Annotated in this window: 59 protein-coding genes and 2 pseudogenes (1 of these 61 running past the window's edge); 33 read left to right on the top strand and 28 right to left on the bottom strand. The window is 69.6% G+C overall.

Annotation, left to right across the window (positions count from 1 at the left end):
* From nicT to HMPREF0591_RS31980, 23 genes and pseudogenes are all read left to right on the top strand, one after another.
* Positions 1-47: the final stretch of a Nickel transporter NicT gene (nicT, locus tag HMPREF0591_RS24815; protein WP_040623863.1), read on the top strand. The gene continues 1075 nt to the left of window position 1, outside the view; 47 of the gene's 1122 nt are visible here — the last part of the coding sequence; its start codon lies beyond the left edge, outside the window; it ends in the stop codon at positions 45-47.
* 78 nt (positions 48-125) lie between these two features.
* Positions 126-461, top strand: a complete 336-nt coding sequence (locus tag HMPREF0591_RS24810; protein WP_007171459.1) for a hydrogenase maturation nickel metallochaperone HypA — start codon at positions 126-128, stop codon at positions 459-461.
* 28 nt (positions 462-489) lie between these two features.
* Positions 490-1260, top strand: a complete 771-nt coding sequence (hypB, locus tag HMPREF0591_RS24805; protein WP_007171458.1) for a hydrogenase nickel incorporation protein HypB — start codon at positions 490-492, stop codon at positions 1258-1260.
* 231 nt (positions 1261-1491) lie between these two features.
* On the top strand, positions 1492-2547 hold the full coding sequence (locus HMPREF0591_RS24800; protein ID WP_007171457.1) for an NADH-quinone oxidoreductase subunit B family protein: 1056 nt from the start codon (positions 1492-1494) through the stop codon (positions 2545-2547).
* An 83-nt stretch (positions 2548-2630) separates the two neighbouring features.
* Positions 2631-4430 (top strand): nickel-dependent hydrogenase large subunit, encoded by a 1800-nt coding sequence (locus tag HMPREF0591_RS24795; protein WP_007171456.1) that lies wholly within the window; start codon positions 2631-2633, stop codon positions 4428-4430.
* A gap of 44 nt (positions 4431-4474) precedes the next feature.
* Positions 4475-5392, top strand: a complete 918-nt coding sequence (locus tag HMPREF0591_RS24790) for a NifU family protein (protein WP_007171455.1) — start codon at positions 4475-4477, stop codon at positions 5390-5392.
* The gene (locus tag HMPREF0591_RS24785; protein WP_007171454.1) at positions 5389-6024 is read left to right on the top strand and encodes a DUF5947 family protein; all 636 of its coding nucleotides are present in this window, start codon (positions 5389-5391) and stop codon (positions 6022-6024) included. The genes HMPREF0591_RS24790 and HMPREF0591_RS24785 overlap by 4 nt, the downstream gene beginning before the upstream one ends.
* On the top strand, positions 6021-6671 hold the full coding sequence (locus tag HMPREF0591_RS24780; protein ID WP_007171453.1) for a DUF6084 family protein: 651 nt from the start codon (positions 6021-6023) through the stop codon (positions 6669-6671). The genes HMPREF0591_RS24785 and HMPREF0591_RS24780 overlap by 4 nt, the downstream gene beginning before the upstream one ends.
* Positions 6668-7993, top strand: coding sequence for a hypothetical protein (locus HMPREF0591_RS24775; RefSeq protein WP_007171452.1), 1326 nt, complete (start codon positions 6668-6670; stop codon positions 7991-7993). The genes HMPREF0591_RS24780 and HMPREF0591_RS24775 overlap by 4 nt, the downstream gene beginning before the upstream one ends.
* A gap of 12 nt (positions 7994-8005) precedes the next feature.
* The gene (locus tag HMPREF0591_RS34725) at positions 8006-8125 is read left to right on the top strand and encodes a DUF6893 family small protein (protein ID WP_007171451.1); all 120 of its coding nucleotides are present in this window, start codon (positions 8006-8008) and stop codon (positions 8123-8125) included.
* Positions 8126-8137: 12 nt separating this feature from the next.
* Positions 8138-8647, top strand: a complete 510-nt coding sequence (locus tag HMPREF0591_RS24770; protein ID WP_007171450.1) for a hydrogenase maturation protease — start codon at positions 8138-8140, stop codon at positions 8645-8647.
* On the top strand, positions 8638-8904 hold the full coding sequence (locus HMPREF0591_RS24765) for a HypC/HybG/HupF family hydrogenase formation chaperone (RefSeq protein WP_007171449.1): 267 nt from the start codon (positions 8638-8640) through the stop codon (positions 8902-8904). The genes HMPREF0591_RS24770 and HMPREF0591_RS24765 overlap by 10 nt, the downstream gene beginning before the upstream one ends.
* Before the next feature lies 1 nt (position 8905).
* Positions 8906-11269 (top strand): carbamoyltransferase HypF, encoded by a 2364-nt coding sequence (gene hypF, locus HMPREF0591_RS24760; protein WP_007171448.1) that lies wholly within the window; start codon positions 8906-8908, stop codon positions 11267-11269.
* Positions 11266-11985 (top strand): HypC/HybG/HupF family hydrogenase formation chaperone, encoded by a 720-nt coding sequence (locus HMPREF0591_RS24755; protein ID WP_007171447.1) that lies wholly within the window; start codon positions 11266-11268, stop codon positions 11983-11985. Before hypF ends, HMPREF0591_RS24755 begins: the two co-directional genes overlap by 4 nt.
* A complete protein-coding gene (locus HMPREF0591_RS24750; RefSeq protein ID WP_007171446.1) occupies positions 11982-12659 on the top strand; it encodes a D-sedoheptulose-7-phosphate isomerase in 678 nt (225 codons plus the stop codon). Before HMPREF0591_RS24755 ends, HMPREF0591_RS24750 begins: the two co-directional genes overlap by 4 nt.
* Positions 12656-13768 carry a hydrogenase expression/formation protein HypE gene (gene hypE, locus HMPREF0591_RS24745; protein ID WP_007171445.1) on the top strand — a complete coding sequence of 371 codons (1113 nt, stop codon included), beginning with the start codon at positions 12656-12658 and terminating at the stop codon, positions 13766-13768. The genes HMPREF0591_RS24750 and hypE overlap by 4 nt, the downstream gene beginning before the upstream one ends.
* Before the next feature lie 55 nt (positions 13769-13823).
* Positions 13824-14096, top strand: coding sequence for a HypC/HybG/HupF family hydrogenase formation chaperone (locus tag HMPREF0591_RS24740; protein ID WP_007171444.1), 273 nt, complete (start codon positions 13824-13826; stop codon positions 14094-14096).
* A gap of 10 nt (positions 14097-14106) precedes the next feature.
* Positions 14107-15237, top strand: a complete 1131-nt coding sequence (gene hypD, locus HMPREF0591_RS24735; protein WP_007171443.1) for a hydrogenase formation protein HypD — start codon at positions 14107-14109, stop codon at positions 15235-15237.
* Positions 15234-15983 carry a DUF6390 family protein gene (locus HMPREF0591_RS24730; protein ID WP_007171442.1) on the top strand — a complete coding sequence of 250 codons (750 nt, stop codon included), beginning with the start codon at positions 15234-15236 and terminating at the stop codon, positions 15981-15983. Before hypD ends, HMPREF0591_RS24730 begins: the two co-directional genes overlap by 4 nt.
* Before the next feature lie 21 nt (positions 15984-16004).
* The gene (locus HMPREF0591_RS24725) at positions 16005-17147 is read left to right on the top strand and encodes an alkaline phosphatase family protein (protein ID WP_007171441.1); all 1143 of its coding nucleotides are present in this window, start codon (positions 16005-16007) and stop codon (positions 17145-17147) included.
* Positions 17148-17260: 113 nt separating this feature from the next.
* Complete coding sequence (locus tag HMPREF0591_RS24720; RefSeq protein ID WP_040623861.1) at positions 17261-17668, top strand: hypothetical protein; 408 nt, start codon at positions 17261-17263, stop codon at positions 17666-17668.
* Between the two features lie 135 nt (positions 17669-17803).
* A pseudogene (locus tag HMPREF0591_RS34720) lies at positions 17804-18220 on the top strand (PPE family protein); the annotation flags it as partial.
* 259 nt (positions 18221-18479) lie between these two features.
* The gene (locus tag HMPREF0591_RS31980) at positions 18480-18710 is read left to right on the top strand and encodes a PPE family protein, SVP subgroup (protein ID WP_007171437.1); all 231 of its coding nucleotides are present in this window, start codon (positions 18480-18482) and stop codon (positions 18708-18710) included.
* 5 nt (positions 18711-18715) lie between these two features.
* Here the strand turns inward: HMPREF0591_RS31980 and HMPREF0591_RS24710 are convergent, their stop codons facing one another.
* The 10 genes from HMPREF0591_RS24710 to dxr all read right to left on the bottom strand — a co-directional run bounded on the left by HMPREF0591_RS24710 (position 18716) and on the right by dxr (position 30062).
* Complete coding sequence (locus HMPREF0591_RS24710) at positions 18716-19450, bottom strand: gamma-glutamyl-gamma-aminobutyrate hydrolase family protein (protein WP_244269095.1); 735 nt, start codon at positions 19448-19450, stop codon at positions 18716-18718.
* 171 nt (positions 19451-19621) lie between these two features.
* Entirely contained in the window at positions 19622-20182 is a 561-nt protein-coding gene (locus HMPREF0591_RS24705) for an alpha/beta hydrolase (RefSeq protein WP_170826046.1), read from the bottom strand.
* Positions 20183-20302: 120 nt separating this feature from the next.
* The gene (locus HMPREF0591_RS24700; RefSeq protein ID WP_007171434.1) at positions 20303-21817 is read right to left on the bottom strand and encodes a cobyric acid synthase; all 1515 of its coding nucleotides are present in this window, start codon (positions 21815-21817) and stop codon (positions 20303-20305) included.
* A 100-nt stretch (positions 21818-21917) separates the two neighbouring features.
* A complete protein-coding gene (map, locus tag HMPREF0591_RS24695) occupies positions 21918-22775 on the bottom strand; it encodes a type I methionyl aminopeptidase (RefSeq protein ID WP_007171433.1) in 858 nt (285 codons plus the stop codon).
* A 75-nt stretch (positions 22776-22850) separates the two neighbouring features.
* A complete protein-coding gene (locus tag HMPREF0591_RS24690; protein WP_007171432.1) occupies positions 22851-23450 on the bottom strand; it encodes a DUF1707 SHOCT-like domain-containing protein in 600 nt (199 codons plus the stop codon).
* A gap of 131 nt (positions 23451-23581) precedes the next feature.
* The gene (locus tag HMPREF0591_RS24685) at positions 23582-25399 is read right to left on the bottom strand and encodes a penicillin-binding transpeptidase domain-containing protein (protein ID WP_040623860.1); all 1818 of its coding nucleotides are present in this window, start codon (positions 25397-25399) and stop codon (positions 23582-23584) included.
* A gap of 150 nt (positions 25400-25549) precedes the next feature.
* The gene (locus HMPREF0591_RS24680; RefSeq protein WP_007171430.1) at positions 25550-26404 is read right to left on the bottom strand and encodes a GNAT family N-acetyltransferase; all 855 of its coding nucleotides are present in this window, start codon (positions 26402-26404) and stop codon (positions 25550-25552) included.
* Between the two features lie 56 nt (positions 26405-26460).
* Positions 26461-27627, bottom strand: coding sequence for a flavodoxin-dependent (E)-4-hydroxy-3-methylbut-2-enyl-diphosphate synthase (gene ispG / locus HMPREF0591_RS24675; RefSeq protein ID WP_007171429.1), 1167 nt, complete (start codon positions 27625-27627; stop codon positions 26461-26463).
* A gap of 16 nt (positions 27628-27643) precedes the next feature.
* Positions 27644-28858, bottom strand: coding sequence for a M50 family metallopeptidase (locus HMPREF0591_RS24670; RefSeq protein WP_007171428.1), 1215 nt, complete (start codon positions 28856-28858; stop codon positions 27644-27646).
* A 19-nt stretch (positions 28859-28877) separates the two neighbouring features.
* On the bottom strand, positions 28878-30062 hold the full coding sequence (gene dxr, locus HMPREF0591_RS24665) for a 1-deoxy-D-xylulose-5-phosphate reductoisomerase (protein ID WP_040623859.1): 1185 nt from the start codon (positions 30060-30062) through the stop codon (positions 28878-28880).
* Between the two features lie 95 nt (positions 30063-30157).
* On the opposite strand from dxr, the gene HMPREF0591_RS24660 reads away from it, so the two are divergent.
* Complete coding sequence (locus HMPREF0591_RS24660) at positions 30158-30412, top strand: DUF2631 domain-containing protein (RefSeq protein ID WP_007171426.1); 255 nt, start codon at positions 30158-30160, stop codon at positions 30410-30412.
* A gap of 130 nt (positions 30413-30542) precedes the next feature.
* On the opposite strand, the gene rlmN is transcribed toward HMPREF0591_RS24660, so the two are convergent.
* The 4 genes from rlmN to pyrH form a co-directional block, all read right to left on the bottom strand.
* Positions 30543-31646, bottom strand: coding sequence for a dual-specificity RNA methyltransferase RlmN (rlmN, locus tag HMPREF0591_RS24655; RefSeq protein ID WP_007171425.1), 1104 nt, complete (start codon positions 31644-31646; stop codon positions 30543-30545).
* Between the two features lie 23 nt (positions 31647-31669).
* A complete protein-coding gene (locus HMPREF0591_RS24650) occupies positions 31670-32533 on the bottom strand; it encodes a phosphatidate cytidylyltransferase (protein WP_425270251.1) in 864 nt (287 codons plus the stop codon).
* 92 nt (positions 32534-32625) lie between these two features.
* Positions 32626-33183 (bottom strand): ribosome recycling factor, encoded by a 558-nt coding sequence (gene frr, locus HMPREF0591_RS24645; protein WP_007171423.1) that lies wholly within the window; start codon positions 33181-33183, stop codon positions 32626-32628.
* A gap of 16 nt (positions 33184-33199) precedes the next feature.
* A complete protein-coding gene (pyrH, locus tag HMPREF0591_RS24640) occupies positions 33200-34006 on the bottom strand; it encodes a UMP kinase (protein WP_007171422.1) in 807 nt (268 codons plus the stop codon).
* A gap of 352 nt (positions 34007-34358) precedes the next feature.
* Between pyrH and mbp1 the strand changes: the two genes are divergently transcribed.
* Both mbp1 and HMPREF0591_RS24630 read left to right on the top strand, forming a co-directional pair.
* A complete protein-coding gene (mbp1, locus tag HMPREF0591_RS24635; RefSeq protein ID WP_007171420.1) occupies positions 34359-34595 on the top strand; it encodes a microaggregate-binding protein 1 in 237 nt (78 codons plus the stop codon).
* Positions 34596-34769: 174 nt separating this feature from the next.
* On the top strand, positions 34770-35516 hold the full coding sequence (locus HMPREF0591_RS24630) for a winged helix-turn-helix domain-containing protein (protein ID WP_050790138.1): 747 nt from the start codon (positions 34770-34772) through the stop codon (positions 35514-35516).
* Between the two features lie 38 nt (positions 35517-35554).
* Here the strand turns inward: HMPREF0591_RS24630 and HMPREF0591_RS24625 are convergent, their stop codons facing one another.
* Positions 35555-36490, bottom strand: a complete 936-nt coding sequence (locus tag HMPREF0591_RS24625) for a lysophospholipid acyltransferase family protein (protein WP_040623858.1) — start codon at positions 36488-36490, stop codon at positions 35555-35557.
* A 104-nt stretch (positions 36491-36594) separates the two neighbouring features.
* On the bottom strand, positions 36595-37152 hold the full coding sequence (locus HMPREF0591_RS24620; protein WP_007171417.1) for an MPT63 family protein: 558 nt from the start codon (positions 37150-37152) through the stop codon (positions 36595-36597).
* Between the two features lie 310 nt (positions 37153-37462).
* On the opposite strand from HMPREF0591_RS24620, the gene HMPREF0591_RS33265 reads away from it, so the two are divergent.
* Together HMPREF0591_RS33265 and HMPREF0591_RS24615 are read left to right on the top strand one after the other, a co-directional pair.
* A complete protein-coding gene (locus HMPREF0591_RS33265; protein ID WP_007171416.1) occupies positions 37463-37639 on the top strand; it encodes a hypothetical protein in 177 nt (58 codons plus the stop codon).
* Between the two features lie 48 nt (positions 37640-37687).
* Entirely contained in the window at positions 37688-38527 is an 840-nt protein-coding gene (locus HMPREF0591_RS24615) for a glucose 1-dehydrogenase (protein WP_007171415.1), read from the top strand.
* On the opposite strand, the gene HMPREF0591_RS24610 is transcribed toward HMPREF0591_RS24615, so the two are convergent.
* On the bottom strand, positions 38524-39480 hold the full coding sequence (locus tag HMPREF0591_RS24610) for an esterase family protein (protein WP_007171414.1): 957 nt from the start codon (positions 39478-39480) through the stop codon (positions 38524-38526). The genes HMPREF0591_RS24615 and HMPREF0591_RS24610 overlap by 4 nt on opposite strands.
* A 39-nt stretch (positions 39481-39519) precedes the next feature.
* Complete coding sequence (locus HMPREF0591_RS24605; protein WP_007171413.1) at positions 39520-39942, bottom strand: hypothetical protein; 423 nt, start codon at positions 39940-39942, stop codon at positions 39520-39522.
* Between the two features lie 386 nt (positions 39943-40328).
* Here HMPREF0591_RS24605 and HMPREF0591_RS24600 point away from each other — a divergent pair, with 386 nt between their 5' ends.
* Positions 40329-41033: a GAF and ANTAR domain-containing protein gene (locus HMPREF0591_RS24600; protein WP_007171412.1), complete on the top strand. Its 705-nt coding sequence runs from the start codon at positions 40329-40331 to the stop codon at positions 41031-41033.
* A 26-nt stretch (positions 41034-41059) separates the two neighbouring features.
* On the opposite strand, the gene HMPREF0591_RS24595 is transcribed toward HMPREF0591_RS24600, so the two are convergent.
* Positions 41060-41389 (bottom strand): DUF2795 domain-containing protein, encoded by a 330-nt coding sequence (locus HMPREF0591_RS24595; RefSeq protein ID WP_007171411.1) that lies wholly within the window; start codon positions 41387-41389, stop codon positions 41060-41062.
* Between the two features lie 395 nt (positions 41390-41784).
* Here HMPREF0591_RS24595 and HMPREF0591_RS24590 point away from each other — a divergent pair, with 395 nt between their 5' ends.
* Complete coding sequence (locus HMPREF0591_RS24590; protein ID WP_007171409.1) at positions 41785-42984, top strand: ATP-grasp domain-containing protein; 1200 nt, start codon at positions 41785-41787, stop codon at positions 42982-42984.
* Between the two features lie 37 nt (positions 42985-43021).
* Here HMPREF0591_RS24590 and HMPREF0591_RS24585 read toward each other — a convergent pair whose 3' ends face one another.
* A complete protein-coding gene (locus HMPREF0591_RS24585; protein WP_007171408.1) occupies positions 43022-43879 on the bottom strand; it encodes an alpha/beta fold hydrolase in 858 nt (285 codons plus the stop codon).
* A gap of 157 nt (positions 43880-44036) precedes the next feature.
* Here HMPREF0591_RS24585 and HMPREF0591_RS24580 point away from each other — a divergent pair, with 157 nt between their 5' ends.
* Positions 44037-46319 (top strand): alpha/beta hydrolase-fold protein, encoded by a 2283-nt coding sequence (locus tag HMPREF0591_RS24580; protein WP_007171407.1) that lies wholly within the window; start codon positions 44037-44039, stop codon positions 46317-46319.
* Between the two features lie 22 nt (positions 46320-46341).
* Here the strand turns inward: HMPREF0591_RS24580 and HMPREF0591_RS24575 are convergent, their stop codons facing one another.
* Complete coding sequence (locus HMPREF0591_RS24575; RefSeq protein WP_007171406.1) at positions 46342-46755, bottom strand: ChaB family protein; 414 nt, start codon at positions 46753-46755, stop codon at positions 46342-46344.
* Positions 46756-46876: 121 nt separating this feature from the next.
* On the opposite strand from HMPREF0591_RS24575, the gene HMPREF0591_RS24570 reads away from it, so the two are divergent.
* Entirely contained in the window at positions 46877-47296 is a 420-nt protein-coding gene (locus HMPREF0591_RS24570; protein ID WP_040623857.1) for a MarR family winged helix-turn-helix transcriptional regulator, read from the top strand.
* Between the two features lie 6 nt (positions 47297-47302).
* Here HMPREF0591_RS24570 and HMPREF0591_RS24565 read toward each other — a convergent pair whose 3' ends face one another.
* The 3 genes from HMPREF0591_RS24565 to rpsB are packed head-to-tail and all read right to left on the bottom strand — an operon-like array spanning position 47303 to position 50385.
* Positions 47303-48703 (bottom strand): amidase, encoded by a 1401-nt coding sequence (locus HMPREF0591_RS24565; protein WP_007171404.1) that lies wholly within the window; start codon positions 48701-48703, stop codon positions 47303-47305.
* Between the two features lie 31 nt (positions 48704-48734).
* On the bottom strand, positions 48735-49550 hold the full coding sequence (gene tsf / locus HMPREF0591_RS24560; protein ID WP_007171403.1) for a translation elongation factor Ts: 816 nt from the start codon (positions 49548-49550) through the stop codon (positions 48735-48737).
* 1 nt (position 49551) lies between these two features.
* On the bottom strand, positions 49552-50385 hold the full coding sequence (rpsB, locus tag HMPREF0591_RS24555; protein WP_007171402.1) for a 30S ribosomal protein S2: 834 nt from the start codon (positions 50383-50385) through the stop codon (positions 49552-49554).
* Positions 50386-50648: 263 nt separating this feature from the next.
* On the opposite strand from rpsB, the pseudogene HMPREF0591_RS24550 reads away from it, so the two are divergent.
* A pseudogene (locus tag HMPREF0591_RS24550) lies at positions 50649-51128 on the top strand (M23 family metallopeptidase); the annotation flags it as partial.
* 97 nt (positions 51129-51225) lie between these two features.
* On the opposite strand, the gene HMPREF0591_RS24545 reads toward HMPREF0591_RS24550, so the two are convergent.
* From HMPREF0591_RS24545 to HMPREF0591_RS24530, 4 genes are all read right to left on the bottom strand, one after another.
* Positions 51226-52122, bottom strand: a complete 897-nt coding sequence (locus HMPREF0591_RS24545) for a tyrosine recombinase XerC (protein WP_007171400.1) — start codon at positions 52120-52122, stop codon at positions 51226-51228.
* A gap of 33 nt (positions 52123-52155) precedes the next feature.
* The gene (locus tag HMPREF0591_RS24540) at positions 52156-53319 is read right to left on the bottom strand and encodes a lactate 2-monooxygenase (RefSeq protein ID WP_007171399.1); all 1164 of its coding nucleotides are present in this window, start codon (positions 53317-53319) and stop codon (positions 52156-52158) included.
* 42 nt (positions 53320-53361) lie between these two features.
* Positions 53362-54213: a siderophore-interacting protein gene (locus HMPREF0591_RS24535; protein ID WP_007171398.1), complete on the bottom strand. Its 852-nt coding sequence runs from the start codon at positions 54211-54213 to the stop codon at positions 53362-53364.
* 32 nt (positions 54214-54245) lie between these two features.
* On the bottom strand, positions 54246-54630 hold a 385-nt coding region (locus HMPREF0591_RS24530), incomplete at its 5' end, for a DprA-like winged helix domain-containing protein (RefSeq protein ID WP_040623856.1).

Below are 54630 nucleotides of genomic sequence, written 5' to 3'. Positions count from 1 at the left end.
GGCGCTACGGCCGCCTCGAACAGAAGTGGGATCCGCAGTCCCCCTGACACTGCTGCGCGGCCGGGCGGTTCGGGTGTAGAACAGTGCTCATGGGCCTCCCTGCGGGCGGACGCCGGTGACCGGCGGTGCATGAGCTGTCGCTGTGCGAAGCGATCGCCGGCGTGGTCAAGACGCATGCCGACGGCCGGCACGTCGACGTGGTGCGGGTGCGGATCGGCGCGCTGCGCCAGGTGGTGCCCGAGTCGCTGTCGTTCTGCTGGACGCTCGTGCGCGACGCCGAGAACATGCCGGGGGCCGAGCTGGAACTCGAATGCGTGGGCGCCGAGGTGCGCTGCCGTGCCTGCGGCCGGCGATCGGAGATCACGTCGGCCTGGTCGATCTGGTGCCCGGAGTGCGACAGCCCCGACGTCGAGGTGTTGCGTGGCAACGAATTCTTGGTGACCTCGCTGGACGTCTCATGAAACGCCCTTTCTCCGAACGGATTTGACCATGGGCAGATTTCATCGGCATGACGATGGCACCGTGCACACCCACGACCACGACGATCCGGACCACCGGCACGGCGATCACGGGGGTTACCAGACCGGCAAGCAGCGCGTCGACGTGCTGGAGGCGATCTTCGCCGAGAATGACCTCCTCGCCGACGCCAACCGGGCGGCATTCGAGAGCAACGGCGTGCGCACCCTCAACCTGATGAGTTCGCCGGGATCGGGCAAGACGACCGTGCTGCAGGCCACGCTGGACGAACTCGCCGGCGAGCTGGCCATCGGGGTGATCGAGGGCGACATCGCCACCGACCTGGACGCCGCCAAGCTCAGCGGTCGCGGCGCCCAGGTGTCACTGCTCAACACCAGCAACGGTTTTGGCGGCGAGTGCCACCTCGATGCGCCGATGGTGAACCGCGCGCTGCCGGGGCTCGATTTGTCCGCGCTGGACCTGGTGATCATCGAGAACGTCGGCAATCTGGTCTGCCCGGCCGAATTCGACGTCGGCGAGCACGCCAAGGCCATGGTCTACTCGGTGACCGAGGGCGAGGACAAGCCGCTGAAGTATCCGGTCATGTTCCGGTCGGTGGATGTGCTGCTGCTCAACAAGATTGACTTGGTCCCCCACCTCGACGTCGACGTCGACACCTACATCGCCCACGTGCGCAAGGTCAATGCCACCGCGGCGATCCTGCCGCTCAGCGCGCGCACCGGCGCCGGGATGGCCGCGTGGTTCGGCTGGCTACGGCGGTTCGCCGCCGAGTCGCCGGCCTGACCCGCCCGCTCTTGCAAGCATTTTGCATGACCGCGGCAGGCGGGGCCGGCCCCGCGACGGGTTGCCCGGCGGCGCGAAAGACTTTGCAACGGTTGTCTAACTACTTTGTGCCGCACAACCGTTGACACGCCCGACGGTGAGGAGTAGACCCAAAAATTAGCGCTGCGCAAGTGGGCCGACGGTCGACTCCGGCGGCGCAGGGGTCTCAGCCCGGCCCCGGAAAGCTGCAGCATGCCAACAGAAGCAGCAGTCAAAGCAGAGGAAACGTTGATCCACGTCCTATGGATCAATGCGGGGCTCAGTTGTGATGGCGATTCGGTGGCGTTGACTGCCGCCACCCAACCCACAGTCGAGGAGATCGCCCTGGGCGCTCTGCCGGGACTGCCCAAGGTCGCCGTGCACTGGCCGCTCATCGATTTCGAGTGCGGACCCACCGGGGGGGCGGACGACTTCCTCTCGTGGTTCTTCAAGGCCGACCGCGGCGAGCTGGAGCCTTTCGTGCTCGTCGTCGAGGGATCCATCCCCAACGAAAAGATCAAGGACGAGGGCTACTGGTGCGGGTTCGGCAACGACCCGGCCACCGGCCAGCCGATGACCACCAGCGAGTGGCTCGACCGGCTGGCGCCCAAGGCCACCGCGATCGTGGCGGTCGGCACCTGCGCCACCTACGGCGGCATCCACGCCATGGCCGGCAACCCGACCGGCGCGATGGGGGTGCCCGACTACCTGGGCTGGGACTGGAAGAGCAAGGCCGGCATTCCGATCGTGTGCGTGCCCGGCTGCCCGATCCATCCCGACAACCTGTCGGAGACGCTGACCTATCTGCTCTACATGGCCACCGGTCAGGCGCCGATGATTCCGCTCGACGACGCGCTGCGCCCCAAGTGGCTGTTCGGCGCCACCGTGCACGAGGGTTGTGACCGGGCCGGATACTACGAACAGGGCGACTTCGCCACCGAATACGGGTCGCCGAAATGCATTGTCAAACTTGGTTGCTGGGGCCCGGTGGTCAAGTGCAACGTGCCCAAGCGAGGGTGGATCAACGGTGTCGGCGGCTGCCCGAACGTCGGCGGCATCTGCATCGGGTGCACGATGCCGGGCTTCCCCGACAAGTTCATGCCTTTCATGGACGAACCGCCGGGCGGGAAGTTCTCGAGCACCGCGTCGGGTCTGTACGGCACCGTGATTCGCAACTTGAGGGGTATCACGGCGCGCACCGTCGACAAGGAACCGCGGTGGCGCCACAGCGGTAACCAACTCACCACCGGGGCGCGCCGCACCTGGTAGATCACCTACCGGGTCGGCGCGCTTCGTTCTCACCAGAAACGAGCCGTCGGCCTCGAGCGCCTGCAGCGGGAAGAAGAAGTGCGATGACAACCATCATTCCGGAGCCCACCCACGCCAAGCGGGAACCCGGCCAACTGGTCGACATGGCGTGGGACCCCATCACCAGGATCGTGGGCAGCCTGGGTATCTACACGAAGATCGACTTCGAGAACCGCGAAGTGGTCGAGTGCCACAGCACCTCGTCGATCTTCCGCGGCTACTCGATCTTCATGAAGGGCAAGGATCCGCGCGACGCCCACTTCATCACCAGCCGCATCTGCGGCATCTGCGGCGACAACCACGCCACCTGTTCGTGCTACACGCAGAACATGGCGTACGGCGTCAAGCCGCCGCACCTGGGTGAGTGGATCGTCAACCTCGGTGAGGCCGCGGAATACATGTTCGACCACAACATCTTCCAGGAGAACCTGGTCGGCGTGGACTTCTGCGAGAAGATGGTCTCCGAGACCAACCCGAGTGTGCTCGCCCTCGCGGAGAAGACACCGGCGCCGCAGGCCGACGCCCACGGGTACCGCACGATCGCCGACATCATGCGCTCGCTCAACCCGTTCAGCGGCGAGTTCTACCGCGAAGCGCTTCAGGTCAGCCGGTACACGCGAGAGATGTTCTGCCTCATGGAGGGTCGCCACGTGCACCCGTCCACGCTGTACCCCGGCGGGGTCGGCACGGTGGCGACCGTGCAGCTGATGACCGACTACATGACGCGGCTGATGCGCTACGTCGAGTTCATGAAGAAGGTCGTGCCCATGCACGACGACCTGTTCGACTTCTTCTACACCGCACTGCCGGGCTACGAGAAGGTCGGCCTGCGCCGCACCCTGCTCGGCTGCTGGGGCTCCTTCCAGGACCCGGAGGTGTGCAACTTCGAATACAAGGACATGGAGCGCTGGGGCAACGCCATGTTCGTCACCCCGGGCGTGGTGGTCGACGGCAAGCTGGTCACCCACTCGCTGGTCGACATCAACCTGGGCATCCGGATCCTCTTGGGCAGTTCGTATTACGACGACTGGACCGAGCAGGAGATGTTTGTGCGCACCGATCCGCTGGGCAACGCGGTGGACCGGCGGCACCCGTGGAACCAGCACACCAACCCGCACCCGCAGAAGCGGGACTTGGACGGCGGCAAGTACAGCTGGGTGATGTCGCCGCGCTGGTTCGACGGCACGGACCACCTGGCGCTCGACACCGGCGGCGGCCCGCTGGCCCGCTTGTGGTCGACGGCGCTGGCCGGCCTGGTCGACATCGGCTACGTGCAGGCGACGGGCAACAGCGTCAAGATCAATCTCCCGAAGACCGCGCTCAAGGGTCCGGTGGAGTTGGAGTGGAAGGTGCCCAAGTACGGCAGCAACACGATCGAACGCGACCGGGCCCGCACCTACTTCCAGGCCTACGCGGCGGCGTGCGGGCTGTACTTCGCCGAGAAGGCGCTCGAGGAGATCCGCGCCGGGCGCACCAAGACCTGGGAGAAATTCGAGGTGCCCGACGAGGCCATCGGCTGCGGCTTCACCGAGGCGGTGCGCGGCGTGCTCAGCCACCACATGGTGATCCGGGACGGCAAGATCGCCAACTACCACCCCTATCCGCCCACCCCGTGGAACGCCAACCCGCGCGACAGCTACGGCACGCCGGGGCCCTACGAGGACGCGGTGCAGGGCCAGCCGATCTTCGAGGAGAACAGCCGGGAGAACTTCAAGGGCATCGACGTCATGCGCACGGTGCGCAGCTTCGATCCGTGCCTGCCCTGCGGCGTGCACATGTACCTGGGTAAGGGCAAGACCCTGGAGAGACTGCACACACCGACGCAGTCACCCGTCGGGGCGTGACGATCACGAGCTCGGCGGAGCCGGGCGCAGTGGGTCGTCACCATATGGGAGGAGAGCCGGTGGATCGCCCGGAAGCCCGAGACGACGGGGACGCGCGGTGGCGCACGGCGGGCGATCGGATCCAGACGCTGCTGGACTCCTGCGCGGCGGGTGGGGCGGCCGCGCAGGAACGGGCGAGGGAGTTGGTCCGGGAAGTGGTCGGGCTCTACGGGGCCGGGCTGGAACGGATCATGCTGCTGGCTCAGGAGGGCCCCCGGGACGGTCCAGGCCCCGGCCTGGCCGAGCGGCTGGCCACCGACGACCTGGTGGCCAGCCTGCTCCTTGTCCACGGCCTGCACCCGCACGACCTGCACCGCCGGGTGTCCGACGCCCTCGACCGGGTGCGGCCGTACCTGGGCTCGCACGGCGGGGACGTCGACCTGCTGGAGATCACCGATGACGGGGTGGTGCGGCTCGCCTTCGCCGGCAGCTGCAAGAGCTGCCCGTCGTCGGCGGTGACGCTGGAGTTGGCGGTCCAGGACGCGGTGTGCGCCGCGGCGCCCGAAGTCTCCTCGATCGAGGCGGTGACCGCGGAATCCGCGCCCGGCCCGGCCGTGATCCCCACCGAATCCCTGCTGGCCCATGTGCATTCGACCAGCTCGGCCTGGCACCCGGTACCCGAACTGGCCGAGCTGGCGCCCGGCGAGGTGGCGGGCTTCCTGGTGTCGGACGTTCAGTTGTTGGTGTGCAGGATCGGCGACCTGCCGCTGGCCTACCGTGACCACTGCCCGGTGTGTGCCGGCTCGTTGGCGGGTGCACGACTGCGCGAGACGCTGCTGGGCTGCCCCCGGTGCGGCACGCAGTTCGACGTCGTCCACGCGGGTGCCGGCGCCGGCGGAACTCACCTCGAGCCGCTCCCCCTGCTGGTTCGTGATGGGGTGCCATCGGTCGCGCTGGCCGAACCGATGGGCGCCCCGGCATGACGACGCCGTACGACGTGCTCACCCGCATCCGCACCAACCGGCCGGCCCCCGAACCGGCGGGCGAGCGGTGCGAGATGTGCTCGGAATGGATCGCCGACGAACACCAGCACGTGGTGAACGTGGCCGACCGCCAACTCATGTGCGTCTGCCGCGCCTGCTATCTGCTGTTCACCGACGCGCGGGCCGAGCTCCGCTACCGCGCGGTGCCGGACCGGTATCTGTCGTTCCCGGATTTCGCGCTGGACCGCCGCGCCTGGGAGGCGCTGCAGATCCCGGTGGGCGTCGCGTTCTTCTTCACCAACTCCGCCCTCGGCCGCACCGTCGCCTTCTACCCGGGACCGGCCGGCGCGTGCGAATCCGAGCTCGCGCTGGACGTTTGGGAAGCACTCCGCGGCGCCGACGCGCGGGTCGGCATGCTGGCCGACGACGTCGAGGCGCTGCTGGTCCGCGTCCCCGAAACCGGTCCGCCGCAAAGCTATCTGGTCCCCATCGACGCCTGCTACGAATTCGTCGGTCGGCTGCGCCTGCTGTGGCGCGGGTTCGACGGCGGGCAGGAGGCGCGGGAATTCATCGACGGCTTCTTCTCCCGCCTCGACGCCCGCGCCACGAAGCAGCCCGAAACGCCGCCATGATGGACGTCGCCTTCACGGTCCTCGACGTAGCGCCCGAGCCGTACACCGTCAGCCCGGTGCTGACCGCGCGCATCGCCGTGGACGCCGGCGGCCCCGACGGCACCGACCCGGTGCACGCGATCGCCCTGCGCTGCCAGGTCCGCATCGAGCCGCTGCGGAGGTCGTACTCCGACGACGAGGCCGCCGGGCTGGGCGACCTGTTCGGCCCCCGCGAACGCTGGGCGAGCACCCAGCGCACCTTCCTCTGGCAGCACTGCACCGCGATGGTCCCGGGGTTCACCGGCACCACGACGGCGGCGCTGCCCCTGGATTGCACCTACGACTTCGAGGTCGCCGCCGCCAAATACCTGCACGCGCTGCGCGACGGCGCGCTGCCGCTCCAGTTCCTGTTCAGCGGAACGATTTTCGTCAAGTCCGACCGCGGGTTCTTCGTCCAGCAGGTGCCGTGGGACTGCGAATGCCGCTACGACATGCCGGTCGCCGTCTGGCGGCAGCTGATGGCCCAGCACTATCCGAACGCCGGCTGGCTGCGGCTGAGCCACGAGACCATCGCCGCGCTGGCCGCCTACAAGTCGGCGCACGGGCTGCTGGACCTCGACCACGCCATCACCGCACTGCTGGACGCGGACCGGGAGACGGCGCGGTGACCGGGGATCGGGACCGGGCCCGCGCCGTCGCCGACGCGGTGCTCTACGAGGGCTACCTGCTCTACCCGTATCGCGGGACGTCGAGCAAGAACCAATCACGCTGGCAATTCGGCGTTCTCGGACCGCCGGGGGCGCTGGAGGCGGGCGTGGGCGAGGACGACACCCTGGCCGCGCAGTTCCTGGTCGACGGCGCCCGGGAGCTGCACCTCGTGGTGCGGTTCCTGCAGTTGCAGCACCGCCGGGCCGAGCGCGAGGTCGGCCCCGGCGAATACCGGCCCGTCGACGAGCTGACGACCGCCGGCGGGTCGTGGCTCACCTGGGACGAGGCGGTCGAATGCGAAAGGTCATTCGGCCCTGTCGCGTTGGACGGCGGGACGTGGACACTGTCGGTGACGGCGGACGCGGCCACCGACATCGAGCTCCTCGATGGCGGTCGCCTCGTCCGCCAACGACGGGAGGTGCGTGGCGTGCTGACGGTCGCCAGCGAGGCGGACGGCGACCTGTGCCGGGTGTCGGTGCGGGTCAGCAACGCCGGTGACGGAGCGGCAGACCGGAACGACGCGATCGCGCGGTCGATGATCGGAACGCACCTGATCGCCGAACTCGAGCGCGGCCAGTTCGTCTCGCTGCTCGAACCGCCACCGGGGGCGGCGGGTGCGGTGTCCCGGTGCGGCCAGCACCGCTGCTTCCCGGTGCTGGCCGGCCCGCCCGGCGCCCGCGACACGCTGCTGATCTCGCCGATCATCCTCTACGACCACCCCGAGGTCGCCGAGCAGAGCGACACCGCCCTGTACGACTGCACGGAGATCGACGAAATCCTCACCCTGCGCGTGATGACCATGACGGACGAGGAAAAGGCGCAGGCGCGGGCCACCGATCCGCGGGCGGCGCGGATCATCGACCAGTGCGACACCATGTCGCCCGAGGCGATGGCCAGGCTGCACGGAGTGCTGCGCGATCCCCACGCGGTGTGCGGCCTGGTCCCCGAGGTTCCCGACGGGGTCGACTGGTGGGATCCGCTGGCCGACACCGCGGTCCGCCCGGAAATCGACGCCGTGCTGGTGAACGGGACCCGGGTGGCGCGCGGCAGCCGTGTGCGGTTGCGGCCGCGGCGCAACGCCGACGCGCAGGACATCTTCGTCGCCGGCAAGACCGCGCGGGTCACCTCGGTGCACTCCGACGTCGAGGGCAACACGCACGTCGCCGTCGTCGTCGACGACGACCCGGCCGCCGACCTGCACGACTGGTACGGGCGTTACCTGTACTTCTCGCCCGACGAAATCGAGCCGGTGGAAGCGCAACGCAGCCCGGCAAACCCGTGAAAGGAGTTCGACATGGAGATCATGGGTTGGATATTCGTCGCGATCATCGCGTTGGTGGTCGCGATCGGACTGGTGCTGGGGGTGGCGTCGCTGCCCGACGCCCGCCGCTACCTCAGACTGCGGCGAATGTAGCCGGCCCGGGTGATGACGGCGCGAATCCTGGTAGCGGGCATCGGCAACATCTTCCTGGGCGACGACGGGTTCGGATCCGAGGTGATCCGCAACGCCGAGATCCCCCAGGACGATCCGAGCGTCCGGGTCACCGACTACGGCATCAGCGGCATGCACCTGGCCTACGACCTGCTCGACGACTGGGACACGCTGGTCCTCGTCGACGCCGTGCCCAGCCGCGGCAACCCCGGCACGTTACACGTCTTTCAGGCCGATCATGAATCGAATTCGGCCGCAACGGGTTTCGACGGTCACAGCATGGACCCCGCCGCGGTGTTCGCCAGCCTGCGCGCGCTGGGCGGCAGCCCGCCGTACACGGTCGTCGTCGGCTGCGAGGCCGGCAACGTCGAGGAGGGCATCGGCCTCACCGAGCCCGTGGCCAGGGCGGTCCCCCGCGCCGTCCGGGCCGTCGAGGAGATCGTTGCCGCGTTGCAGTCCCGCTCGGCCGCGACCAGCCGGGAGGATCCCGAGCCATGTGCCTAGGAATCCCCGGCCAAGTGATCCGGATGCTGGACGGCTTCGAGGGCCAGCTCGCCCTGGTGGACGTCACCGGCGAACAGCGCAGGGTCAACGTCGGCATGCTGCCCGACGAGACATTCTCGCCCGGCGACTGGATCATCATCCACATGGGCTTCGCCGTGGAGAAGACGGACCGCGCGGGCGCCGAGCAGGCGATGGCCGGTCTGCAGCTGATGGGCAGGGGCAACCTGGACCCGACGGACTTTCCGGAGGGCGGCTGAGATGACCCCGTCCCCCCTGCTGCTGCGGCAAGGCCCCGATTGCGCCCGGGTTCGGCAGCGCATCACCGTGACCGGTGTCGTGCAGGGGGTGGGCTTCCGGCCCTTCGTGCACCGCCTCGCGACCGAGCTGGGCCTGTCCGGCTTCGTCGGCAACGATTCCGGCGCGGTCTTCCTCGAGGTGCAGGGGGAACGCGCCCGGATAGCCGAATTCGGCCGGCGCCTGTGCGTCGACGCCCCACCCCTGGCGCGGGTCGGCGGCGTCGCGGTCAGCGAGGTCGCCTACGACGCCGGCTGCGGGCCGGGGTTCCGGATCGTGGCCAGCCGCGCCGTCCCCGGCGGCACGACGCCGATACCACCCGACATCGCGGTCTGCGACGACTGCGTCGCCGAGCTCTTCGACCCGCGCGACCGGCGCTACCGCCACCCCTTCGTCACCTGCACCAACTGCGGGCCGCGATTCACCATCATCCGCGACCTGCCCTACGACCGCCCGGGCACCACCATGTCGGGGTTCGCCATGTGTGAACGCTGCGCCACCGAATACCACGACCCGGCGGATCGCCGCTTCCACGCGCAGCCGATCGCCTGCCCCGACTGCGGGCCGTCCCTGTGGTTCCGGTCGAGCGACGGGCGCGTCGACGGGGCCGACGCCGCGCTGGGGGCCGCGCAGCGCGCGCTGGCCGCGGGCGCGGTGGTCGCCGTCAAGGGTGTCGGCGGCTACCACCTGGCCTGCAGCGTCGGCGACGCCGGGGCGGTGGCCGCGCTGCGCGCGCGAAAGGCCCGCGGCGCCAAGCCGTTTGCCATGCTGGTCCGTGATCTGAAGATTGCGCGCCGCTACGCCCACGTCGACGACACCGAGGCCGCGGTGCTGCTGGGTCCCGCCCGCCCGATCGTGCTATTGCGCCGCCGGCCGCACGCGCCCGTCGCCCACGCCGTCGCGCCCGGCAGCCCGCTGCTGGGTCTGATGCTGCCGTATTCCCCGATCCATCACCTGCTGCTGGCGCCCGTGCCCGGGCACGCCGGGCCGGTGCCCGACGCGCTGGTGCTGACCAGCGCCAACCGCTCCGACGAGCCGATCTGCTTCACCGACGACGATGCGCTGCAGCGGCTTCCGGCCCTGTGCGATGCCGTCCTGGACCACGACCGCCCGATCCACGTCCCGTGCGATGACTCGGTGGTACGGGTGTTGATGCAAGAAGGGCCCGGGTGCGAACTGCCGATCCGCCGGTCCCGTGGCTACGCGCCGCTGCCGGTCGACTTGAAGGTCGCGGGGCCCGCGGTGCTGGCCGTCGGCGGGGAGTTGAAGAACACCTGCTGCCTCACCGACGGCCCGCGCGCCTACCTGTCCGGGCACATCGGCGACATGGCCACCTGGGAGACGCTGCGCGCGTTCGAGCGGGCGGTGAGCCAGCTCAGCGAGATTCGCGGCGCCCCGGCCCGGTTGGCCGCCGACCTGCACCCGGGGTATCACACCCGGAACTGGGCCGAGCGGCGCGCGGACGGCCGGCCGCTGGACCTCGTTCAGCACCACCACGCGCACGTGGTGTCGCTGCTGGCCGAGCACGGCCGCATCGGCGAGCCCATCGTCGGGGTCGCCTTCGACGGCACGGGTTACGGGTGCGACCAGACCATCTGGGGCGGGGAGATCCTGCGGCTCGGCAGCGACAGCCACCGGTTCGTCCGGGCCGGCCACCTGTCGCCGGTGCCCCTGCCCGGCGGTGACGCGGCGGTCCGCAACCCGTGGCGGATGGCGCTGTCCCAGTTGTGGTCGGCCGGCATCGACTGGACCCCGGACCTGGCCCCCGTCGCGGCGGCGAGCCCCGACGAATTGCGCGTCACCCGTGCGCAATTGGAGACCGGCACCGGATGCGTGCCCTGTACGAGCATGGGCCGCCTGTTCGACGCGGTCGCCTCGCTGCTCGGCGTCCGGCACCGGATCGACTACGAAGGCCAGGCCGCCATCGAGCTGGAGGCGCTGGCGGAATCGGCGGACGCGGAAATCCTGCCGTCGCTGCCGCTCATGGTTCGCGCCGACGGGTTGATCGATCCCGCCCCCATGGTGCAGACGCTGGTGTCGGCGCTCTACGCGGGCGCGCGCCCGGCGGTTCTGGCCGCCGCCTTCCACGAGGCGGTCGCGGACGCCGTCGCCATGGTGGTCGGGCAGGTGGCCGGCGCCACCCGGCTGGCGGGCCTCACCGGCGGGGTGTTCCAGAACGTGATGTTGCTCAGGGCGTGTCGACACCGGTTGCAGCGGGCCGGGTTCGAGGTGCTGACCCACCAGACGGTCCCGCCCAACGACGGCGGGCTCGCCCTGGGGCAGGCCGCGATCTCCGTGCTGACCGCGCTGGAGGGGGGCCGACCATGACCACCACCGCCATCGATCGCGGGCTTGGCGCCGAATTGGCCGAAGACCTCGCCGCCACCGCGTTCACGCTCGCCAAACGCTTCGCGGCCGGCGCCACCATGTGGTCCATCGCGCCGTCGTGGGAACCGCACGCGCTGCACATCGCGGTCGAGTTCGTCCACCCGGTGATCATGGGCAAACGGGCCCTGCCGGCGGTGGCGCTGACCGGGCCCGAACTGGTGGATCTGGTGCGGGTATCGGTGCGGGCGGGCGACATCGTCGTCGCGGTGTCCGGGGCGGACGACGCGCAGGTGCGCTCGGTGCTGCGGCGCGCCCCCGCGTGGGGCGCCACCACGATCTGGATCGGCAGCGGGGAACGACCCGCCGCGGGCCTGGCCGATCACGTGCTGTGGCTCGACGACCCCGATCCGCGCGTGCCCGCGACCGGAGGCTTCGTGCTGTTCTACCACCTGCTGTGGGAGCTGACGCACGTCTGCTTCGAACACCCGGGGCTGCTCAAACGCGAACGCCCCGAGTCGGTTTGCGTTACCTGCAGCGACGAGGGACGCCCCGGCGAGGCGGTGACCGCATCGGCGGACGGGCACGCCACGGTGCGCACCGCGCGCGGCGTCGAGAGCGTGGTGACGACGCTGATCGACCCCGTCGCCGCCGGCGACCTGATTGTCGTGCACGCCGGCATGGCGATCGCACGACTGGACGAGGAGGACGGCCGATGAGCCCCGGCGGCGACGAGCCCACCAACTTCCTGTACCCCTTCATCGACGCCCAGGAGGACGATGCCGGGTCGCTGCTGGCCGACCTGGCCGCGTCGGCGCAGGCGAAGGCCGCCGAGAGCCTGGCGCTGCGGCGCTCGACCCTGGAAGCCAACGCCGCGTTGCTCGACCGGGCCGCCGCCGAGCTGGCGCGCCGCTTCGCGGCGGGTGGGCGCATGTTCACCTTCGGAAACGGCGGCAGCTGCACCGATTCCACCACTCTGGCGAGGCTGTTCGCCCGGCCGCCGGTCGGCAAGCCGTTGCCCGCGTGGCCGTTGACCACCGATCAGGCGATCCTCACCGCGCTGGGCAACGACGTCGGCTTCGAGCTGGTGTTCGCCCGGCAGCTGATCGCCCGCGCCAAGGCCGGTGACATGGCGATCGCCATGTCGACCAGCGGCGGTTCGCCCAACCTGCTCGCCGCGCTGGCCGAGGCACGCCAGCGCGGCCTGTACACCGTCGGGTTCGCCGGCTACGACGGCGGTGCATTCGCGAACAACCCGGATGTGGACGCCTGCTTCGTCGTTCGTTCGCAAAGCGTGCACCGGATACAGGAGGCGCAGGCGCTGCTGGGCTATCAGCTGTGGCTGGGCGTGCACGAACAACTCAGCGGCGACCAGGGTGCGGGGGCGGCATGAACAAGCCGATGGGTGAATACCTTTCGTCGGGACCGCGATTCGCCGAGGGCGAGGTGATCGAGCGGATCGAATCGTTCCGCAGGCGCCGCCCCCGCTTGCTCGACGATCATGTGACGCTGGCGCACGGCGCGGGCGGCAAGGCGTCGGCGGCGCTGGTGGACGCGGTGTTCGTGGAGGCGTTCCGCAACCCGCTGCTGGAGTCGCTCGGTGACAGCGCGGTCCTGACACTGCCCGGCGGCGAACGCCTGGCGATGTCCACCGACTCGTTCGTGGTGCAGCCCAGGCGCTTTCCCGGCGGCTCCATCGGCGCGCTCGCCGTGCACGGCACCTGCAACGACCTCGCGATGGCCGGCGCCGTGCCGTCGTGGATCTCGGCGGCATTCGTGCTCGAGGAGGGCTTCGGAATCGCCGAGTTGAAGGAGATCGCCGCCGATATGGCGGCGGCGGCCGCCCACGCGGGGGTGCGGATCGTCACCGGCGACACCAAGGTGGTGCCCAAGGGCGCCGCCGACGGCATGTTCGTCACCACCGCCGGGGCCGGGGTCATCCCCACCGGACGCACGCTGTCCGCGGCGTCGGTGCGGCCCGGTGACAAGCTGCTGCTGTCGGGTTCGATGGGCGATCACGGCATGGCGGTCATGCTCGCCCGGGGCGACCTTGCCATCGAGGCCGACATCGCGTCCGACACCGCGTCGGTCAGCCCGCTGGTGGAGCTGCTGATGGCGGCCGCACCGGCCACCCGCTGGCTGCGCGACGCGACGCGGGGCGGGGTGGGCACCGTCTGCAACGAACTGGCCCAGGCCTGCGGCCTCGGGGTGCTGCTCGAAGAGGAGCGGCTTCCCGTGGCGCCCACGGTGAACGGCGCCTGCGAGCTGCTCGGCATCGACCCGCTCTACGTCGCCAACGAGGGCAAGTTCGTCGCCGTCGTCGCGCCGGAGGAGGCCGACGCCGGGCTGGCCGCGCTGCGGTCGCACCCGCTGGGTGCCGACGCGGCCGAGGTCGGGGAGATCGTCACAGAACCAGCCGAAAGCGTGGTGCTGCGAACCGGATTCGGCGGTACGCGGATCGTCGACATGCTGGTCGGCGACCCGCTGCCACGAATCTGTTAGGGCGTGGCGATCGCACGCGCAGCGGATCGCCACCAGAAAGGAAGAGGGACCGCAGATGTGTCTTGGAATTCCGGGCCGGATCGTCGAGATCACCGATCCCGCGAACTATTTGGCGAAGGTCGACGTCAGCGGCGTGCAGCGCACCATCAGCGTCCGGCTGCTCTCCGACGACATGCCCGAGCCCGACGACTGGGTGCTGGTGCACGTCGGGTTCGCGATGGCCAAGATCGACGAGACCGAGGCGCTGCTCACCCTGGCCGCCGTCCAGAAGCTGGGCGATGCCTACGACACCGAGATCCAGGCCTTCGACTCGTCGGCCATTATCTAAGGGGACACACATGAAATTCGTTGACGAGTTCCGTGATCCGGCGGCGGCCCGCAAGCTGCTGCGCGCCATCGAACGCTTGGCCGGCTCCGACGGCGAAGGGTTCAAGTTCATGGAAGTGTGCGGCGGGCACACGCACACGATCTATCGGCACGGCATCGAGCACCTGTTGCCCGAGAACGTCGAACTGGTGCACGGCCCCGGGTGTCCGGTCTGCGTGATCCCGATGGGCCGCATCGACGACGCGATGTGGCTGGCCGGCCAGCCGGACGTGATCTTCACGTGCTTCGGCGACATGATGCGCGTGCCCGGATCCAACGGCAGCCTGCTGGACGCCAAGGCCCGCGGCGCCGATGTGCGATTCGTCTACTCCCCGCTGGACGCGCTGAAGATCGCGCTGGACAATCCCGACAAGCACGTGGTGTTCTTCGCCATCGGTTTCGAGACCACCGCGCCGTCGACCGCGGTGACGCTGGTGCGGGCGCGCGACCTTGGCCTGACCAACTTCAGCGTGTTCTGCAACCACGTGATGATCGTCCCGCCGATCAAGGCCATTTTGGAGTCCCCCGACTTGCGGCTGTCGGGGTTCATCGGCCCCGGGCACGTGTCGACGGTGGTGGGCAACCGCCCCTACCGGTTCGTGCCGGAGGTGTACCGAAAGCCGTTGGTGGTGGCGGGTTTCGAGCCGCTGGACATCCTGGCCGCCGTGGCGATGCTGTTGACGCAGATCCGCGAGGGCCGCTGCGAGGTGGAAAACCAGTACACGCGCGTGGTGCCCGAGCAGGGTAACCCCGCCGCGCTGGCGCTGATGGGCAGGGTGTTCGCGCTGCGTCCCCACTTCGAGTGGCGGGGGCTGGGATTCATCTCGCAGAGCGCGCTGCGCCTGCACGACGACTTCGCGGGGTTCGACGCCGAGCTGCGGTTCGCGATGCCGGGCGTGCGGGTCGCCGATCCCAAGGCCTGCCAGTGCGGCGAGGTGCTCAAGGGTGTGCTCAAGCCTTGGGAATGCAAGGTTTTCGGCACCGCGTGCACCCCGGAGACGCCGATCGGCACCTGCATGGTGTCTCCCGAGGGGGCGTGCGCGGCCTACTACAACTTCGGGCGCATGCACCGCGACGCGGTCAAGCTGGTGGGGCACGCTTGACCGGCGACACCGCCGGCCCTCACGCGGGCGTCGCGATGTTCGCGCGCTACGCCTACGCGCCCAACGCGCTGGGCTTTTGCGGCCCCCCGCTGGGAGCCACCCTGCGCGACGGCGCGGTCGAGGAGGTCCGCAGGGCGGCGGCCAGGTTCTCCGGGGCATGGCCGTACCTGCGGGTGCTGTCGACGCTCACCGGCATCACCGACCCGCTGGACTATCGGCTCGTCGAGTCGTACTGGCTGGGCGGCGGCGTCGGCGCCGGCCTGGACCCGGGGGCCTTCCTCGAGGGACTGCTGGCCATCATCGGCCCGCAGGCGGGCCGCTACTGGTCGCACCTGACGCCGGACCTGGCCCACGAGGCCGCCGCCAACCACTGCTTCCACGTGTTCGGGGTGTACCCGTGGACGCGGTTTCTGGGCCGCGGCATGGACGAACACCCCCTCGAGGTGCTCGACAACTGCCGCATCACCTGGGGCACCGTGCTGCGCCGCGAACGCGACCGGATCGAGGTGCGACACCGCAGGCTGACCCTCGACGGCGGGTCGCTCGCGCTGTCCGAGCCGTCGTCCGGCCGCTACGACGTCTGGACCGACGGGTTCAGCGCGGTGCCCGACGTGGCCGCGGGCGACGAGGTGGCGCTGCACTGGGGGCGGCTGTGTGGCCGGCTTTCGCCGGGGCAGGTCCGCGCCCTCGCCGAGGGAACCGACCGTCAACTGCTCGTGACCAGCCACCGACTGGCGCACGTCTAATTTCGTGCCAGACTGGCGCCCGTGCCCGGTTCCCTCTGCGACGTGCTGCCCGCCGTCGCCGCGCTGCTCGGCGCGCCGGGCGCCGTCGACAAGCTGACGCTGCATGAGTGGCTGGGCGGGGCCGACCGGATCGATCGCGTCGCGGTGGTGCTGGTGGACGGGCTGGGCTGGCACCTGCTCGGGGAGCTGGCCGGCAGCGCGCCGCTGCTCGCCGCCGTGCTCGCCGGGCAGACAGGTCGCCTCACGGAGCTCACCTGCACCTTCCCCTCGACCACCCCCACCAGCCTGGTCTCCCTGGGCACGGGCGCGCAGCCGGGCGAGCACGGAATCCTGGGCTTCACGCTCAACGTTCCCGGCACCGACCGGGTGCTCAACCACATCCTGTGGCGCGACGACCCCCCGCACGACGAGTGGCAGCCGCTACCCACCTGGTTCGGGCGGCTCAACGGGGCGGGCGTCAGCGCGCGCGCCGTGTTGCCGGCCGCGTTCCTGGGCAGTGGGCTGACCGACTCCGCGTACCGGGGCGCGGAGTTCCGCCCCCTTCAACCGTCGGACGACAACGCGCGGAAACTGGCCGACGAGTTGCGGGCGGCGCCGGGCCTGGTCTACGGGTACACCGCCGCGCTGGACACGGCTGCCCACGCCTTCGGCGTCGGATCGTCGCAGTGGCACGAGGCGGCGGCCCGGGTCGACGAGCTGCTGACCCGGCTCGTCGAGGCCCTGCCCCCGCGAGCGGCGCTGCTGGTGACCGCCGACCACGGCGGTTTCAACGTCCCGCCGGATGCGCGGGTCGACCTCGACACCGACCCGCGGCTGGCCGCGGGGGTTCGCGTCGTCGCCGGCGAGCCCCGGGTGCGCTACCTGCACACCGAGCCGGGTGCCGCGGCGGACGTCCAGGCCGCCTGGAGCGAGGTGCTCGACGGCAGGGCCCACGTTTACAGCCGCGAGCAGGCGGTGGCCACCGGGATGTTCGGACCGGTCCGCCCGGCCCACCTGCCCAGGATCGGCGACGTCGTCGCCGTCTGCACCGGTGATACCGCCGTGCTGGCAACCGCGCACGAGCCGCCGGAAACGGCCCGCCTCGTCGGATTTCACGGCGCGGCGACGCCCGCCGAAATGGCCATCCCGCTGATCGCGTTCACATCCCCTGCCGCCGCCCGCTAGTCGCGTCGTTTGCGGCCCTCACCGAGGCGCCCGCGAACGCACACCGGACTTTGACCGTTTTCACAGCTCACACGGCTTGGCGGCCCAGCCTCGTGTTGTAAATTCGGGCCACTGTGACAGTCGGATACGCCCACGGGACTCGACGATGGCGGTCAGCCATCGCGATCGCCGCGGCGCTCGGGCTGTTCTGTGCGGTCACCGCGGGTGGGGCGTCGCACGGAAAGGCGGTCGCCGGCCTGGAGCGCGCCGCGCCCCCGCTCGCCGTGCACGCCGGGGTGAATGCGGCGCCGAACTTTTCCGCCGGGTCCGCGCCGACGCATCACAAATCCACCAAGACTCCGTGGATGACCCAGGATCGGCCGCCGACGTGGGCCCGCTCGTCGCCGCCGTCGATCGGCTCGCCCTTGCCGGCCTCGTTCGCGGCCGCGATATTTCGGCTGCCGCGCGCGCCGTCGCGCACGCCCGAGATGATCCCGCCTGACGGGGATCTGTTGACGCGGCTCTGCGTCGCCCGCTGCTGAGGCTCACTCCGCGCGGCAGCCGCCGTACCCGCACTGCCGCCGTTGCAGGTGGGCCTGTAACCCCGGGCCTACGTCCAACAGAAGAGTCCCGTTCTCAGCACGGCCGAAGCCGGCCGTCGTTAGGCAGAGATAGCTATGAATTTCATGACACTTCCCCCCGAAATCATCTCCGGTCAACTGCACACCGGCGCGGGTTCGGAGTCGCTGGCCGAGGCCGCGACGGCCTGGGCCCGGCTGGCCACTCGGCTGCACACCGCGGTCGCCGACTACCGGGCGGTAACCGCGAAGCTGCTGGCAAGCTGCGAGGGCCGCACGCCCGCCCACGGCCACCCGGCGGCCTACATCGACTGGCTCGCCGACACCGCGATCCGGGCCGAGCAGGCGGCCACCCAGGCCGCCGCCGCGGTTAGCGCGCACGACGCCGCGCTGGCGGCGACGGTGCCGCCCGCGACCATCGGCGCGAACCGCGCGCAGCGACGGTCGCTCATTCTCGCGGACCCGCTCGGCCTGGCCGGCCCGGCGATCGCCGACACCGAGGCCGACTACGAACGGATGTGGGCCCAAGACGCCGCGGCCATGCACGCCTACGCCGAGGCGTCGGCCGGCGCCGCGGTCCTTGCGCCCTTCGCGTTGCCACCCGGCGGCGCGAGCCGGGACACGTGCGCGTTCGGGTCGGCGCCGGAGATCGTCTCGGCCGGAAGCCGGCTCGGCCGGAAGCCGGCTCATCTCGGCCGCACCCGGCGCGCTGCGCGCGCTGTCCCGGTCACCGCTGGCCACGTTCGACGTCTCCCTCGCGGCGGCCACCCGCCCCTTGTCGAAGCTGAGCTCACTCACGGCGCCATCCGGAGTCGCGATCGCCTACCTGAACGCGCTGAACAAGGCGGCGGCGCTGCGCTGCCTGCTGCCCGGCCGGCGCGGCGTGCGCGGCGCGGCGATCTCGGTGAGCGTCGGCCGCGCGACGCCGCTCGGCGCATTGTCGGTACCGCCGGGCTGGACGGCGGCCGCGGTGCCGATGGCCGTCTATCGCGGAACCGTCGCGTAGCCGGCTCAACTCGCGCCCGCGGCATACGACCGCGCGGCGTCGACGATCGCCGCGAAGAGGCGCAAGTCGTCGAGGGATTGCTCCGGATGCCATTGCACCGCAAGCACAAACGGCGCGCCGGGCAGCTCCAGCGCCTCGACCACACCGTCGGGGTCCCAGGCGCTGACCACCAGCCCCTCCCCGACTTTGTCGATCGCCTGATGGTGGTAGCACGGCGCGGCGGTGGACTCCCCGACCAGGGCGGCCAGGCGACTGCCCGCCGCGGTGCGCACCGGCAACCTGGTGAACACCCCGTTGCCGGTCCGGTGCCCGTCGTGCCCGAGCACGTCGGGCAGGTGCTGGTGCAGGGTGCCGCCGAGCGCCACGTTGAGCACCTGCGCGCCGCGACAGATGCCCAGCACCGGCAGGCCCCGGTCCAGCGCGCCGCGCAGCAAGGCGAACTCCCAGGCGTCGCGGTCGCCACGCGGCTGGTCGGTGCTCGGATGCGGCTGCTGGCCATAGGCGGCGGGGTCGAGGTCGTAACCGCCGGTGATCACCAGCGCGTCCAGGCTGTCGAGCACCGCGCCGACGGTTTCGGGGTCCACCGGCTGCGGGGGCAGCAGCACCGCGGCCCCGCCGGCCGCGACGACGCCCTGGAAGTAATCCGCCGGCAGGTAGCCCGCCGGAATGTCCCAGATCCCGGTCTGCACCCGCTCCAGATACGAGGTCAGGCCCACCACCGGGCGCCCAGGGGCGTTCACAGGCCAAGCATCCTTTCTGACCCCCGCGCGAAGGCCAGCGTGCTGAGCGACCGCTCCACGCCGGGGGTTTCGGGCTCCGCTGGACACGGTACAGCGCCGGGGTCTCAACGCCGCCCGCGAGGTGTCGGGCAATCGGACTGCGGCGGTTGGGCTTTGGACACCAACCGGGAACTACCAGGTGCTGGTGCGCAACACGATCTCGGCGGCCAGCTGTGCCGTCGATTCCTGAACCGTGCGCCGCCCCAGGTGCACCACGCGGTATTCCGCGTAGACGTACTGCTGGCTGGCGCGTGCCACCGCCCGCGCGGCCGGTGTGCTGACCAGGACGGTGGTGCCGATCTCCACCGGCGGACAGTGTTCGTCACGCACTACGCCGTCGCGATCGGCCGTGCGCGGATGGCCGCGGTCGATCACCACCAGGCCGACGAACCGGCCCAGCTTGGTCGCCGCCAATTCCCAGGCCAGTTCGCCACCGGCGCGGTCGCCGACCACCACGGCCCAGCCGATTCCCAGTGCGTCGAGGATGCCGACCACCGACTTGGGGGTCAGGCGCGGGTCGAGACCGATGACGACCGTCCGCAGCGAGGCGGTGTGCAGCCGCTCGCAGACCGCGTCGTACGCGGCGGGAGCGCGCTCCTCGTCACCCAGGATGACGACCACGACGCCCTGCTCCGGGCCAGCCACGGCTACCGGGACCGGGAACCCGTCGAGCGTGGTCATCATTGAGGGCATCTACGCACGCTACAGCCGATCGGCCCGCGCGCGCGACGAAATCTTGAATTCTGTGCGCGCGCAACGGGTTTTGCACCGCCGTAAATTCGACCGCCGAGCGTGCACATGCCGGCGAATGCCCTACGGCCGCAACCGCGTTGCGATCCGCGGTCGCCGCGGCCGCGGGCCGTCGAGCAGGCCCAGGACGGCGTCGACGTCGAGATGGGAAGTCAGCAGATCGGCGATCACGTCCAGCTGCGCGTCGCGTCGCGCGGCGACGTCGGTGTCGGCGGCGGCCACGAAACCGGCGCGGCCGGCCACGACCGCGACTCGGGTGAGCCATGCGCGGCGGAAGTCGTCGTTGTCGAGCAGGCCGTGCCAGTGCGTGCCGAACACCGCACCGTGCCGGACGCCGTGCGGTTGGCAGTCGCGCCCGCCCTCCACGCCGAACCAACTCTCCTCCGCACACCGCGACACCCGGCCGTGGTGGATTTCGTACCCGGAGAGCGGCTGTGGCCACCGGCGGAGAATCTTGGTCTCGCCGAACACGATGTCGGCGTCCAGCAGCCCCAGCGCGGCGACCTCGCCGGCCCCGGATTCGACGGTGTCATCGATGCGCCGGCACAGCATCTGAAAGCCCCCGCAGATGCCCAGCACCGGCTTGCCCGCCGCGGCGTGCGCGGTGATCTCCTCTGCCAGACCGCGATCGCGCAGCCAGTTCAGGTCGGCGACGGTCGATTTGCTGCCGGGGATCACGACCAGGTCGGTATCGGCCAGGTCGGCGGGGTCGGTGCTCCAGCGCACCATGACGCCCGGTTCGCACGCCAGGGCCTCGACGTCGGTGGAGTTGGAGATCCGGGGCAGCCGGATCGCGGCCACCCGCAGCCACTCGCTCCCGCGCGGCGGCGCCGGGGCGCCGACGACGCGGCCCGCCACCACCGACAACGAATCCTCGGCGTCCAGCCAGAGCTCCTCGGCGTAGGGCAGCACCCCGTAGGTCGGGCGGTCCGTAATCGCGTGCAACTGCCGCAGTCCGGGTTCCAGCAGCGCGGGGTCGCCACGGAATTTGTTGACGACGAAGCCGGCGATCAGCGCCTGGTCCTCGGGCTCGAGCACAGCGACCGTCCCGAACAGGTGGGCCAGCAGCCCGCCGCGGTCGATGTCGCCGACCAGGATCACCGGCAGATTGGCCGACCTGGCCAGGCCCATGTTGGCCAAATCTGTTGCACGCAGGTTTATTTCGGCGGGAGAACCGGCCCCCTCGCAGATGACGACATCGAATTCACCACGCAGGGAGGATAATTCGTCCGCAACGATCCCGGCGAGCCGCTCGCGGTGGCGAACATAGCTTGCCGCCGTTACCGATTCGGCGATCTGGCCCCGGATCACCAGCTGCGACGTCCGGTCGCTGCCCGGCTTGAGCAGGATCGGGTTGAACCGCACGCTGGGCTCCAGCCCGGCCGCCCTTGCCTGCAGCGCCTGGGCCCGCCCGATCTCGCCGCCCTCGACGGTGACCACCGAATTGTTCGACATGTTTTGCGCCTTGAACGGGGCCACCCGGACGCCGCGTCGCGCCAGCAACCGGCACAGGCCCGCGACCACCACCGACTTGCCGGCGTCGGAGCTGGTGCCGGCGACCAGCAGCGCCCCGCTCATCCTATAGCGGTGTTCGCCGGGCCCCGCCCGGCCACCAGTCGCAAAATCGCAATCTTTGGAGCCGAATCATGCGATCTTGCGACTGCTCGCGGGAGCAGCGTCACGGCAGCGTGAGGATCTCGACGCCGGTATCGGTCACCAGCAAAGTGTGCTCGAACTGCGCGGTCCACTTGCGGTCCTTGGTGACCACCGTCCAGCCGTCGTCCCAGATCTCGTAGTCCAGGCCGCCGAGGTTGATCATCGGTTCGATGGTGAACGTCATCCCGGGCTGCATGATCGTGGTGACCGAGGGCTGGTCGTAGTGCAGCACGACCAAGCCGTTGTGGAACGTGGTGCCGATGCCGTGCCCGGTGAAGTCGCGAACCACGTTGTAGCCGAACCGGTTCGCGTACGCCTCGATGACGCGGCCGACCACCGAGAGCGCCCGCCCCGGCTTGACGGCGTTGATCGCGCGCATCGTCGCCTCCCGGGTTCGCTCGACGAGCAGCCGGTGCTCCTCAGCGACGTCGCCGGCCAGGAAGGTCGCGTTGGTGTCGCCGTGCACGCCGTCGATGTAGGCGGTGACGTCGATGTTGACGATGTCCCCGTCTTCGATCACGGTCGAGTCCGGAATGCCGTGGCAGATGACCTCGTTCAGCGACGTGCAGCACGACTTCGGAAAGCCCTTGTAGCCCAGCGTCGACGGGTAGGCACCGTGGTCGACCATGTACTCGTGGGCGATCCGGTCCAGCTCGTCGGTCGTCACCCCGGGCGCGACCGCTTTGCCCGCCTCGGCCAGCGCGCCGGCCGCGATCCGGCCGGCGACGCGCATCTTCTCGATCACCTCGGGCGTCTGCACCCACGGCTCGCTGCCCTCCCGAACGCTTGACTTCCAGGCGTATTCCGGACGGGGGATGCGACTGGGCACCGGCAGAGTCGGGGACAACTCTCCGGGGGCGAGCGCGGTGCGAGCGGGCATGGGCCCAGCTTAGCGACGCGCACCCGGCGGCGCCGTCGCCCAGCCGGTAGATTGCGGCCCGCTTCCTCTGCGGGTTCAGGATCGGCGAATCAGGCTCGTCCGGCCGCGGATCAACGAGCGCCGCGGGCCCCGGATGATCACCGAGCCGCACACCACCCGTCCGGTCAGCACGACGTGCGGGCGGCCTTCGCCGGGCGCATCCTTGCGGCGATCGCTGGCACTGCCCACGTAGACCTCCACGTCGTCGATCGACGCGCTGGCGCCGTCGGGCAGCCTGACCTCCACCGACCCGAACCGCATGTCGAGCTCGATGACCACCACCGGCCCCGCGAACCGGGCCTTGGTGAGGTCGAGTTCGATCGAGCCCAGCCGGCGCACCAGCGCCAGTCGGGTGGGCACCGTCCACTCCCCCTGCCGCTTGAGTGAGCCGGCCCAGCCGCGCAGCTCGACCCGGTCGGTCGCCGAGGTGACGATCGCGCCCGGCCCGGGCAGGTCGCCGACGAGCCCGTCGAGCTCTCCCCGGGTGCGCGCGTAGGACACCTGCGACGAGCGCTGCTCGAACTCCTCGATATCGATCAGCCCGAGCGCGACGGCGTTGTGCAGTCGCCGCATCGTGCCGTTACGGTCGGCGTCCGAGACCCGCAACGCCACCATGTCGCCGCCGATATCCGTCATGTTCGCAATTTACCGCTGAAGCGGCCCCGCGGGCCGGGCGCTGGCCACATGGCGCCGCGCTTGCGAGCGGCGCTAGGCCACATGGCGCCGCCCCGCCGCGCCCGGCGCAGGCGCCGCGCTTGCGAGCGGCGCTAGGCGAGGAAGTCCGGCGGCAGTGACTCGAACATCACCTTGGTCATCCGGACCGCGTATTCCGAGCTGCCGCCCCCGACGATCAGCGAGGCGAAGGCCAGGTCGCCGCGGTAGCCGGCGAACCAGGAATGCGATCCGCCCGGGAACTCGGCCTCACCGGTCTTCCCGTACACCGCGCCGCAGCCGGCGATCTCCTTGGCGGTCCCGTTGGTCACCACCAACCGCATCATCGGCCGCAGGGCGTCCACCATCTTCGGGCTGATCGGGGTGGTGTCGCCCTGAACGGCGGTCGGCCGGCCCGCGATGAGCTGCGGCGTCGGGGTCTTTCCGGCGGCGACGGTCGCCGCCACCAGGGCCATGCCAAACGGGCTGGCCAGCACCTTGCCCTGGCCGAAGCCGTCTTCGGTGCGCTCGGCGAGGTCCACCGTCGGCGGCACCGATCCCGTCACCGTGGTAATGCCGTCCACCTGATAGTCCAGCCCGATTCCGTACCGGCTCGCCGCCTGCGTCAGACCGCGCGGCGGCATCCTGCTGCTGAGCTCGGCGAAGGTGGTGTTACAGGAACTGGCGAACGCCCGCGACATCGGCACCACCCCGAGGTCGAAGCCACCGTAGTTGGGGATGGTGCGGTGCCCGATGTCGAGATGGCCCGGGCAGCCCAGCATGGTGTTGGGGGTGGCCATGTCGCGGTCGACGGCCGCGCCCGCGGTCACCATCTTGAAGGTCGATCCGGGCGGAAACAGGCCGGTGGTGGCGAGCAGGCCGTCGGCGTCGGCGCCCCCGTTTTGCGCGATCGCGAGGATCTCGCCGGTCGACGGCTTGATCACGACCATCATCGCCTTGCCGCCGCGGGTGTCCACCGCGTGCTGGGCCGCGTTCTGCACCACCCGGTCCAGGGTGATGGAGATCGACGGCGCCGGTGACCCCGGCACCTCGTGCAGGACTTCGACTTCGACACCGTTCTGGTTGACGCTGACCACCCGCCAGCCCGGCTCGCCGTCGAGCTGGTCGGCGACGGCCTTCTTCACCTCGGTCACCACGGCCGACGCGAAATGCGGATCGGTCGGCAGCATTTCGGGCTGGGGCGTCACCACGATGCCTGGCAGCCGGCCGATGGCCGGGAAGACCTTGTCGTTGTCGTCGGGATGCAGCGTCACCAGGTCCACCGGCTGGGTCGCCGAGCTGGCCTGCTCGGCGAGCAGCTGCGGGTCGTTCAGCGCGCCGTTGAACGGGTGCAGGACGTCGACGATCGCGTGCGCCGTCCCGATCAGGGCGGTCCCGGAGCCGGCCTGCGTGGCGTCCAGCGTGTAGTGGTACAGGTAGCCCGGCACCAGCACGTCGCTGCCGCCGAGCTCGTTCACCGACGCGCGCCGCGGCGCGTCGGCCCGCAACGCGAACGTCTGATGCTCGCCCAGCTTGGGGTGCAGGCCGGTGCTGGTCCACCGGACCCGCCAGCGACCCTCGTCGCGCGCCATCTTCAGCTGGCCGTCGTAGGTCCACGTCCGGTTCTTGGGCAGCTGCCAGCTGAAGCGGTAGCCGACGGTGCCGGTGTCCTCCGCGTACTTGGCGTTGAGGATTTGCGTGTCGAGGTGATTGGCCTGCAGCCCCGCCCACGCCGCGTTGAGCGCCTCGCGGGCATCGTTGGGACTGTCGGTCAGCTGCGCGGCCGTCGCGGTGTCGCCGACGGCCAGGGCGCCGAAGAACTTCTCGGCCGCCGGGCCGGGGCCGTTGGGCCGCGGCGTGCAGCCGGACAGCGCGATCGCCGCCAGGAGCAACAGCCCTGAGACGGAAGAGGCCAATGTTCTTGTAGTTGCCATCGTTACTGATGTTAGGAACGGCGGCTGCAACACCTGCGCAGACACACCGAGACCGAACCGTTACGCACAGTCAGGGCGCCGAATGTCACGCCAGAGTGGCGTCGATCGACGAACGTCACGCCAGTGCGGCGCCCGGCCGAAGAAGGCGCGCTAATCCAGCAGCACGGTCGCGAAGTTGCCCACCTCGGCGAAGCCCACGCGAGCGTAGGCGGCGCGGGCCACCGTGTTGAAGCTGTTCACGTAGAGGCTGGCGGTCCGCCCGCTCCCGACGACCACGGCGGCCACCGTGGCGGTGCCCGCGGTGCCCAGGCCCAACCCCCGCCACTCGGGGTGCACCCACACCCCTTGGATCTGGCCGACGCCCGGCGACTGCGAGCCGACTTCGGCCTTGAAGACGACCTGGCCCTGCTCGAAGCGCGCCCAGGCGCGACCGGCCGCGATCAGGCTGGCCACCCGCCGCCGGTATCCCCGACCGCCGTCGCCGATGCGGGGGTCGACGCCGACCTCGCCGATGAACATGTCCACCGCGGCCACCAGGTAGGCGTCCAGCTCGTCCGGCCGGACCTGGCGCACTCCGGGGTCGATGTCGCAGTCGGGGTGCCGCGACAGCGCCAGCAACGGCTGGTGGTCGCGCACGTCACGGGCCGGGCCCCACGCCGACTCGAGGCGCTCCCACATCCGCATCACCAGGTCGGCCCGGCCGACCAGCGAAGAACACCGGCGCGCCCCGCTCATCGCCTCGTCGGCGAAGGCGTCCATGTCCTCCGGCGCGCCGCGCAGCGGGATCAGGTTGGCGCCGGCGAAGCACAGCGACTCCTCCGCACCGCGCAGGGTCCACAGCTCCCCGCCGATGGAGTTGGGTTCGATGCCGTGATCCGCCACCCGGGCCGCCACCATGCACGACCCGACGGGATCCTCGTCGAACACCCGCCAGACGGCGGCGGCGTCGCGCACCACGGACACCCGTCGCTCACCGACAAGGCGGAAGAGGGGCGGAGCCGACATCTGACGAACTCTCTGTGTTGCGAACTAAAGGACTTGCAGGCGGGAACCGGCCCCCATCAGCTTACGGTCACGATCGGCGAACCGCTGGATGTTGTGTCGGGACCGTGATCGATCCCCATCTCCGCGGCGAGCCGCATGGCCTCCTCGATCAGCGTCTCCACGATCTGGGCTTCCGGCACGGTCTTGATCACCTCGCCGCGAACGAAGATCTGTCCCTTGCCATTTCCCGACGCCACACCCAGGTCGGCCTCGCGCGCCTCCCCCGGGCCGTTCACCACGCACCCCATCACGGCGACCCGCAGCGGCACGTCGAGGCCGTCCAGCCCGGCGGTGACGGCGTTGGCCAGGGTGTACACGTCGACCTGCGCGCGACCGCAGGACGGGCAGGACACGATCTCGAGCCCGCGCGGCCGCAGGTTCAGCGACTCGAGGATCTGGATGCCGACCTTGACCTCTTCGACCGGCGGCGCGGACAACGACACCCGGATGGTGTCCCCGATCCCCCGCGACAGCAGCGCGCCGAATGCCACCGCGGACTTGATGGTGCCCTGGAACGCTGGGCCGGCCTCGGTGACGCCGAGGTGCAGCGGATAGTCGCACTGGGCGGCCAGCTGCTCGTAGGCGGCGACCATCACGACGGGGTCGTTGTGCTTGACGCTGATCTTGATGTCGCCGAAGCCGTGCTCCTCGAACAGCGACGCCTCCCACAGCGCGGACTCGACCAGCGCCTCGGGCGTGGCCTTGCCGTACTTCTCCATGAACCGCTTGTCCAGCGAGCCGGCGTTGACGCCGATGCGGATCGGGATGCCGGCCGCGGCGGCGGCCTTGGCCACCTCGCCGACCCGGCCGTCGAATTCCTTGATGTTGCCGGGGTTCACGCGCACCGCGGCGCACCCGGCGTCGATGGCGGCGAAGATGTACTTCGGCTGGAAGTGGATGTCGGCGATCACCGGGATCTGGCTGTGCCGCGCGATCTCGGCGAGCGCGTCTGCGTCCTCCTGACGTGGGCAGGCCACCCGGACGATGTCGCAGCCGGCGGCGGTCAGTTCCGCGATCTGCTGCAGCGTCGTGTTCACGTCGTGGGTCTTGGTGGTGCACATGGACTGCACCGAAATCGGATAATCGCTCCCCACCCCGACGTCGCGGACCATCAGTTGGCGCGTCTTGCGCCGGGGGGCGAGCGTGGGCGCCGGAGCGTCCGGCATGCCCAGGCCAACAGTCACTGTCTTGATTCCCTAACTATTGAAAGAGCCTGATCGGATTGACCAGATCAGCGGTCACGGTCAGCAGCATGTAGCCGACGACGAACACCAGCACCACGTACGTCGCGGGCATCAGCTTGAGGTAGTTCACCGGCGCCGCCGCGACCATGCCGCGGGCCGACCGGACGAGGTTGCGGATCTTCTCGAACACCGCGATGGCGATGTGGCCACCGTCGAAGGGCAGCAGCGGCACCAGGTTGATCGCGCCCAGGATCAGGTTCAGCTGGGCGAGGAAGAACCAGAACGCCACCCACAGCCCGTGGTCGACGGTGTCGCCGCCGATGATGCTGGCGCCGACCACGCTCATCGGGGTCTGCGGGTCGCGCTGCCCGCCGCCGATCGCGTGCACCAGCGCCCCCACCTTGGTGGGGATGGTGACCAGCGCCTTGCCCACCTCGCCGGTCAGGTCGCCGGTGAACGCGAAGGTGGCCGGCACCGCGGCGAGCGCCCCGTAGTGCGTCGGTGCGAGCCTGACGGCGGCGACGCCGATGGCGCCGACCGTCGACGGGGTCGCCTGACCGCCCTGCCCACCGCTCAGGAAGCGCTGGGTGGGCGTGACGTCGACGGAGGTGGTGATCGTCTTGCCTCCGCGCTCGACGACGACCGGAACGGTGCCGTGCACCTTGCGGATCGCGGCGGCCATGTCGTCGAAGGTGGACACCGGGGTGTCGCCGACCTTGACCACCACGTCGCCGGCGCGGATTCCGGCCAGCGCTGCCGGACCGGGGCCGGTGCAGTCGGCGATCTTGCCGGGGGCCACTTCCGGTGCGACACAGGCGGTTTCGCCGATCACCGCCCTGGTCGGCGGGTGCAGGTTCGGCAGTCCCCAGACCAGCGCGATGCCATAGATCAGCACCAGGCAGATGACGAAGTTCATGGCCGGGCCGGCGAACAGCACCGCGACGCGCTTCCAGACGTCCTGCTTGTACATCGCCCGGTCGGCTTCGTCGGGCGCCAGCTCCTCGACCGACGTCATCCCGGCGATATCGCAGAAGCCGCCCAGCGGCACGGCCTTCAGGCCGTACTCGGTCTCGCCACGCCGCGTCGACCACAGCGTGGGCCCGAACCCGACGAAATAACGGCGGACCTTCATGCCGGTGGCGCGGGCGACCCACATGTGGCCGCACTCGTGCAGCGCCACCGAGATCAGGATGGCGAGCGCGAACAGCACAATGCCGATAGCGAACATCATCAGGCTGCCAGGACCTTTCTCACACCATTCCGGAGACTCTGTGGGCGCTCGCGTCCGCGAGAGCACGCTGCGCCCGCTCCCGCGCCCAGCGCTGCGCGTCGAGTACCTCATCCACGTTAGCGGGTGAAACCGACCATTGGTCTGCGGCGTGCAGCACGTCGGCGACTGTTTTGACGATGACGGGGAAGCCGATGCGGCGTTGCAGGAACGCCTCCGCGGCCTCTTCGTTGGCCGCGTTGTAGACGGCGGTCATGCACCCGCCGGTCTGGCCGGCATACCGGGCCAGCTCGACGGCGGGAAAGACCTCGCTGTCCAGGGGCTCGAATTCCCAGCTCGAGGCGGTGCTGAAGTCGCACGCCGCCGCCACACCCGGGACCCGATCGGGCCAGCCCAGCGCCAGCGAGATGGGCAACTTCATGTCCGGCGGGCTGGCCTGGGCGATGGTCGAGCCGTCAACGAACGTGACCATCGAGTGCACAACCGACTGTGGGTGCACGACGACCTCGATGCGGTCGTACGGGATGCCGAACAGCAGGTGCGTCTCGATGAGCTCGAGCCCCTTGTTGACCAGCGACGCCGAGTTCAGCGTGTTCATCGGGCCCATCGACCACGTCGGGTGGGCCCCGGCCTGTTCGGGGGTGACGGCCTCGAGCTGGGCGGCGGACCACCCGCGGAACGGCCCGCCGGACGCGGTCAGCACCAGCTTGGCGACCTCCCCGGGCGCTCCGCCGCGCAGGCATTGGGCCAGCGCGGAGTGTTCGGAGTCGACCGGCACGATCTGGCCCGGTCGCGCCGCCCGCACCACCAGGGGGCCGCCGGCGACCAGGGATTCCTTGTTGGCCAGCGCCAGCCGGGCGCCCGATGCCAGCGCGGCCAGCGTCGGCCGCAGCCCCAGCGCCCCCACCAGCGCGTTGAGGACGACGTCGGCGTCGGTGTCTTCGACCAGGCGGGTCACCGCGTCGGGGCCGCGGTAGGGGACGTCGGCGACCCGCGCCGCGCGTTCGTCGGCCACGGCGATGTTGGTGACCCCGGTCTCGGCGCGCTGCCGTTGCAGCAGGTCCAGGTTGGCGCCGCCGGCGGCCAGGCCGACCACCTCGAAGCGGTCCGGATGAGCCGCAATCACCTCCAGCGCCTGGGTGCCGATCGAGCCGGTGCTGCCCAGCACCAGCACGCGCAGGCGGCCCCCGGGTGTCGCGTTTGTCACCCACTCATTGTGCCCCGCCCCGCGACGACGCGGGCCACGCAGCGGCCCGGGCGGGTATGCCACAATCGCTGCAGCAACGACGAAAGGGAAGCACCGTGGCCAGTACCGAGGTGGAACATTTCACCGGCGTCGACCCCGTTGAGGTGCCCTCGGCGGCGTGGGGGTGGAGCAGGATCAATCACCGCACCTGGCACATCACCGGCCTGGTCATCTTCGGATTCCTGCTCGCCATGCTGCGCGGCAACCATGTCGGCAACATCGAGAACTGGTACCTGATCGGGTTCGCCGCGGTCGCACTGTTCGTCCTGATCCGCGACCTGTGGGGCCGTCGGCGCGGCTGGATCAGGTAGGCCTCACCCGCCCGCTACGTCTTTTCGAAGGCCAGCTGTCCGCAGGCGGCGCCTCAATCGCCTGCGCTCCAGCTACCCGCCTTCGGCGGCCAGCTGTCCGCAGGCGGCGCCTCAATCGCCTGCGCTCCAGCTACCCGCCTTCGGCGGCCAGCTGTCCGCAGGCGGCGCTGATCTCCCGACCGCGGGTGTCCCGCACCGTGCACGAAACGCCCTGCGCCCGGACCCGCCGCACGAACTCGCGCTCCGCGGCCTTGGGGCTGGCGTCCCACTCGCTGCCCGGTGTCGGGTTGAGCGGGATCAGGTTCACGTGCACCAACGGGCCGAGCGCCCGATGCAGGCGCTTGCCCAGCAGGTCGGCGCGCCACGGCTGGTCGTTGACGTCGCGGATCAACGCGTATTCCACCGACACCCGCCGGCCGGTGACGTCGGCGTAATACCGGGCGGCGTCGAGCGCCTCGTCGATCTTCCACCGGTTGTTGACCGGCACCAGCGTGTCGCGCAGTTCGTCGTCGGGCGCGTGCAACGACAGGGCCAGCGTCACCCCGAGCCGTTCGTCGGCCAGTTTGCGGATGGCGGGAGCCAGCCCAACCGTCGAGACGGTGACCGAGCGGGCCGAAATGCCGAAGCCGTGCGGCGGCGGTTCGGTGATGCGCCGCACCGCCGCCACCACCCTGGCGTAATTGGCCAGCGGCTCCCCCATCCCCATGAAGACGACGTTGGACAGCCGCTGGCCAGGGGGGCCGAAATCGTCCCGCAGGGCCGCGGCGGCGGACCGGACCTGCTCCACGATTTCCGCGGTCGACAGGTTGCGGGTCAGTCCACCCTGCCCGGTCGCGCAGAAGGGACAGGCCATGCCGCAACCGGCCTGCGACGAGATGCACACGGTGTTGCGCTGCGGGTAGCGCATCAGCACCGACTCGAAGGTCGTCCCATCGGTCCCGCGCCACAACGTCTTTCGGGTCTGCCCGGCGTCGCAGGCCACATCGGCGGCCGCGGTGAGCAGTCGCGGGAACATCGCCTCGGCGACCCGCTCCCGCACGGCCGCCGGTAGATCGGTCATCGCGCGCGGATCGGCGATCAGGCGGCCGTAGTACTGATGCGCGAGTTGCTTGGCGCGGAACGCCGGCAGCCTCAGCTCGGCGACGGCCGCGGCGCGGCCTTCCGCGTCGAGGTCGGCCAGGTGCCGCGGCGGCCTGCTGGGGCGGGGTTCGGTGAAAACCAATTGTTGGACCATGACCAGTCCAGTATCGGTCCTCCTCAGGGCACGAGCGTCAGCACCGTCCACGCGGCCACCGCCGACGGCAGCACGCCGTCGAGGCGATCCATCAGGCCACCGTGGCCGGGCAGCAAGCGGCCCATGTCCTTGATGCCCAGGTCGCGCTTGATCTGGGACTCGACCAGATCGCCGAGCGTGCAGGTCAGCACCAGGATGACTCCCAGCAACGCGCCGATCCAGGGCGGCTTGCCGGCCAGATATGTGGCGGTCAGGATCGCCGCCGTGATGCCGAAGAAGAGCGAACCGGCGAAACCCTCCCACGACTTCTTCGGGCTGATCGCGGGAACCATCGGGTGCTTGCCGAGCAGCACTCCCACGGCGTACCCGCCCACGTCGGAGGCGACGACGGTGACCATCAGGCAAAAGACCCGGCCCGCGCCGTCCTTGGGGTAGACGAGCATGGCGCCGAAGGAGGCGAACAGCGGGACCCACGCGGCCAGGAACACGGTCGCGGAGGCGTCGCGCAGGTAGTTGGCCGACGGTGAGCCCGCGAACGGCTCGGGCCGCTTGCTGTTGTCCTGCATGAACAGCCGCCAGACGTTGCAGACCACCACGGTGGCGCCGAAGCCGGCCAGGGCGCCGGCGGCGTGGAACGGCCAGGTCAGCCAGACGGTCACCTGGCCACCGATCAGCAGCGGGATCAGCGGAATGACGTACCCGGCCTCGCGCAGGCGCCGCACCACCTCGTGGGTGGCGACCAGGATGGCGAGGGCGACGATGGGAACCCAGAACAGCGGCGCGAAGATCAACGTCACGATCAGCACACCGCCGATCCCCGCGCCCACGGCGATGGCGGCGCGCAGGTCGCGTCCCGCGCGGGACGTCTTCTTGGCGGGCTGCTGCACTATGTTCCTGCCCTCACGCGCCGGCTCGTCGGGCGGGCTGGCTGCGCCGGTGGTTGCCACGGACCTGGGTGAACTTAGCTGCTGAGCGGCCGCTAGACCTCCAGCAGCTCGCCTTCTTTGTGCTTGACCAACTCATCGATCTGGGCGGTGTACTGATGGGTGGCCTTGTCGAGTTCCTTTTCCGCGCGGCCGACCTCGTCCTCGCCGGCCTCGCCGTCCTTACGGATGCGGTGCAGCTCCTCCATCGCCTTGCGGCGGATGTTGCGCACCGAGACCCGGGCATCCTCGCCCTTGCTCTTGGCCTGTTTGACCAGCTCCCGGCGGCGCTCCTCGGTCAGTTGCGGCACCGCCACGCGGATCAGGGTGCCGTCGTTGGTGGGGTTCACCCCCAGGTCGGAGTTGCGGATCGCGTTCTCGATCGCGCCGAGCTGACTCGCTTCGTAGGGCTTGATGACGACGAGCCGCGCCTCGGGCACGTTGATGCTGGCCAGCTGCGTGATGGGGGTGGTGGCGCCGTAGTAGTCGATGACGATCCGGGAGAACATGCCCGGGTTTGCGCGGCCGGTCCGGATGGTCGACAAGTCGTCACGGGCCACCGATACGGCCTTCTCCATTTTCTCTTCCGCGTCGAAGAGAGCCTCGTCAATCATTCGTTCGCTCTTCCCCTCAGGTGGTGACCAGTGTCCCGATTTTCTCACCGGCGACCGCGCGGGCGATATTGCCATTGGTCAGCAGGTTGAACACCAGGATCGGCATGCCATTGTCCATGCACAGGCTGAACGCCGTCGCATCGGCCACTCGCAGTCCCCGGTCGATGACCTCGCGATGGCTGATCGCGGCGATCAGTTCCGCGTGCGGATTCAGCCGCGGATCCGCGGAGAACACGCCGTCCACCGCCTTGGCCATCAAGACCACCTCGGCGCCGATCTCCAGCGCCCGCTGCGCGGCCGTGGTGTCGGTGGAGAAGTACGGCAGGCCCATGCCGGCCCCGAAGATCACCACCCGCCCCTTCTCCAGGTGGCGGACGGCGCGCAGCGGCAGGTATGGCTCGGCGACCTGACCCATGGTGATCGCGGTTTGGACGCGGGTGACGATGCCCTCCTTTTCCAGGAAGTCCTGCAGCGCCAGGCTGTTCATCACCGTGCCCAGCATGCCCATGTAGTCAGACCGGGTCCGTTCCATGCCGCGCTGCTGCAGCTGCGCGCCGCGGAAGAAGTTGCCCCCACCGATCACGACCGCCACCTGGACGCCGTCGCGGACCACCTCGGCAATCTGGCGGGCGACCCGCGCGACGACGTCGGGATCGAGGCCGACCTGGCCCCCACCGAACATCTCGCCGCCCAGCTTCAGCAACACCCGGGAATACCTGGGCCGCACCCGCGGCTGCCCGGCAGTTGATCCGTTCTCCGGTGCGGTGGGCTGCGGCTGCGGAGCCGCCGCGCCGGCGGCTTGGGGCTCCCTGGACTCCGTCATCAGGCTCCTCGCATGAGAGTGCCATCCCGGGGTGAAAACATCCGGAACGGCATTTCACATCCTGCCTCATCGCAACACAACGCGGCGCCGGTGGGGTGCATTATGCGCAGAGTTGGCAAAGCGAACGGCTTTTCGTGGGGATCGGCCCAGGTGACGCCGGCGGCGCCGCCGACTTCGCCTCCTTTGGGCGGGCGATGTTTGAGCGAGGCCCGCCAGGGGGAATCCGCACCATCGCGGTGGGAATCACGGTCTTGAGAATAAGGGCCAATCTCGCCGTCTGACCGGGCCGGTCGCCTCGGCGATCGGCAGTGAGCGTGAACGCTCAAGGTACGCCTACGAGAGGAACTGATCCATGGCGGACAACAACTCGGGACCTGCTGAAGCCGTCAAGGGCGTCGTCGAGGACGTCAAGGGCAAGGCAAAGGAGGCCGTCGGTGCGGTGACTGGTCAGGATGACCTCACCCGCGAGGGCCAGGCCCAGCAGGACAAGGCGGAAGCACAGCGCGACGCGGCGAAGAAGGAAGCCGAGGCCGAGGCGGCGCGCGGCGGCGCCGAGGCAGCTGAGGAGCGCCAGAAGGCCAATCAGTAGCTTGCTGGGAGGATGGGCTCGGTCTGTGAAAACGGACCGGGCCCATCGACTTTTCCGGATAACCGGTCTGATTAAACGCGCCGCGAACGGGTAATCAGCGTTGCGCTGCAGACATCTCCGCGTGAGGTGCCCAGCCGGGGGGGGCAAAAGCAGATCCAACAGAAGTTCCGGGAGATGTCGTTGGACGTTCTAGTGCTGACCGACGCGGACGACTTCGATCGCGCCCTCCCGCTCCTGACTCCGTTCGCCCGAATCATGCGCCGTGCGCCGCTGACCGATGACCTTCGCGCGCCGGCCGACTCCGCCCACGTCGCCATCATCGATGCGCGCCGTGACCCGGCGGCGGCCCGGGCGGCCTGCCGTCGCCTGGCCTCCGCTGCCCCCGCCACCGCCGTGGTGGCCCTCGTCGCGCCGGCCGACGAGGTGGTGACCGACAGCGACTGGAACATCGACGACGTCGTGGCGCCCGGCACCAACCCGGACGACTTGCAGGACCGGCTGCGGCGGGCAATCGTCCAGCGGCGCAACGCAATCAACGGCAGCCTGCGATTCGGCGCCTTGCTGTTGCATCCGACCAGTTTCGCGGCGTCGCTCGAGGGCGAGGACCTCGGCCTGACGCTGACCGAATTCAAACTCCTGAGTTTCCTTGTGCAGCACGCCGGTCGACCGTTCACGCGCACCCGCCTGATGCACGAGGCGTGGGGCTATGACTGCAACGGCCGTGTCCGTTCGGTCGACGTCCACGTCCGGCGGCTCCGCGCCAAGCTCGGTTCCCGCCATCAGTCGATGGTCGACACCGTCCGCGGCGTGGGCTACATGGCGGCCACGCCACCGCACCCGGAATGGATCGTCAGCGAGTCGACGCCGACGCCGATGTGGGCGAATGCCGCCTCGGTCCGCGCGGTGACGCCCGCGCAATAATCTGGAACCGGCTGCCGCGCAGCGGTTTTACGGACCGATCAGCCGAAGAGCGGGAACGCGCGCTTGCGTGCCAGCGCGTCCATGCCCTCCTGAATGGCGTCTTGAACCTCTGAGTACTTGCGGTCGACGTAAGCCTCGTCCTCGGCGCGGGCGGGATCGTGGTCGAGCTCCACGGCCGGCATGAACCGGGTCCTGATCTTGGCCGGCAGCGGCAACTGCGGAAGCGCCGCCGGCGCGATCCCCCACGGCAGGGAGATCGCCAAGGGGAACACCTTGAGGCGCAGCAGGCGGTCCAGCTGTAGGGCCTTCGACAGTTTGTCACCTCGAATCAGCACGGGCATGGCGTCGGCACCGCCTACCGTGGCGATCGGCACCACCGGCACGCCGGCCCGGATCGCCATCTTCACGAAGCCTTTTCGCCCCGCCAGGTTGGCCCGGTCGCGCTCGGTCCACGGCCGCAGCGAGTCGACCTCGCCGCCGGGCCACAACGCAACGTCGCGGCCTTCGGCCAGGGCGGTGGCGATCGCGTCCGGGGCGGCGGGCAGCACACCCATGGAACGGAAGTACCGGCCGATCACCGGAATCGCCATCAGCGCGTCGTGGGCCGTGCCGTGCAGCGGGCGTTCCTGCCCGAAGCGGCGCCACCACTGCAGGCCGACTGTCCAGGCATCCCAGACGAACGGCGCCCCGGAGTGAATGCCCACCAACAGCGCCGGCGGCGCGGGAATGTTCTCCCAGCCGTCGATCTCCATGCGAAACCAGTAGTCCACCAGCACATTCCACAGATACTTCTGGCGCTGCAGGGTGGTTTCGTCCTGGCCGCTGAGGTCCCACCTGCCGGCGCGTTCGGCGACCCAGCCGGTCACTCCGCCGCTCTGGCCGCTGCGCCGGTCCTCCATGGTCGCCCGTGCCCGCTCGGCATTCCGTCGCGCCTGCCTGCGCACGTCGGCTGGCCTGTGATCCGGATTACTCATGGGTGCGGTGTACCCGATTCGTGCCCGCACGATGCAGCATCCGGCCGCAAAAACGACCTCCCCGCGCCGCACACGCGACGCGGGGAGGTATCCGCAAGGCCGGACTAGGTGTGGGCCGGGCTGGGCGGAGTGCCCGGAGCCGGGCTGGCATTCGGGGCGCCGGGCGCCGAGTTACCCGGCACGTTCGACGTCCAGATCAGGATGTCCTGCATTCCGTCGTTGTAGACGACGCCGTTCGGGGGCGCGCCAGTCACGTCGAAGTACAGCGTTCCGGTCGACTCGCTACCCTGCGGGATCGGCGCGGGGTTGAGGCCGTTCGGGGCGCCCACCTTGTCGATGACCCGGTAGTTCTGGCCGTTGGGCCCACGGGCGATGAAATCGTTGACCATGGGTGTCACGAGCCCGCCGTCCGACCGCGCGGTCACGTCCGCCTGGTAGAGGGTTCCCTTGGGCGTGTAGCCGGGAATCGTGGCGTTGCTCGGCTGCAGGTTGCTGACCGTGTAGTCGGTGATCAGCGGCCCGTCAACGAGTTTTTCGCTGGTGCCGAAGCCCTGAATGTTGGGCGGCGGCGCCGCGGCAGCCGACGAAGCGGCAAAAACACCTGCCACCGCAATACCCCCGGCAGCGGCGGCTGTCTTAACGGCCCTCATGGTGACCTTCATTGTTCATTCCTTTCGTATCGAACAATCGCCCCCCGGAAGGGCAATACGCACACACGCCGCAAATAGCCATTCGTGGGCGGCCCTAAACATATGCGTGCGCCTAAATCGGCGTTTTTTCTCTGCTAACTGCTCAAACGCGGTTGCTTTGCCGGGCAGCAACTTTCGCATCAGTGCTTAACATCTGTATCGATATTCACGCCCTGCACCATTCCTACGGCCACCGCCACGGTGGGCCGGGCGGGCGATTAGCGCCGCTTCTGACGGGTAGTCGGAGCCGAACGAAGGTCGACGAGGACGAAAGGGGCCGGCCATGGAACGCGGAAGCTCTAAGCACGGTCCGCGCGAGGACGACGAACTCAAGCACGAATTGGACGGCACGCTGCGCGGCAACCGCTCCAGCCGCGCGGAGGAATGGCGTGATCCCGAGCCGCCGGCCGACGACGACCCCGAGGTGCCGACGGCCGGTCCGCCGACCCGCGACTCCTAGGGCGCGGCCGCATTCTCGGAAACGACGCGATCACGAAAGAGGAGAAACATGGGCTTCGCGCCTCAGCAGCAAGCCGCCCCGGGCGTGCAGTCCCGGATGAATCCGGTTCCCGACTGCGGTGAAAACACTTACCGGGGTGCGGGAAAACTCACCGGCAAAAGGGCGATCATCACCGGCGGCGATAGCGGCATTGGCCGCGCGGTCGCGATCGCCTTCGCCCGCGAGGGCGCCGACGTACTCATCTCCTACCTCAATGAGGACGACGACGCCCGCGAGGTCGCCCGTTTCGTGCAAGAGGCCGGACGAAAATGCGTACTGGTGCCCGGCGACCTTTCGGATCCGGCGCACTGCCGGGCGGTCGTCGAACGGGCCGTTCAGGAATTCGGCGGCATCGACATCCTGGTCAACAATGCCGCCTACCAGATGATGCACAAAAGCCTCGAGGAAATCAGCGACGAGGAATGGGATTACACGTTCCGGCTGAACGTCGGCGCATATTTTCACCTTGCGAAGGCGGCCGTGCCGCACATGAACCCCGGGTCGTCGATCATCGGCAGCTCGTCGGTCAACTCCGACACGCCCAATCCCACGCTGGCCCCCTACGCGGCGACCAAGGCCGCCATCGCCAACTTTTCGGCCAGCCTCGCTCAGCTGCTGGGCGATAAGGGCATTCGAGTGAACAGCGTGGCGCCCGGGCCGATATGGACGCCGCTGATTCCGTCCACCATGCCCCCGGACAGCGTGGAGTCTTTCGGCGAGAACACGCCACTGGGGCGCGCCGGCCAGCCGTCCGAGCTCGCCCCCGTCTATGTGCTGCTGGCCTCCGACGACGCGAGTTACATCTCGGGCGCGCGGGTGGCCGTGACGGGCGGCCGGCCGGTTCTCTAGGAGGCCGAGCCTTGGCCGGCGCCCAGTGAGTTCTGCATGTCCGGCTTCATCGCCGAGAGCTGGGCGTCCCAGTAACCCCAGCTGTGCACGCCGTTCTGATCGATGTTGAACGTCGCGTTGTGGCCCCCGGCGGCCTCATAGGCGTTCTTGAAGGCGACATTGCTGTTCAGCACCGTCTGCTCGATCACCTGGCCGGGCAGGCTGCCCTCGCCGATCTCCGACGGTGTGCCGTTGCCGCTGTAGATCCACAGCCGCGTGTTGTTGGCCACGAGCCTGCCGACCTGGACGGTCGGATCGTTGCGCTGCCAACCCGGTCCGCCGTCGGGCCCCCACATCTCCTGCGGCTTGAACCCGCCCTCGTTGCCCATGGCCAACCCGATCAACATCGGACCCTGACCGCTCGAGGGTGTCAGGTATGCCGAAAGGGAAGCCGCATAACTGAATTGCTGGGGATGATAGGCCGCCAGGATGAGGGCCGACGACCCCGACATGGAGATACCGACGATGGCGTTACGCGTTCGACGGACGCCCTTGCTCGCCAGGTACCCGGGCAACTCGCTGGTCAGGAAGGTTTCCCATTTGTATGTTTGCGGCGGGCCGTCGTTGTTGGTGGCCGGCCCGTACCAATCGGTGTAGAAGCTCGATCGGCCGCCGACCGGCATGACCACCGATATGCCGGAGCCGGCGTACTGGTCGAACGCGTTGGTGTTGATATCCCAGCCGCTGCGGTCGTCGCGGGCGCGCAACCCGTCGAGCAGGTACACGGCCGGTGCTCCGCCCTTCTGAAACTCGACGGTGATGTCGTGACCCATCGACGGCGACGGCACGTGCAAGAACTCGGGTTGAGCGGCCCGCGCCGGGGCAACGCAGCCCACAGCGCCGGCCAAGCCGGGCAGGGCCGCAGCCGCGACCGCGGCGGCCATCAGTCGACGTGCCCAGTGATTTTTTGCCATCGTGGCTCACTTTCCTTGTTGCAGTGATGATTTGAGCGGTTAACCGCCGGGCCACGCCATGTCGATGTCGGCCTGGACGGCGTTTTCGGCCGTTTCGAGTGGATGCAGCAACAAACCGGACCACATGCGGTCGATCGACACGCTTTCGATTGATTGGACCCCGTACCTGCGGACGTCGCGCGCGAGCTCGTCGCGACGCAGGTCGGTGGCCAACCGGCCCGGCTTCGGGTAGCCGATCCAGGCCCGGCGGCCGGCGAGGGCCGCCACGTACACGGCGGCCAGCTGATCCAATTCCCCACGCCGTGCGGTGAACCCGATCACCGCGTCGGCGAGCTCGGGACTTGACCCGTCCACTCCGGGAAGCGTGTGGGCGTAGTCCGACGGAGCATTGATGAGCGCGACCTTGTCGCCCGCGCTTATTCCGAGCCTTCGTGCCAGCTCGCTGAACTCCGGCCACTTCATGTGAGGACCTCTTCGCTTTTGCGCCAACTCACGGCCGGCAGAAGCAGCTGCCGTCGGCCGATGGCGTCGGGCGCTGAACTGTTGCGCCGGCCGATCGCCACCATCCCCAGTCACTCGCGGCTAGCGGTGCCGCGACAGATTCAGCACGAAATCGGCTGAAAGGCACAGCTTTAGAAGAGGGGAAGGAGGCGGGCCGCAACGGCCCGTGATGGATGGCCGCCCTGCAGACTGAAGACAGACCTGACCTCTTCGTTATAGCAGAGCCGGTCTGCCGTGTCACTCTGGCGATGTCCTGCTGAGGCACCCCAGCTGCGTTTTCTGGCTTGTCCGGCCGATTCATACCCTGGTAAACAATCACTCAGTGCAACCGTTTCTAAGGACAACCGATGAACTCATGCGATGAGCTGCTTCGGCTGGCCGAACTTGTTCGGGAGTTGCAGCAGAAAACCCCACCCGATGGTCAGGCTTCGCTGGATGGACTCATCCGGCACGTCGCCGAATCCGTGCCCGGGGCGCGATATGCCGGCATCACGATTGCCGCGCGCCGGCGCCTCGAGACGCCGGCGGCGACGGGCCGGTACCCGATCGTGCTCGACGAGATCCAGAACCGGGAGGGTGAAGGGCCCTGCGTGGCGGACGCCTGGGACCACAACACCATTCGGATCGATGACCTGGCCAAGGCTGGCCGCTGGCCCCGTTACCGGCGGGGAGCCCTGAAGCACACCCCGATCCGCTCGGTCCTTTCGTTCAAGCTCTTCAGGGGCAGCCAGACGGCGGGCACCCTCAACCTCTACGCCGAGCAAGCCCGTGCGTTCGACGATGACTCGCTGCGGGCGGGGCTGGCGGTTGCCGCCCATGCGGCTGTCGCATGGGATATTCTGCAGCGCGCCAAGCAGTTTCGCGACGCGCTGGCCTCGCGCGACGTCATCGGCCAGGCCAAGGGAATCCTGATGGAGCGCTTCGAGATCGATTCGGTCGGCGCTTTTGACCTGCTCAAGCGCCTGTCCCAGGAATCGAACACGCCCGTCGCCGAACTAGCCGAAAAGTTGATCGACGCCGAGCATCCCCTACGCAGACGCCGCGGGGCCTAGCCGGGTTCTACCGCAGGCGCCGCGGCTCAGGAGCCCCGGTTCTCGCCCAGCTCGTCGGCGATCGGGCTCTGGACGGGGATGTCCTTTGCGTTCTCGGCGAGTCCCGGCTTGGTGTGGGAACGACGCGCGGCGGCCCTGTCGCCGTCCTGGACGTCGCGATCGTCGGCGATGGTGACCGACGCGGCGACCTGGGCGGCGTTGTTGTAGGTTTCGGGCGGAATGCCCCGCAAGGCGCGAACCGTGTCATCGTCGCAGCCGTTGCGACCGGCGGCGTCGAGCAGGTCCTGCTTGTTCGCCGGAAAATCCACATCGCTGAGGCACTGGCGCAATTGACTGGGGGTGGTGGACGCAACCATGGCCGTCGGGATGCCCGACGCGGCTGAGGATAAACGTCAAGGGCGGTGATTCAGCGCCAAGGGATTCCGGGCCATCCGGCCGTGTTGTTCGTCACCGCCTCGTCGACCTCCGGCGCCGCCCCCGCCGCACGAAGGCCCTTGCGGATCTCGCGGATTGCCTCCGCCGGCAGCCGCGACGGGCCGTCTCATGTTTTGCCGGCGCGATCACGGGTAGTACTTTTCCCAGGCTGGCCCGACGGCCTGTGCGGCCTTGCTGCGGCCGTCGGGAAACTGGCCCAGAGGCTTTCGTTGGCCCGCGCCGGCGGCGCTAACGGTGACGAGGCTGCGTCGAGGCATCTTCTGCACAGAAGACTTGACGGCCCTTGAACCGGCGGTTGTCCCCGACGGGAGGTTCGATGTCCGGAAGTAACCGAAAGACGGTGCTGATCACCTTCGGCCGGTCGTTTCTGTCATTGCACCTGGCCCGCTTGATGGCCGCCGCCGGACACGATGTGCTGATCACGGACTCGGTGCCGTTTCCCATCACGAGGTTCTCTTCGGCGGTCAAGAAGACGTTCCGCACACCGCGGCCGAGACACGAGCCGGTCGAGTGGACACGGGCCCTCGCGCGGATCACCCGCGAGGAGCGCGTAGACCTCGTCGTGCCGATCCACGAGGGCACCGAGATCCTGGCAAACACGATCAAGCGATTCCCCGACCTGTTCGACGAGAGCTGCATGTTGTTCTTTGCCGACTTTGGCCTCGGGGCCAGGCTGGAGAACAAATACGAATTCCAGGCCATGCTCCGGTCGCTGGGCATACCCACCCTCGACTTCAAGTTGGTGCGCAACCAACAGGAGCTCGAGGCGTTGGATTTCGACAAGCCGTTCGCGCTCAAGCCCGTCTATTCGCGCGGATCACAGGACATCCACAAGGTGACGCCGGGGCAGCTCCCCCGCGACGTGAACTTCGACGCAGGGAATCCGTGGATCGCGCAGGAGTGGGCAGACGGCGCCCTGTATTGCTCGTATTCCGTTTGTCACGAGGGTCAGGTGAAGGCCCGCGCCGTCTATCCGGTGCGCTACGCGATCGACGGCACCTCGGCCCTGACATTCGAATCCGTGCGGCACGACGGCATCACCGCGTGGGTGCACGACTGCGTCAAGGCGCTCGGGATCACCGGGCAGGCCGCGTTCGATTTCATCGAGGTGCCCGGACGGGGCCTGTTTGCTGTCGAATGCAATCCGCGGGCGACCAGCGGAATCCTGTTGTTCGATCCGCAAACCGGGGTCGACCGGGCTTTCTTCGGCGTCAACGACGACGTCATCGTCCCCGAGCCCGGCGCGCGCAAGATGCTGGAGCCCGGCATGCTGATGTACGGGTGGCGCAGGTCGTCCCTGCGGGGCAACACCTTCCGCGGGTTCGTGCGCGACTACCTACAAACCGACGGCGTCATCTTCACCCGCCGTGATCCCGCCCCCGGCCTGGCATTGCCCATCGCCATGGCAAACATCCTCGCCGAGGCCGCCCGCTATCGCGTCAACATTCCCGAGGCGTTCATGCACGATCACGAGTGGGACGGGGCGACGACCGACGAGGATCGCGCGAGCGAATGACCTGCGGGCGCTTGCGATTCGCGGCGAGACGCGGCGATCAACCGTCGCGGTGCGCGCGGCAGAACCCGGTGATGCGGGCGACGCTGTCCCCGGGCCCGGTGAAGATGCCGCCGTGACCGGCGCCCGGAATCGCCACGAACTCGGCCGCGGGGATGAACCGAGCCGCCTCCGCACACAGCGCCGGGGGGAAGAACAGATCGTATTCGAACGCCAGGGCCAGCGTGGGCACATCGATCGCGCCGAGCCGATCCCGCGTCGGCTCGCCGGCGGAGATCCATTGTTGCGACGCCGTCAGTTGCCCCGTGAAGCCGTCGGGTCCCGCCCACGCGCTTTCATAGCCGGCCGAGAGCGCCTGCTGCCAACCCCGCACGGTCGCCGGATCCTGCAACATCGGGAGGTGAAGGGTGGTCAACAACTGCTCCACCACCAGCACCTCGCGCGGCACCTCGCCGTAGCGCTCGATCAGTGCGAGCTCCATCTCTCCGACCATCGCCCCCACCGGCGAGGGCTGAAGCCCGGCGAACAAAACGAGCGCACCCACCAAATCGGGCCGGTTGCGCAGCATCATCTGCGCGGTGTAACAGCCCATCGAGTAACCGACGATGATGGCCTGCCGCACCTGGAAATGGTCGAGAATGGCTGCGGCGTCGGCAGCCAAGTCGGCCACCGAATACGGCGCCGGCGGCGCGGAGGACGGTGCCAGCCCGCGCGCGTCGTACGCGATCACCTGAAACCCCGCGTCGACGAGCGACTGGGGAAGTCCGCAGATGTCCCAGGTCATGCTCGGCATGCCCAGCCCGCCGACAAGGAGAACGGTGGCGCCCTCGCCGACTCGTTGCACCGAAAGCGCGACGCCGGGTTCGACGGCGACGAACTCGGTGGTTCGGTCCAGCATCTGCCTCCCACAGCCTCGGCATCGACAAGCCGATGACTACCCAGACGGCCGGACGACAAACGGGAGCTGCCCGCGAACCGCTGCAGCTTCTGGGCGCGCGGTGGGTACGACGGACGCACCCCGGGTAATTCTCCCAACAGATGAATAGCCGAATCGGATGGCCGGCGCCTTCGTTGACGAACTGAAGGAAGGGGCACCCGTGTCATTGCTCGATGTCGCGTTGTCGCCGTTGCGCACCGCGCTGCGCGTTGCCGGCGGCAACACGGACGAGGTGCGCGCGGACGCACCCGAACCGGGCCTCGTCGTCGAGGAGGGCATGCCGGAGGGCGTGCCGCCCGCCGCGCTGCGACCGGAACCGCGGTTGCCCGCGCCGGCCGGCTGGCCGTTCGGCGAGGATTTTCCCCGCACCTGCGGGACCGGCCGATTGGCCGGCGGCGCATTCTTCTGGACCGACTTCGTGTACGACGACCACGGTGCGGCCGGCACCAGGGTCAAAATGCCCGAGGGACGGGTGGTTCCGCCTAAGGGGACATACATCTACCCGGATGGGCCTGCCGCCGGCAACGGCGCCGACATCTTCCGCATCGCGATCGGGCTCACCGAAACCGACACGTGGTGGCGGATCGACTGGAACACGTTGATAGACCCCTCGGTACCGCTCGGGTTGTTCGCGTTCGACACCGGTCGCGATAGCGCCGCCTGCACGCAGTGGCCCGCCGGGGCCGGTCTTCGGTCCACGGGGATCGATTCGGCGCTTCTCCTCAGTGGCGCGGGGGCGAAGCTCATGGACCTGTCGACGCAGACCGCCACTCCGGTCCCCCACACGGTCGACATACAATCGCGGTCATTCCTGGCGCGGATACCGCGCGCGCTCGTCGAACCGACCGGGACCTGGACGGTGCGCATGGTGGCCGGTCTGGCGAACGGGTCGGGTGACGGCTTCGCCGACGTTCCGCGCGAGCACGGGGCGCAGTCCGGTCAACCCAACGTGTACAACGTCGCCTTCCGCAGGTGCGACCAAGAGGCCGCCTACCACAACTTCTTCTCGGAACGGGCGCAGGCGGCGGCGCTGGCGGATGGCGACATCTCGCAGTTCTCGGTGAACGTGTCCTGGTCCGACCTTGCCGCTGGCATGACCACCGACGAGCCCGTCGTGACCGGCACGTCGACCCGGTGGTACGTGTCCTCGATCGAACTGGGCCAGGGACTGGCTCAGACCGGTTTACTCGCCACCGAACCGCAGTTCCTCGGCCGGGTGCAACCGTATTCGGTGTGCCTGCCCAAGTCTTTCGCGCCCGGGAAATCGCTGCCCCTGACGCTGCTGCTGCACTCGATCGCGATGGGCCAGAACCAGTTCGCGGCGGTCAATCACCGCCTGCTCGACCAGATGTGCGACAAGCGGGACGCGGTGATCGCGAGTCCGCTGGGTCGCGGCCCGGCGTGTTGGTACTTCGACGAGGGCGAGCTCGACGTGTGGGAGGTCTGGGCGCGAGTCGCCGAACAGCTCGGCACCGACCCGAACCGGACGGTCATCGTGGGTTATTCGATGGGCGGCTACGCGGCGTATCGGCTGGGGCTGACGTATCCCGCCGTCTTCTCGCAAGCCGTCGTCCTGGCCGGTTCGCCGACCTGCGGTATCCGGCTACTGCCCGGCGTCGCCGTGCCCGCTGACGTGAACCCCGATTCGCACTGCGCATGCGAGGGCGAAACCTGGCCGCTGTTGCGCAACGCCCGATGGCTTCCGCTGGTGATCGCCCATGGTCTGCTCGACGAATTCGTGCCGTTTTTCGCCGTCGCCCAGCAGCTGCTCAAGCTTCACCGGCTCGGTTACCGCTACCACTTCACCCTGTACCCGATCGAAGACCACGTGGCGATGGCGGTGCAGGGCAAGTTCGCGGATTCGGTGGCCCAGATGTCGACCCGGCCGCGCAAGGCCGATCCCGGCCGGATCAGCTTCAGCTGGTACCCCCAGCTCGAGCGGGCGGACCTGGGCCTTGGGCCGCAACGGAATTGGTGGATATCGGGGTTGGCCGCCACCCCGGAAATCGCGTCGCGCCGGGGCGCTGTCGCCACCGTGGAGGCGCGCTCGCTGGCCCGCCCCGACCGCCCGCACCGGGTACGGAGACGCGGCGGATTAGTGCTCAGTTTCCGACCCATGCCCGGCACATACGCGGAGCAGACGTGGCGGCGGGGACGGGCGCCCCGGGCGCGGCCGCACATGACGCTGGAGCTCACGGGCGTCGCGAGGCTGACCGTCGACATCGCCCGGGCCGGACTTGCCGCACTGCCCCGTTCCACCATCACCATCACAACCGACGGCGCCGCCGAGGTCACGCTGGAAGGGGTGCCGCCCTCGACGGAGGTGCGCTGCGACGGCGAACGAGCCGGGCGAACCATCACCGTCGCCGAAGGCCGGCATCACGTCCGCCTGAGGGGATAACACCGGGCCGAGGAGGCCGCGGTTACTTGTTCCGGACGCGGCGGTTGTGCTTCTTGATCGCGTCGACCAACTCCGCCTTGTTCATCGTGGACCGGCCCCGGACGTCGAGCCGTCGGGCGACGTCAATCAGGTGCTTCTTGCTCGCGTTTGCGTCCACCCCCTCGGCGGTGGGCCCGGACGCTCGCGGACCGCCGCTCTTGGCGCGCTCGTCCGACGGGCCCTTCTCCTCCTTGGGCTCCCAATGGTCGCCGACCTTTTCGAAACTGTGCTTGACGGCGGAATACGCCACCCGGTGGGCGCGCTCTTCGCTGCCGTATTCGTCGGCGGCCGCATCGTGCGCCTTCGCAAACGTGCGTTGCGCTTTGGCGTTGGAACGCCGCAAAGTGCTGGGCAACTCGTCCTTCTTCGGCTTGCCGCTTTTCGTCGTCTTGGGCATCGAAACCTCCTGATCCTGCGGCCGACGTACTACCGCTGCCGGTTACCCCTTTGCCGGGGCGGCAATCAGAGTTTGTCCCAAGTGGGCGCCCGGGCGACCGCAATATGTCAATATGATTGACATGGTTCAGGCCGAAGACGCCCCACTGGGTTACCTGCTCTACCGGGTGGCGAGCCTGCTGCGGCCGGAGGTTTCCGCCGTGCTGGGCCCGCTGGGCCTGACGCTGCCCGAATTCGTCTGCCTGCGGATGCTTTCCATGTTCCCGGGGATGTCGAGCGCCGAACTGTCCCGGCAGGCCGGCGTCACACCGCAAGCGATGAACACGGTGCTGCGCAAGCTGGAAGACATTGGCGCCGTGGCACGTCCGACATCGGTGTCGAGCGGTCGCGCGCTGCCCGCCACGCTGACCGGTCAGGGCCGCGCCCTGCTGAAGCGGGCCGAGGGCGCCGTGCGAACCGCCGATGCCCGGATCCTGGCCAAGCTGACCGACACTCAGCAGCGCGATTTCAAGCGGATGCTCGACAAGCTGGGGTCCGACTGACGGCGACTAGGTGTTGTGGATCCGGGCCCAAGGCCGGGCCTCTTCGAGCTCGTAAGCCAGCTCGAGCAGGAGCGCCTCCTGGCCGAGGTCGGCGGAGAGCATCATGCCCACGGGCATGCCTTCGGCGGACTGCGCCAACGGAAGCGAGATGGCGGGCTCGCCGGTGACGTTCTGCAGCGGGGTGAACGAGACCCAGTCGATCAGCCGATCGAGCACTTGCCGGTAGTCGGTGGGCGCCAGATACCCGATGCGCGGTGTCTCGTCGGCCACCGTCGGTGTGAGCACCGCATCGTAGGTGCCGAAGAACCGCGCGGTGCGCCTGCGTATCCGGCGCAGCCGCATGATGGCCAACGGCAGCCGGTGGATGTTGCGCGCCGTGTGCCGTTCCAGTCCGAGTGTCAGGCTGTCCAGCCGGGTGCGGTCGAACGTCTTGCCGAACATGTGCCGGCCGCCGCGCACCTGGGCCAGCGCGAGGAAGCCCCAATACAGGACGAAATCGTCGACGAAGCTGGCCGGCACCGGGGGCTCCTCGACGTGTTCGACGCGGTGGCCCAGCTCCTCCAGCAGCCCCGCCGATTTCAGCGTCAGCTCCCGCACCTGCGGGCTGCTCTCCCGTTGGACCGAGCGGGTCACCACGGCGATCCGCAACCGTTGCCTGCCGGGACCGGTGACGTCGCCGATGGGCGCCAGCCGGTGGTTACGCCAGATGCGCTCGGCCTCCCGGTAGAACGCCGCGGTGTCGCGCACCGAACGGGTCAGCACGCCGTTGGCGACGATGCCCACCGGCATCCGGCGCAGCGTCGGGTCCAGCGGCAACCGCCCGCGCGACGGCTTGAGCCCGACCAGCCCGTTGCAGGCGGCCGGGATGCGGATGGAGCCGCCGCCGTCGTTCGCGTGGGCGATTGGCACCACGCCGGCGGCGACGAACGCGCCCGAGCCCGACGACGAGGCGCCCGCGGTGTAGTCGGTGTTCCACGGGTTGCGCACCGGCCCCAGGCGTGGGTGTTCGGCGGACGCGCTGAACCCGAACTCCGAGAGCTGCGTCTTGCCGATCGACGTCAGGCCGGTGGCCAGGTACACGCGCGCGAACTCGCTGTCGGCGGGCGCGTCGAACGGCGTCCACGCGTCGCTGCCGTGCATCGACGGTTGGCCCGCGACGTCGACGTTGTCCTTGACGAACGTCGGGACGCCGTCGAAGAAACCGGTCGCCGCGCCGCCGGCGGTGCGGGCCTGCTGAAAGGCCGCGTACGCCAGGCCGTTCAGGACCGGATCGACGGCCTCGGTGCGGGCGATCGCCGCCTCGATGACCTCCGCCCTGCTGACCCAGCCGGCCTGTATCGCGTGGGCGAGGCCGACGGCGTCCAGATCACCGAGGGCGTCGTCGCCGAACGCATGCACGTGTCGCATGTATCGACGCTAGCCCGCCCCCGTGCGGGGCTCAGGCCTGGCCCACCTCGAAGCGCACGAATCGCGTCACCGTCACGCCGGCCTCGTCGAGCAGGGCCTTGACCGTCTTCTTGCTGTCGGACACCGACGGCTGCTCGAGCAGCACCGCGTCCTTGAAGAATCCGTTCAGCCGGCCTTCGACGATCTTGGGCAGCGCCTGCTCCGGCTTCCCCTCCGCCTTGGCCGTTTCCTCGGCGATGCGGCGCTCGCTGGCCACCACGTCCTCGGGAACGTCCTCGCGGGACAGGTAGCGCGCCTTGAGCGCGGCGATCTGCAGCGCGACGGAGTGCGCGGCCTCGGAGTCCGAACCCTCGTACTCGACCAGCACACCGACGGCCGGCGGCAGGTCCGCCGCGCGCTTGTGCAGGTAGGCCTCGACGGTGCCGCCGAAGTAGGCGACGCGGCGCAGCTCGAGCTTCTCGCCGATCTTGGCCGACAGGTCCGCGATGGCCTGCTCGACGGTCTTGCCACCGGCGCTGGCGGCCTTGAGCGCGTCGAGGTCGGTGGCCTGGGCGTTGAGCGCGGCGTCGACGATCTGGTCGGCCAGGGCCTGGAATTCGGCGTTCTTGGCGACGAAGTCCGTCTCGGAGTTGAGCTCGATCAGCGCGCCGCCCTTGGCCGCGACCAGTCCCTCGGCCGTGGCGCGCTCGGCGCGCTTGCCGACGTCCTTGGCGCCCTTGATGCGGAGCGCCTCGACGGCCTTGTCGAAGTCGCCGTCGCTCTCGGCCAGCGCGTTCTTGCAATCCAGCATGCCGGCGCCGGTGAGCTCCCGAAGCTTCTTGACGTCGGCGGCGGTGAAGTTGGCCATATCAGCCTTCCGTGGGTGTGGGTTCGGGTGCGCCCGCAGCTGCGTCGGTGGGGGCGCTGGCGGCGGCGGAGGCCAGCAGTTCCTGTTCCCATTCGGGCAGCGGCTCGGCGGCCTCGGCCTCGGGCTTGCCGTCGCCGCGGCCGACCCCGGCGCGGGCCTGCAGGCCCTCGGCGACCGCGGAGGCGATCACCTTGGTCAGCAGCGCGGCCGAACGGATCGCGTCGTCGTTGCCCGGGATCGGGTAGTCGACCTCGTCGGGGTCGCAGTTGGTGTCCAGGATCGCGATGACCGGGATGCCGAGCTTGCGGGCCTCGCCGACGGCGATGTGCTCCTTGTTGGTGTCGACGACCCAGATCGCCGACGGCACCTTGGCCATGTCGCGGATACCGCCGAGGCTGCGCTCGAGCTTGTTCTTCTCGCGGGTCAGCATCAGGATTTCCTTCTTGGTGCGACCCTCGAAGCCGCCGGTCTGCTCCATCGCCTCGAGCTCCTTGAGGCGCTGCAGCCGCTTGTGCACCGTGGAGAAGTTGGTGAGCATGCCGCCCAGCCAGCGCTGGTTCACGTACGGCATACCGACGCGGGTCGCCTCGGCCGCGACCGATTCCTGCGCCTGCTTCTTGGTGCCGACGAACAGCACCGAGCCCCCGTGGGCGACGGTCTCCTTGACGAACTCGTACGCCTTGTCGATGAAGGTCAGCGTCTGCTGCAGGTCGATGATGTAGATGCCGTTGCGGTCGGTGAAGATGAACCGCTTCATCTTGGGGTTCCAGCGACGGGTCTGGTGCCCGAAGTGGGTGCCGCTGTCGAGCAGCTGCTTCATGGTTACTACGGCCATGCTTATGCCTTTGTGTGTCGGTTGTCGCCCGGCATCGGGTGAAGCCGGGCCCTGGCGCCTGCTGCGATGCCGGACCCAGTTAAGGGACCGCCCGGCACGCGATGCGAACTCCTAGTGGAACGGGAGACGCGGGGCGGACGCGCGAAGTCAGCCCGCGAACGAGCTGCGACCAGGAGTTTACACCGTCTCAGCAGGTGCTTTTTCCACAGCGCTGAGTGGCGGGGTCGCGCGGGCCCGGCTGTACTCGCCACGTGCGGCGGGCGATGCTCCTGATCCTGGCACTGCTGGGTGCCGCGCCGGCGCGGGCCGACGACGTGCGGCTGGAGTGGCCGCTGCGCCCGCCCCCGGCCATCGCCCGCGGATTCGACGCCCCCTCACCCGACTGGCATCCCGGCCATCGGGGCGTGGACCTGCGCGGCTCCCCAGGTCAGCCGGTCTATGCCCCGGGCGACGCGACCGTGGTGTTCGCCGGGGAGCTGGCCGGGCGGCCGGTGGTGTCGCTGGCCCATCCCGGCGGTCTGCGCACGAGCTACGAGCCGGTGCGGGCCGCGGTGCGCGTGGGTCAGCCGGTGACGGCCCGGACCGTGATCGGCTCGCTGGAGGCCGGGCATGCCGGCTGTCGGGCCTCGGGAGCAGGAGGGGCGTGCCTGCACTGGGGCGCGATGTGGGGTCCCGCGTCGGGCGCCCACTATGTGGATCCGCTCGGCCTGGTGAAGTCGACTCCGATCCGGCTCAAGCCGCTTCACGAATGAGTGTGCGTTCAGGGCTTTGCGCGTGCGTGCAGGGCGGGAGTTTCGCGGATTGCTCGCCGTGAGCGCACGCCCAAGGCCGTGAGCGCACTTACGCCCGCGGGTGGGCCTGCTCGTGCACCGCCCGCAACCGGGAGACGGCCACATGGGTGTACAGCTGGGTGGTCGCCAGGCTGGAATGGCCGAGCAGCTCCTGCACGACCCGCAGGTCGGCCCCGCCTTCCAGCAGATGCGTCGCCGCGCTGTGCCGCAGCCCGTGCGGCCCCATGTCGGGCGCGCCGTCCACCGCCGACACCGTCTGGTGCACGACGGTGCGGGCCTGCCGGACGTCGAGCCGCCGCCCGCGCGCGCCCAGCAGCAGCGCCGGGCCCGACTCCGCGGTCACCAGGGCCGGGCGTCCGTCGTCGAGCCAGGCGCGCAGCGCGTCGGCGGCCGGCATCCCGAACGGCACGGTGCGCTGCTTGTTGCCCTTGCCGAGCACCCGCACCAGCCGGTGTCCGGTGTCCACGTCGTCGACATCCAGGCCGCACAGTTCGCTCACCCGGATGCCCGTGGCATACAGCATCTCGACGATCAGCCGGTCCCGCAACGCCATCGGATCGCCCTGCTGCGCACCGGATTTCGCGGCGGCCATCGCGTCGAGCGCCTGGTCTTGGCGCAGCACCGCCGGCAGGGTGCGGTGCGCCTTCGGCACCTGCAGCCGGGCGCCCGGGTCCGCGGCCAGCAGGCCACGCCGCGCCGCCCACGCGGTGAAGGCCTTGACCGCCGAGGTGCGACGGGCCAAGGTCGTGCGGGCCGCGCCGGCCGCGGCCCCGGCCGACAACCAGGACCGCAGCAGGGGCAGGCTCAAACCGTCCAGCCCGGCGCCGCGGTCGGCGAGGAACGTCAGCAGTGAGCGCAGGTCGCCGAGGTAGGCCCGACGGGTGTGCGCCGAGCGGCCGCATTGCAGCGCCAGGTATTCGTCGAACTCCTCGAGGATGGCCTCCACGCCTGAAACGTTCGCAGCCGCCGCGGGTTCGGCTCAGTCGACGCGCCGGAGTGTGTCCGGGGTGAGATCTTTCAGTGTCGGATAGCCGTCGACGGCCATGATCAGGTCCGCCTCCGCGAGCAGCGAACGCAGCACATGCACGACGCCGTCGGTGCCGCCGAGCGCGAGGCCGTACGCGTAGGGACGGCCGACACCCACCGCGGTCGCGCCCAGCGCGAGCGCCTTGACGATGTCGGCGCCGCCGCGGATCCCGGAGTCGAACAGCACCGGCAGCCCGTCGGCCGCCTCGACCACCCCCGGCAGGCAGTCGAGCGCGGGCAGGCCGCCGTTGGCCTGGCGCCCGCCGTGCGTCGAGCAGTAGATGCCGTCGACGCCGCCGTCCTTCGCGCGCCGAGCGTCGTCGGGATGGCAGACGCCCTTGACGATGAGCGGCAGCTTGGTCAGCGACCGCAGCCAGGGCAGGTCGTCCCAGGTCAACGGGTTGCCGAAGGTCGTGACCCACTGCAGCACAGTGGCCTGCGGGTCCTCCTCGGGCGGGCGCGGCAGGCCGGCGCGAAAGACCGGGTCGCTGGTGTAGTTGCTCAGGCACAGCCCCCGCAACTGCGGAAAGTTCGCCGTGCTGAGGTCCCGCGGACGCCACCCGGGAATCCAGGTGTCCAGGGTGACGATGATGGCCTTATAGCCGGCGGCCTCGGCCCGCTGCACCAGGCTCGCGGCGAGCTCGCGGTTCTTCGGCGTGTACAGCTGGAAAAAGCCCGGGGTGTCGCCGAACTGGGCGGCGACGTCTTCCAGTGGGTCGGCGGTCAGGGTGGAGACGACCATCGGGACACCGGTGGCCGCCGCGGCGCGCGCGGTGGCCAGGTCGCCGTGGCCGTCTTGGGCGCAGATGCCGATCACGCCGATCGGGGCCATGAACATCGGCGACGGCAGCGTCATCCCGAACAGCTCGACCGACAGGTCACGCTCGGCGGCGCCGACGAACATCCGCGGCATCAAGCCCCAGCGGTCGAACGCCTCACGATTGGCCCGTTGGGTGCGCTCGTCGCCGGCGCCACCGGTGACGTAGGACCACACCGACGGCGACATCGCCCGCTCGGCCCGGGCCTCCAGCTCCGCGAAAGCCATCGGCAGCGCGGGCGCGACCCCACCCAGACCCTTGAAGTAGATCTCGTTCTGGTAGTCCCCGAAATGCGCCATGGAACTAGAGGATGCCAGCCGCCCGCCCGGCCCACGAACCGGCTACGACGGCCCGGCCTCGGCCTCGGCGAGTTCCCTCTTCCACTGCCGGAACGTCTCTTCGGTGCGGCCGCGCCGCCAGTAGCCCGAGATGGACGACGCCCACTTGGCGTCCACTTCACGCTCCTTGCGGATATAGGGCCGCAGGTTGTGCATGACGCTTTGCGCCTCGCCGTGAATGAAGACGTGCACCTGCCCGGGCAGCCACGGCGTGGTGGTGACCGCCTCGATCAGCGGGGCGTGGTCGCCGGCACGGTCCTCGGGGACCAGGTCGGCGCGGCCCCCGCGGTAAACCCAGTGCACCTCGACGCCTTCCGGCGCGGTCAGCGGGATCTCGTCTTCCTGGCCCGCCACCTCGATGAACGCCTTGCCGACGGCATCGGGGGGCAGCGCTTCCAGGGCCGCGGCGATGGCGGGAAGCGCGGATTCGTCGCCGGCCAGCAGGTGCCAGTCGGCGGCAGGGTCGGGCCTGTAGGCACCGCCGGGGCCCATCAGGAAGATCCGCTCGCCGGGCTCGGCCGCCGCGGCCCACTGGCCCGCGATCCCGTGCTCGCCGTGCACGACGATGTTCAGCGTGATTTCGCCGGCCGCCGCGTCGACGCGGCGGACGGTCATCGTCCGGACCGACGGCCTCTTCTCCGGCGGCAGGCCGGCGAAACTGTCCAGGGTCAACGGCTGGGGCAGGCCCGCGACGTCGACGTCGTCCGCGACGAACACCAACTTGACGTAGGAGTCGGTGAATTCGCTGGGCGCGAACGCGTCGAAATCCGTGCCCCTCAGCACCACCGCGACCATGTGCGGTGTGAGTTCCTTGGTATCGACAACTTCGAAGCGTTGCAGAGGTCGACCCGCCACGTGTCCTCCTGTCCCCACCCGACCCCCGTCGACTATACGAGGCGCGGGGTCGCTGCCGGTTGGCCGGCGACGGCCCGGACAAGCCGCCACCTGCCCTCCTGGCGCTGCACCAAGCCGGCCAGCTCGAGGATCGCCAGCGGCCCCAACACCCGCTCGGGCGCCAGGCCCGACGCGACCGCGAGCTGCTCGACGGTGGCCGCGCCGCGGCCGGGCAGCGCCTCATACACCCGGCGCTCGGCGTCGCCGAGCCCGTCGAGTGCTGTGGCCGGGCGGGGTTCTTCGACCGCCAGCTCGCCGATGCGGCCGATGAGCTCGACGACGTGGTCGGCCCGGGTCACGAGCTCGGCGCCGTTGCGCAGCAGCGCGTGGCAGCCGGCCGACGCGGACGACGTCACGGGCCCGGGCACCGCGGCCACC

Origin of the sequence: Mycobacterium parascrofulaceum ATCC BAA-614 (assembly GCF_000164135.1) — a bacterium.
Classification (GTDB): Bacteria; Actinomycetota; Actinomycetes; order Mycobacteriales; family Mycobacteriaceae; genus Mycobacterium; species Mycobacterium parascrofulaceum.
The sequence above is the reverse complement of the archived record's forward strand: the minus strand, read 5'-3'. Positions and strand labels throughout refer to the sequence as shown.

Excerpts from the sequence above, each read along its gene's own strand:
- hypB (WP_007171458.1), top strand. The coding sequence starts at position 490 with ATGGGCAGATTTCATCGGCATGACGATGGCACCGTGCACACCCACGAC.
- HMPREF0591_RS24800 (WP_007171457.1), top strand. The coding sequence starts at position 1,492 with ATGCCAACAGAAGCAGCAGTCAAAGCAGAGGAAACGTTGATCCACGTC.
- HMPREF0591_RS24795 (WP_007171456.1), top strand. The coding sequence starts at position 2,631 with ATGACAACCATCATTCCGGAGCCCACCCACGCCAAGCGGGAACCCGGC.
- HMPREF0591_RS24790 (WP_007171455.1), top strand. The coding sequence starts at position 4,475 with ATGGGAGGAGAGCCGGTGGATCGCCCGGAAGCCCGAGACGACGGGGAC.
- HMPREF0591_RS24785 (WP_007171454.1), top strand. The coding sequence starts at position 5,389 with ATGACGACGCCGTACGACGTGCTCACCCGCATCCGCACCAACCGGCCG.
- HMPREF0591_RS24780 (WP_007171453.1), top strand. The coding sequence starts at position 6,021 with ATGATGGACGTCGCCTTCACGGTCCTCGACGTAGCGCCCGAGCCGTAC.
- HMPREF0591_RS34725 (WP_007171451.1), top strand. The coding sequence starts at position 8,006 with ATGGAGATCATGGGTTGGATATTCGTCGCGATCATCGCGTTGGTGGTC.
- HMPREF0591_RS24770 (WP_007171450.1), top strand. The coding sequence starts at position 8,138 with ATGACGGCGCGAATCCTGGTAGCGGGCATCGGCAACATCTTCCTGGGC.
- HMPREF0591_RS24765 (WP_007171449.1), top strand. The coding sequence starts at position 8,638 with ATGTGCCTAGGAATCCCCGGCCAAGTGATCCGGATGCTGGACGGCTTC.
- hypF (WP_007171448.1), top strand. The coding sequence starts at position 8,906 with ATGACCCCGTCCCCCCTGCTGCTGCGGCAAGGCCCCGATTGCGCCCGG.
- HMPREF0591_RS24755 (WP_007171447.1), top strand. The coding sequence starts at position 11,266 with ATGACCACCACCGCCATCGATCGCGGGCTTGGCGCCGAATTGGCCGAA.
- HMPREF0591_RS24750 (WP_007171446.1), top strand. The coding sequence starts at position 11,982 with ATGAGCCCCGGCGGCGACGAGCCCACCAACTTCCTGTACCCCTTCATC.
- hypE (WP_007171445.1), top strand. The coding sequence starts at position 12,656 with ATGAACAAGCCGATGGGTGAATACCTTTCGTCGGGACCGCGATTCGCC.
- HMPREF0591_RS24740 (WP_007171444.1), top strand. The coding sequence starts at position 13,824 with ATGTGTCTTGGAATTCCGGGCCGGATCGTCGAGATCACCGATCCCGCG.
- hypD (WP_007171443.1), top strand. The coding sequence starts at position 14,107 with ATGAAATTCGTTGACGAGTTCCGTGATCCGGCGGCGGCCCGCAAGCTG.
- HMPREF0591_RS24705 (WP_170826046.1), bottom strand. The coding sequence starts at position 20,182 with ATGCCCTCAATGATGACCACGCTCGACGGGTTCCCGGTCCCGGTAGCC.
- HMPREF0591_RS24700 (WP_007171434.1), bottom strand. The coding sequence starts at position 21,817 with ATGAGCGGGGCGCTGCTGGTCGCCGGCACCAGCTCCGACGCCGGCAAG.
- map (WP_007171433.1), bottom strand. The coding sequence starts at position 22,775 with ATGCCCGCTCGCACCGCGCTCGCCCCCGGAGAGTTGTCCCCGACTCTG.
- HMPREF0591_RS24690 (WP_007171432.1), bottom strand. The coding sequence starts at position 23,450 with ATGACGGATATCGGCGGCGACATGGTGGCGTTGCGGGTCTCGGACGCC.
- HMPREF0591_RS24685 (WP_040623860.1), bottom strand. The coding sequence starts at position 25,399 with ATGGCAACTACAAGAACATTGGCCTCTTCCGTCTCAGGGCTGTTGCTC.
- HMPREF0591_RS24680 (WP_007171430.1), bottom strand. The coding sequence starts at position 26,404 with ATGTCGGCTCCGCCCCTCTTCCGCCTTGTCGGTGAGCGACGGGTGTCC.
- HMPREF0591_RS24670 (WP_007171428.1), bottom strand. The coding sequence starts at position 28,858 with ATGATGTTCGCTATCGGCATTGTGCTGTTCGCGCTCGCCATCCTGATC.
- rlmN (WP_007171425.1), bottom strand. The coding sequence starts at position 31,646 with ATGGTCCAACAATTGGTTTTCACCGAACCCCGCCCCAGCAGGCCGCCG.
- frr (WP_007171423.1), bottom strand. The coding sequence starts at position 33,183 with ATGATTGACGAGGCTCTCTTCGACGCGGAAGAGAAAATGGAGAAGGCC.
- pyrH (WP_007171422.1), bottom strand. The coding sequence starts at position 34,006 with ATGACGGAGTCCAGGGAGCCCCAAGCCGCCGGCGCGGCGGCTCCGCAG.
- mbp1 (WP_007171420.1), top strand. The coding sequence starts at position 34,359 with ATGGCGGACAACAACTCGGGACCTGCTGAAGCCGTCAAGGGCGTCGTC.
- HMPREF0591_RS24630 (WP_050790138.1), top strand. The coding sequence starts at position 34,770 with ATGTCGTTGGACGTTCTAGTGCTGACCGACGCGGACGACTTCGATCGC.
- HMPREF0591_RS24625 (WP_040623858.1), bottom strand. The coding sequence starts at position 36,490 with ATGAGTAATCCGGATCACAGGCCAGCCGACGTGCGCAGGCAGGCGCGA.
- HMPREF0591_RS24620 (WP_007171417.1), bottom strand. The coding sequence starts at position 37,152 with ATGAAGGTCACCATGAGGGCCGTTAAGACAGCCGCCGCTGCCGGGGGT.
- HMPREF0591_RS33265 (WP_007171416.1), top strand. The coding sequence starts at position 37,463 with ATGGAACGCGGAAGCTCTAAGCACGGTCCGCGCGAGGACGACGAACTC.
- HMPREF0591_RS24615 (WP_007171415.1), top strand. The coding sequence starts at position 37,688 with ATGGGCTTCGCGCCTCAGCAGCAAGCCGCCCCGGGCGTGCAGTCCCGG.
- HMPREF0591_RS24610 (WP_007171414.1), bottom strand. The coding sequence starts at position 39,480 with ATGGCAAAAAATCACTGGGCACGTCGACTGATGGCCGCCGCGGTCGCG.
- HMPREF0591_RS24605 (WP_007171413.1), bottom strand. The coding sequence starts at position 39,942 with ATGAAGTGGCCGGAGTTCAGCGAGCTGGCACGAAGGCTCGGAATAAGC.
- HMPREF0591_RS24600 (WP_007171412.1), top strand. The coding sequence starts at position 40,329 with ATGAACTCATGCGATGAGCTGCTTCGGCTGGCCGAACTTGTTCGGGAG.
- HMPREF0591_RS24595 (WP_007171411.1), bottom strand. The coding sequence starts at position 41,389 with ATGGTTGCGTCCACCACCCCCAGTCAATTGCGCCAGTGCCTCAGCGAT.
- HMPREF0591_RS24590 (WP_007171409.1), top strand. The coding sequence starts at position 41,785 with ATGTCCGGAAGTAACCGAAAGACGGTGCTGATCACCTTCGGCCGGTCG.
- HMPREF0591_RS24585 (WP_007171408.1), bottom strand. The coding sequence starts at position 43,879 with ATGCTGGACCGAACCACCGAGTTCGTCGCCGTCGAACCCGGCGTCGCG.
- HMPREF0591_RS24580 (WP_007171407.1), top strand. The coding sequence starts at position 44,037 with ATGGCCGGCGCCTTCGTTGACGAACTGAAGGAAGGGGCACCCGTGTCA.
- HMPREF0591_RS24575 (WP_007171406.1), bottom strand. The coding sequence starts at position 46,755 with ATGCCCAAGACGACGAAAAGCGGCAAGCCGAAGAAGGACGAGTTGCCC.
- HMPREF0591_RS24570 (WP_040623857.1), top strand. The coding sequence starts at position 46,877 with ATGGTTCAGGCCGAAGACGCCCCACTGGGTTACCTGCTCTACCGGGTG.
- HMPREF0591_RS24565 (WP_007171404.1), bottom strand. The coding sequence starts at position 48,703 with ATGCGACACGTGCATGCGTTCGGCGACGACGCCCTCGGTGATCTGGAC.
- tsf (WP_007171403.1), bottom strand. The coding sequence starts at position 49,550 with ATGGCCAACTTCACCGCCGCCGACGTCAAGAAGCTTCGGGAGCTCACC.
- rpsB (WP_007171402.1), bottom strand. The coding sequence starts at position 50,385 with ATGGCCGTAGTAACCATGAAGCAGCTGCTCGACAGCGGCACCCACTTC.
- HMPREF0591_RS24540 (WP_007171399.1), bottom strand. The coding sequence starts at position 53,319 with ATGGCGCATTTCGGGGACTACCAGAACGAGATCTACTTCAAGGGTCTG.